This is a genomic window from Streptomyces mobaraensis, from assembly GCF_020099395.1.
Taxonomy (GTDB): domain Bacteria; phylum Actinomycetota; class Actinomycetes; order Streptomycetales; family Streptomycetaceae; genus Streptomyces.
In genome coordinates this window covers 3878720-3933291 of record NZ_CP083590.1, presented here as the reverse complement: position 1 = coordinate 3933291, position 54572 = coordinate 3878720, and the positions used below count along the sequence as shown (strand labels likewise).

At 71.2% G+C, this 54572-nt stretch carries 62 protein-coding genes and 1 tRNA gene (2 of these 63 running past the window's edge); 27 read left to right on the top strand and 36 right to left on the bottom strand.

What is annotated here, in order from left to right; genetic code table 11:
- The 6 genes from fbaA to K7I03_RS17125 form a co-directional block, all read right to left on the bottom strand.
- Positions 1-921: the 5' portion of a class II fructose-bisphosphate aldolase gene (fbaA, locus tag K7I03_RS17150; protein WP_185944371.1), read on the bottom strand. It extends 102 nt beyond the left edge of the window; the window shows 921 of its 1023 coding nt (coding positions 1-921); its start codon is at positions 919-921; its stop codon lies off the left edge, out of view.
- Between the two features lie 203 nt (positions 922-1124).
- Entirely contained in the window at positions 1125-1661 is a 537-nt protein-coding gene (gene pyrE / locus K7I03_RS17145) for an orotate phosphoribosyltransferase (RefSeq protein ID WP_185944370.1), read from the bottom strand.
- Between the two features lie 10 nt (positions 1662-1671).
- Positions 1672-2472 carry an aldose epimerase family protein gene (locus K7I03_RS17140; RefSeq protein WP_185944369.1) on the bottom strand — a complete coding sequence of 267 codons (801 nt, stop codon included), beginning with the start codon at positions 2470-2472 and terminating at the stop codon, positions 1672-1674.
- A gap of 83 nt (positions 2473-2555) precedes the next feature.
- Positions 2556-3329 carry an SRPBCC domain-containing protein gene (locus K7I03_RS17135; RefSeq protein ID WP_185944368.1) on the bottom strand — a complete coding sequence of 258 codons (774 nt, stop codon included), beginning with the start codon at positions 3327-3329 and terminating at the stop codon, positions 2556-2558.
- Positions 3330-3416: 87 nt separating this feature from the next.
- Positions 3417-4067 (bottom strand): NAD(P)-dependent oxidoreductase, encoded by a 651-nt coding sequence (locus tag K7I03_RS17130; protein ID WP_185944367.1) that lies wholly within the window; start codon positions 4065-4067, stop codon positions 3417-3419.
- A 38-nt stretch (positions 4068-4105) separates the two neighbouring features.
- Positions 4106-4750 (bottom strand): DsbA family protein, encoded by a 645-nt coding sequence (locus K7I03_RS17125; protein ID WP_185944425.1) that lies wholly within the window; start codon positions 4748-4750, stop codon positions 4106-4108.
- Between the two features lie 109 nt (positions 4751-4859).
- Between K7I03_RS17125 and K7I03_RS17120 the strand changes: the two genes are divergently transcribed.
- Positions 4860-5780, top strand: a complete 921-nt coding sequence (locus K7I03_RS17120) for a helix-turn-helix domain-containing protein (RefSeq protein WP_185944366.1) — start codon at positions 4860-4862, stop codon at positions 5778-5780.
- A 111-nt stretch (positions 5781-5891) separates the two neighbouring features.
- Here the strand turns inward: K7I03_RS17120 and K7I03_RS17115 are convergent, their stop codons facing one another.
- From K7I03_RS17115 to K7I03_RS17105, 3 genes are all read right to left on the bottom strand, one after another.
- Complete coding sequence (locus tag K7I03_RS17115) at positions 5892-7433, bottom strand: polyamine aminopropyltransferase (RefSeq protein WP_185944365.1); 1542 nt, start codon at positions 7431-7433, stop codon at positions 5892-5894.
- 70 nt (positions 7434-7503) lie between these two features.
- A complete protein-coding gene (locus tag K7I03_RS17110) occupies positions 7504-8091 on the bottom strand; it encodes a DUF2617 family protein (protein WP_185944364.1) in 588 nt (195 codons plus the stop codon).
- Between the two features lie 389 nt (positions 8092-8480).
- Positions 8481-9761, bottom strand: coding sequence for an aminotransferase class I/II-fold pyridoxal phosphate-dependent enzyme (locus K7I03_RS17105; protein ID WP_221903296.1), 1281 nt, complete (start codon positions 9759-9761; stop codon positions 8481-8483).
- 307 nt (positions 9762-10068) lie between these two features.
- Between K7I03_RS17105 and K7I03_RS17100 the strand changes: the two genes are divergently transcribed.
- Positions 10069-11277 (top strand): hypothetical protein, encoded by a 1209-nt coding sequence (locus K7I03_RS17100; protein ID WP_185944363.1) that lies wholly within the window; start codon positions 10069-10071, stop codon positions 11275-11277.
- 46 nt (positions 11278-11323) lie between these two features.
- Here the strand turns inward: K7I03_RS17100 and K7I03_RS17095 are convergent, their stop codons facing one another.
- Together K7I03_RS17095 and clpB are read right to left on the bottom strand one after the other, a co-directional pair.
- A complete protein-coding gene (locus K7I03_RS17095) occupies positions 11324-11872 on the bottom strand; it encodes a YbjN domain-containing protein (RefSeq protein ID WP_185944362.1) in 549 nt (182 codons plus the stop codon).
- A 160-nt stretch (positions 11873-12032) separates the two neighbouring features.
- A complete protein-coding gene (gene clpB / locus K7I03_RS17090; RefSeq protein WP_185944361.1) occupies positions 12033-14654 on the bottom strand; it encodes an ATP-dependent chaperone ClpB in 2622 nt (873 codons plus the stop codon).
- A gap of 205 nt (positions 14655-14859) precedes the next feature.
- Here clpB and K7I03_RS17085 point away from each other — a divergent pair, with 205 nt between their 5' ends.
- The 3 genes from K7I03_RS17085 to K7I03_RS17075 all read left to right on the top strand — a co-directional run bounded on the left by K7I03_RS17085 (position 14860) and on the right by K7I03_RS17075 (position 16469).
- Complete coding sequence (locus tag K7I03_RS17085; protein ID WP_185944360.1) at positions 14860-15444, top strand: Uma2 family endonuclease; 585 nt, start codon at positions 14860-14862, stop codon at positions 15442-15444.
- Between the two features lie 25 nt (positions 15445-15469).
- On the top strand, positions 15470-15886 hold the full coding sequence (locus K7I03_RS17080) for a pyridoxamine 5'-phosphate oxidase family protein (RefSeq protein WP_185944359.1): 417 nt from the start codon (positions 15470-15472) through the stop codon (positions 15884-15886).
- A gap of 106 nt (positions 15887-15992) precedes the next feature.
- On the top strand, positions 15993-16469 hold the full coding sequence (locus K7I03_RS17075; protein WP_185944358.1) for a GNAT family N-acetyltransferase: 477 nt from the start codon (positions 15993-15995) through the stop codon (positions 16467-16469).
- Positions 16470-16605: 136 nt separating this feature from the next.
- Here the strand turns inward: K7I03_RS17075 and K7I03_RS17070 are convergent, their stop codons facing one another.
- Complete coding sequence (locus tag K7I03_RS17070) at positions 16606-17481, bottom strand: LysR family transcriptional regulator (protein ID WP_398858533.1); 876 nt, start codon at positions 17479-17481, stop codon at positions 16606-16608.
- Positions 17482-17653: 172 nt separating this feature from the next.
- Here K7I03_RS17070 and K7I03_RS17065 point away from each other — a divergent pair, with 172 nt between their 5' ends.
- Both K7I03_RS17065 and K7I03_RS17060 read left to right on the top strand, forming a co-directional pair.
- On the top strand, positions 17654-18412 hold the full coding sequence (locus K7I03_RS17065) for an SDR family NAD(P)-dependent oxidoreductase (RefSeq protein WP_185944356.1): 759 nt from the start codon (positions 17654-17656) through the stop codon (positions 18410-18412).
- Positions 18413-18482: 70 nt separating this feature from the next.
- A complete protein-coding gene (locus K7I03_RS17060) occupies positions 18483-18878 on the top strand; it encodes a nuclear transport factor 2 family protein (RefSeq protein ID WP_185944355.1) in 396 nt (131 codons plus the stop codon).
- Between the two features lie 283 nt (positions 18879-19161).
- Here the strand turns inward: K7I03_RS17060 and K7I03_RS17055 are convergent, their stop codons facing one another.
- From K7I03_RS17055 to dnaK, 4 genes are read right to left on the bottom strand one after another with little or no spacing between them, the layout of a single operon-like run.
- Positions 19162-19632 carry a heat shock protein transcriptional repressor HspR gene (locus K7I03_RS17055; RefSeq protein WP_185944354.1) on the bottom strand — a complete coding sequence of 157 codons (471 nt, stop codon included), beginning with the start codon at positions 19630-19632 and terminating at the stop codon, positions 19162-19164.
- 5 nt (positions 19633-19637) lie between these two features.
- Complete coding sequence (gene dnaJ, locus K7I03_RS17050; RefSeq protein WP_185944353.1) at positions 19638-20822, bottom strand: molecular chaperone DnaJ; 1185 nt, start codon at positions 20820-20822, stop codon at positions 19638-19640.
- A 51-nt stretch (positions 20823-20873) separates the two neighbouring features.
- Positions 20874-21509: a nucleotide exchange factor GrpE gene (gene grpE, locus K7I03_RS17045; protein WP_004945730.1), complete on the bottom strand. Its 636-nt coding sequence runs from the start codon at positions 21507-21509 to the stop codon at positions 20874-20876.
- Positions 21506-23371 (bottom strand): molecular chaperone DnaK, encoded by a 1866-nt coding sequence (gene dnaK / locus K7I03_RS17040; protein ID WP_185944352.1) that lies wholly within the window; start codon positions 23369-23371, stop codon positions 21506-21508. Before dnaK ends, grpE begins: the two co-directional genes overlap by 4 nt.
- Positions 23372-23645: 274 nt before the next feature.
- Here dnaK and K7I03_RS17035 point away from each other — a divergent pair, with 274 nt between their 5' ends.
- The 5 genes from K7I03_RS17035 (at position 23646) to K7I03_RS17015 (ending at position 29333) form a co-directional block, all read left to right on the top strand.
- Entirely contained in the window at positions 23646-25916 is a 2271-nt protein-coding gene (locus K7I03_RS17035) for a (Fe-S)-binding protein (protein ID WP_185944351.1), read from the top strand.
- A gap of 76 nt (positions 25917-25992) precedes the next feature.
- Positions 25993-26589 carry a Uma2 family endonuclease gene (locus tag K7I03_RS17030; RefSeq protein WP_224347088.1) on the top strand — a complete coding sequence of 199 codons (597 nt, stop codon included), beginning with the start codon at positions 25993-25995 and terminating at the stop codon, positions 26587-26589.
- 52 nt (positions 26590-26641) lie between these two features.
- Positions 26642-27142, top strand: a complete 501-nt coding sequence (locus K7I03_RS17025) for a MarR family winged helix-turn-helix transcriptional regulator (protein ID WP_185944350.1) — start codon at positions 26642-26644, stop codon at positions 27140-27142.
- 107 nt (positions 27143-27249) lie between these two features.
- Positions 27250-27840, top strand: coding sequence for a hypothetical protein (locus tag K7I03_RS17020; protein WP_185944349.1), 591 nt, complete (start codon positions 27250-27252; stop codon positions 27838-27840).
- A 203-nt stretch (positions 27841-28043) separates the two neighbouring features.
- Complete coding sequence (locus K7I03_RS17015; RefSeq protein ID WP_224347087.1) at positions 28044-29333, top strand: Yip1 family protein; 1290 nt, start codon at positions 28044-28046, stop codon at positions 29331-29333.
- 79 nt (positions 29334-29412) lie between these two features.
- On the opposite strand, the gene K7I03_RS17010 is transcribed toward K7I03_RS17015, so the two are convergent.
- The 3 genes from K7I03_RS17010 to K7I03_RS17000 all read right to left on the bottom strand — a co-directional run bounded on the left by K7I03_RS17010 (position 29413) and on the right by K7I03_RS17000 (position 30783).
- Complete coding sequence (locus K7I03_RS17010; protein ID WP_185944345.1) at positions 29413-29910, bottom strand: phosphoribosyltransferase; 498 nt, start codon at positions 29908-29910, stop codon at positions 29413-29415.
- A 48-nt stretch (positions 29911-29958) separates the two neighbouring features.
- Entirely contained in the window at positions 29959-30534 is a 576-nt protein-coding gene (gene dcd / locus K7I03_RS17005) for a dCTP deaminase (protein ID WP_004947512.1), read from the bottom strand.
- 84 nt (positions 30535-30618) lie between these two features.
- The gene (locus tag K7I03_RS17000) at positions 30619-30783 is read right to left on the bottom strand and encodes a hypothetical protein (protein ID WP_004947509.1); all 165 of its coding nucleotides are present in this window, start codon (positions 30781-30783) and stop codon (positions 30619-30621) included.
- Positions 30784-31041: 258 nt separating this feature from the next.
- Between K7I03_RS17000 and K7I03_RS16995 the strand changes: the two genes are divergently transcribed.
- Positions 31042-31112: transfer RNA gene (locus K7I03_RS16995), tRNA-Gly, on the top strand.
- Between the two features lie 54 nt (positions 31113-31166).
- Here K7I03_RS16995 and K7I03_RS16990 read toward each other — a convergent pair.
- The 13 genes from K7I03_RS16990 to K7I03_RS16930 all read right to left on the bottom strand — a co-directional run bounded on the left by K7I03_RS16990 (position 31167) and on the right by K7I03_RS16930 (position 40734).
- The gene (locus K7I03_RS16990) at positions 31167-32336 is read right to left on the bottom strand and encodes a tyrosine-type recombinase/integrase (protein WP_185944344.1); all 1170 of its coding nucleotides are present in this window, start codon (positions 32334-32336) and stop codon (positions 31167-31169) included.
- The gene (locus tag K7I03_RS16985; RefSeq protein WP_185944343.1) at positions 32336-32545 is read right to left on the bottom strand and encodes an excisionase family DNA-binding protein; all 210 of its coding nucleotides are present in this window, start codon (positions 32543-32545) and stop codon (positions 32336-32338) included. The genes K7I03_RS16990 and K7I03_RS16985 overlap by 1 nt, the downstream gene beginning before the upstream one ends.
- Positions 32546-32598: 53 nt before the next feature.
- Positions 32599-33609: an AAA family ATPase gene (locus tag K7I03_RS16980; RefSeq protein ID WP_185944342.1), complete on the bottom strand. Its 1011-nt coding sequence runs from the start codon at positions 33607-33609 to the stop codon at positions 32599-32601.
- The gene (locus K7I03_RS16975) at positions 33606-34496 is read right to left on the bottom strand and encodes a bifunctional DNA primase/polymerase (protein WP_185944341.1); all 891 of its coding nucleotides are present in this window, start codon (positions 34494-34496) and stop codon (positions 33606-33608) included. Before K7I03_RS16975 ends, K7I03_RS16980 begins: the two co-directional genes overlap by 4 nt.
- 91 nt (positions 34497-34587) lie before the next feature.
- The gene (locus K7I03_RS16970) at positions 34588-34935 is read right to left on the bottom strand and encodes a hypothetical protein (RefSeq protein WP_185944340.1); all 348 of its coding nucleotides are present in this window, start codon (positions 34933-34935) and stop codon (positions 34588-34590) included.
- Positions 34932-35552, bottom strand: coding sequence for a hypothetical protein (locus K7I03_RS16965; protein WP_185944339.1), 621 nt, complete (start codon positions 35550-35552; stop codon positions 34932-34934). Before K7I03_RS16965 ends, K7I03_RS16970 begins: the two co-directional genes overlap by 4 nt.
- 95 nt (positions 35553-35647) lie before the next feature.
- Positions 35648-35884, bottom strand: a complete 237-nt coding sequence (locus K7I03_RS16960) for a hypothetical protein (protein ID WP_185944338.1) — start codon at positions 35882-35884, stop codon at positions 35648-35650.
- Between the two features lie 25 nt (positions 35885-35909).
- Positions 35910-36104, bottom strand: coding sequence for a hypothetical protein (locus tag K7I03_RS16955; RefSeq protein ID WP_185944337.1), 195 nt, complete (start codon positions 36102-36104; stop codon positions 35910-35912).
- A gap of 17 nt (positions 36105-36121) precedes the next feature.
- Positions 36122-36373 (bottom strand): hypothetical protein, encoded by a 252-nt coding sequence (locus K7I03_RS16950; protein WP_185944336.1) that lies wholly within the window; start codon positions 36371-36373, stop codon positions 36122-36124.
- 139 nt (positions 36374-36512) lie between these two features.
- Positions 36513-38645 (bottom strand): P-loop NTPase family protein, encoded by a 2133-nt coding sequence (locus tag K7I03_RS16945; RefSeq protein WP_398857363.1) that lies wholly within the window; start codon positions 38643-38645, stop codon positions 36513-36515.
- Between the two features lie 79 nt (positions 38646-38724).
- Positions 38725-39987 carry a hypothetical protein gene (locus K7I03_RS16940; RefSeq protein WP_398857361.1) on the bottom strand — a complete coding sequence of 421 codons (1263 nt, stop codon included), beginning with the start codon at positions 39985-39987 and terminating at the stop codon, positions 38725-38727.
- Positions 39957-40262 (bottom strand): hypothetical protein, encoded by a 306-nt coding sequence (locus K7I03_RS16935; RefSeq protein ID WP_185944335.1) that lies wholly within the window; start codon positions 40260-40262, stop codon positions 39957-39959. Before K7I03_RS16935 ends, K7I03_RS16940 begins: the two co-directional genes overlap by 31 nt.
- Positions 40263-40350: 88 nt before the next feature.
- Entirely contained in the window at positions 40351-40734 is a 384-nt protein-coding gene (locus K7I03_RS16930; protein WP_185944334.1) for a hypothetical protein, read from the bottom strand.
- Positions 40735-41066: 332 nt separating this feature from the next.
- Here K7I03_RS16930 and K7I03_RS16925 point away from each other — a divergent pair, with 332 nt between their 5' ends.
- Positions 41067-41855, top strand: a complete 789-nt coding sequence (locus K7I03_RS16925; RefSeq protein WP_185944333.1) for a GntR family transcriptional regulator — start codon at positions 41067-41069, stop codon at positions 41853-41855.
- Complete coding sequence (locus K7I03_RS16920; protein ID WP_224347086.1) at positions 41849-42616, top strand: glycosyltransferase family 2 protein; 768 nt, start codon at positions 41849-41851, stop codon at positions 42614-42616. The genes K7I03_RS16925 and K7I03_RS16920 overlap by 7 nt, the downstream gene beginning before the upstream one ends.
- Here the strand turns inward: K7I03_RS16920 and K7I03_RS16915 are convergent.
- Complete coding sequence (locus K7I03_RS16915) at positions 42606-43346, bottom strand: GntR family transcriptional regulator (RefSeq protein ID WP_185944332.1); 741 nt, start codon at positions 43344-43346, stop codon at positions 42606-42608. The two genes, K7I03_RS16920 and K7I03_RS16915, sit on opposite strands and share 11 nt — an antisense overlap.
- 80 nt (positions 43347-43426) lie before the next feature.
- On the opposite strand from K7I03_RS16915, the gene K7I03_RS16910 reads away from it, so the two are divergent.
- The 8 genes from K7I03_RS16910 (at position 43427) to K7I03_RS16875 (ending at position 49170) form a co-directional block, all read left to right on the top strand.
- Complete coding sequence (locus K7I03_RS16910) at positions 43427-43714, top strand: hypothetical protein (RefSeq protein ID WP_185944331.1); 288 nt, start codon at positions 43427-43429, stop codon at positions 43712-43714.
- An 11-nt stretch (positions 43715-43725) separates the two neighbouring features.
- Positions 43726-44034 carry a hypothetical protein gene (locus K7I03_RS16905; RefSeq protein ID WP_224347085.1) on the top strand — a complete coding sequence of 103 codons (309 nt, stop codon included), beginning with the start codon at positions 43726-43728 and terminating at the stop codon, positions 44032-44034.
- A 97-nt stretch (positions 44035-44131) separates the two neighbouring features.
- A complete protein-coding gene (locus K7I03_RS16900; RefSeq protein ID WP_185944330.1) occupies positions 44132-44338 on the top strand; it encodes a hypothetical protein in 207 nt (68 codons plus the stop codon).
- Positions 44338-45111, top strand: coding sequence for a GntR family transcriptional regulator (locus K7I03_RS16895; protein ID WP_224347436.1), 774 nt, complete (start codon positions 44338-44340; stop codon positions 45109-45111). Before K7I03_RS16900 ends, K7I03_RS16895 begins: the two co-directional genes overlap by 1 nt.
- Entirely contained in the window at positions 45080-45682 is a 603-nt protein-coding gene (locus K7I03_RS16890) for a hypothetical protein (protein WP_185944328.1), read from the top strand. Before K7I03_RS16895 ends, K7I03_RS16890 begins: the two co-directional genes overlap by 32 nt.
- A 407-nt stretch (positions 45683-46089) precedes the next feature.
- On the top strand, positions 46090-46821 hold the full coding sequence (locus tag K7I03_RS16885; RefSeq protein ID WP_185944327.1) for an FkbM family methyltransferase: 732 nt from the start codon (positions 46090-46092) through the stop codon (positions 46819-46821).
- 195 nt (positions 46822-47016) lie between these two features.
- Complete coding sequence (locus K7I03_RS16880) at positions 47017-47571, top strand: hypothetical protein (protein WP_185944326.1); 555 nt, start codon at positions 47017-47019, stop codon at positions 47569-47571.
- Between the two features lie 222 nt (positions 47572-47793).
- Positions 47794-49170, top strand: coding sequence for a hypothetical protein (locus K7I03_RS16875; protein WP_185944325.1), 1377 nt, complete (start codon positions 47794-47796; stop codon positions 49168-49170).
- Between the two features lie 606 nt (positions 49171-49776).
- Here the strand turns inward: K7I03_RS16875 and K7I03_RS16870 are convergent.
- Positions 49777-50292 (bottom strand): EF-hand domain-containing protein, encoded by a 516-nt coding sequence (locus tag K7I03_RS16870; protein WP_185944324.1) that lies wholly within the window; start codon positions 50290-50292, stop codon positions 49777-49779.
- Positions 50293-50520: 228 nt separating this feature from the next.
- Between K7I03_RS16870 and K7I03_RS16865 the strand changes: the two genes are divergently transcribed.
- From K7I03_RS16865 to K7I03_RS16850, 4 genes are all read left to right on the top strand, one after another.
- A complete protein-coding gene (locus tag K7I03_RS16865; protein ID WP_185944323.1) occupies positions 50521-51102 on the top strand; it encodes a hypothetical protein in 582 nt (193 codons plus the stop codon).
- Positions 51099-52178, top strand: a complete 1080-nt coding sequence (locus K7I03_RS16860) for a cobalamin-independent methionine synthase II family protein (RefSeq protein ID WP_224347084.1) — start codon at positions 51099-51101, stop codon at positions 52176-52178. The genes K7I03_RS16865 and K7I03_RS16860 overlap by 4 nt, the downstream gene beginning before the upstream one ends.
- Before the next feature lie 150 nt (positions 52179-52328).
- Positions 52329-52916: a DUF2975 domain-containing protein gene (locus K7I03_RS16855; RefSeq protein WP_185944321.1), complete on the top strand. Its 588-nt coding sequence runs from the start codon at positions 52329-52331 to the stop codon at positions 52914-52916.
- Between the two features lie 25 nt (positions 52917-52941).
- Positions 52942-53175, top strand: coding sequence for a helix-turn-helix domain-containing protein (locus tag K7I03_RS16850; RefSeq protein WP_185944320.1), 234 nt, complete (start codon positions 52942-52944; stop codon positions 53173-53175).
- Between the two features lie 70 nt (positions 53176-53245).
- Here the strand turns inward: K7I03_RS16850 and K7I03_RS16845 are convergent, their stop codons facing one another.
- Entirely contained in the window at positions 53246-53887 is a 642-nt protein-coding gene (locus K7I03_RS16845; RefSeq protein ID WP_185944319.1) for a response regulator, read from the bottom strand.
- Positions 53884-54572: the 3' portion of a sensor histidine kinase gene (locus K7I03_RS16840; protein WP_185944318.1), read on the bottom strand. 610 nt of this gene lie beyond the right edge of the window; 689 of the gene's 1299 nt are visible here — the last part of the coding sequence; the start codon falls outside the window, past its right edge — the gene reads right to left on this strand; it ends in the stop codon at positions 53884-53886. The genes K7I03_RS16845 and K7I03_RS16840 overlap by 4 nt, the downstream gene beginning before the upstream one ends.

Genomic DNA, 54572 nt, shown 5'->3' with positions numbered 1-54572 from the left:
GGTCTTCTTGTTGCCGACCTCGCCGTCGACCTTCAGGACGCCGTCGTAGTTCTTGAACATGTGCGCCGCCACCGGGCGGGTGAAGGCGTACTGGGTGTCGGTGTCGAGGTTCATCTTCACGACGCCGTTCTCCAGCGCGGTGCGGATCTCCTCCTCGGTGGAGCCGGAGCCGCCGTGGAAGACGAAGTCGAACGGGTCCTGCTTGCCGTGCTTGGCGGCGATGCCGTCCTGGAGCTCGCGGAGCAGCTCGGGGCGGAGGACGACGTTGCCCGGCTTGTAGACGCCGTGGACGTTGCCGAAGGAGGCGGCCAGCAGGTAGCGGCCCTTCTCGCCCAGGCCAAGCGCCTCGGCGGTCTTCTCGACGTCGGCGACGGTGGTGTAGAGCTCGTCGTTGATCTCGTGGGTGACGCCGTCCTCCTCGCCACCGGTCGGGGTGATCTCGACCTCAAGGATGATCTTCGCCTTGACGGCCTCGGCGAGCAGCTCCTTGGCGATGGCCAGGTTCTCGTCGAGCTTCTCGGCGGAGCCATCCCACATGTGGGACTGGAACAGCGGGTTCTGCCCGGCGGCCACGCGCTCCTGGGAGATCTTCAGCAGCGGGCGGACGTAGCCGTCCAGCTTGTCCTTGGGGCAGTGGTCGGTGTGCAGGGCGATGTTGACCGGGTACTTCTTGGCCACGGCGTGCGCGAACTCGGCCAGCGCGACGGCGCCGGAGACCATGTCCTTGCTGTACTGGCCGCCCAGGAACTCCGCACCACCGGTGGAGATCTGGATGATGCCGTCGCTCTCCGCCTCGGCGAAACCGCGCAGCGCGGCGTGCAGCGTCTGCGTCGAGGTCACGTTGATGGCCGGGTAGGCGAACTTGCCTGCCTTCGCCCGGTCGAGCATCTCGTTGTAGACCTCGGGAGTTGCGATGGGCATCTGTCCGCTCCTTGTGATGTGCGGGTGAAGCTACGGATGGGCCCTGACCTAGGGGCGACGTTCATCGTCGTCCCCATCTTCCCAGACTCCCCGATTTGCTCCACACGGTGCGTCCCGGCCAGACGGCGGCCGCATACGCCGACGGGTGCGTGGTTTCACGTGAAACCACGCACCCGTCCTCGACGCCCTGGGGAAACCGCAGGTCAGGCCAGACCGAGGTCTCCGAGCTGGTAACCGGTGACGTACCGCAGGCCGGCGTCGGCGATGGCCTGGGCGGCACCGCGGTCGACGATCGTCGCCACGGCGACGACCTCGGCGCCCGCCTCGCGGGCCGCCTCCACGGCGGTCAGCGGCGAACCACCGGTGGTGGAGGTGTCCTCGACGACGAGCACCCGGCGGCCCGCGATGTCCGGGCCCTCGATGCGGCGCTGCATGCCGTGCGTCTTCTGCGCCTTGCGGACGACGAAGGCGTCCAGCTTCCGGCCGCGCGCGGCGGCGGCGTGCAGCATCGAGGTGGCGACCGGGTCGGCGCCCAGGGTCAGCCCGCCCACGGCGTCGTACTCCAGGTCGGCGGTGGCGTCCAGCATCACCTGGCCGACCAGCGGGGCGGCCTCGGCGTCGAGGGTGATCCGGCGCAGGTCGATGTAGTAGTCGGCCTCCTTGCCGGAGGAGAGGGTCACCTTGCCGTGGACCACGGCCTTGTCCTTGATCTGCTGCAGCAGGGCGTCACGCGCGTTCATGGGCATGAGCCTATGCCAGGCTCCGCCAGCTCCACGTGGTGGAGATCTCCAGCGGGTCGATGGGGGTGACCAGACGGGGCATGGTGTTCAGCCCGTTGGGCGGTCCGGACTGCGGCTCGACGCAGACGGCCTCGTCCTGCTCGTCGTAGACGACGACCCACTCGGCGCGGCTGGTGATCTTGAGCTCCAGGACCCCGGGCCAGGTCAGGGTCACCGCGACGCCGTCCGGCATGCCGAAGCAGTCGTCCCACGGGCCGGGGAGCGGGTCGATCCGCCGGCCGGTCGGCAGGTGGTCGTCGCCGCGCTCCTCCTGCCAGGCGGGGGCGAAGTCCAGTTCGGCGTCGCCGCCGGTGCCGAGGTTGCGCAGGAACCAGGGGTGCCAGCCGGCCTGGGCCGGGAACGAGTCCGAGGCCGCCTCGACGCCCATGGTGAGCGTCAGCGAGTCCTCGGCCAGCTCCACCAACTGGGTGACGCGGCCGGGGTACGGCCAGGGGGCGGCGAGGTCGTAGGTGAACGCGGCGAAGGAGTCCTCGGCCCGGGAGACCCGCCAGGCCGTGTCGCGGCCGGTGCCGTGCAGCGCGTGCGGGTGCGGGAGGTGGTTCAGGGGCATCTGGTGCGTCTCGCCGCCGTTGCGGAACCGGCCTTGGGCGATCCGCCCGCACCACGGGACCATGGGGAAGGAGCCGTACTTCGGTCCCTGGCGGAGGAGTTCGGTCCCGTCGATCCTGAGGCTGGAGAGGCGGCAGCCGTTCTCCTGGTCCACGGTCACCGCGGCCTTGCCTGCGGTCAGTGTCGTCTGAGCGTTGGTCACCCTCCCGACGATAGGCGCGTTCCGGCGCGGGCACGCGGCGGCGTCCCGGCCGGAACGCCGCCCCAGGTCACCGCCGGGGGGGGTCACCGCCTGCGGCGCAGCACCCGGCCGACGACCACGGCGGAGGCGAGGGCGACGGCCGCCGCCGGGGCCGCCCAGCGCAGGGCCGCCCGGCCGGACGTGGTCTCAGGCGCGGGGACCGGTGCGTACCGGCCGCGCGGCGGGGCGTGGTCGACCTCCTCGGCGCTGCGGCCGATCATCGTCCGGCGGGCGTGGGCCGCCTCGGCCGGCGGCTCGTCGTCCGGCAGGACCTCGGCGGGCAGCACCTCGGAGGCGGGAGCGAACGCCTCGTCGTCCAGGGGCGGCAGCTCGTCGCGGAGCGCCGCGTCCCGGACGTCCTGGGCCAGTTCCTCGGCGAGCGCGGTGGCGAAGCGGTCCAGCAGCCGGCGGGCCGTGCCCTCGGCCGTCCGGGTGTCGAACTCGGCCAGCCGGCCGGCCCGGGACACCGTTCCGGAGCAGGCCACCCGGGTGCCGCCGGGGGCCTCCTCGGGCAGGGCGCTCAGGGTGAGCGACACGGACGCCGAGCCGCGGGCCTCGGTGCCCTCGGCGGACAGCTCGTACGCGCCGTCGTGCTCGGTCAGCCGCAGCGACCCCCGGTAGGTGATCGTCGACCCGCCGATGCGCAGCCGCAGCCGGCCGGCCACCGTGATCCCGGTGTTCGCCGGCGCGCCGCCCGCGTCGTCCGTCCCGCCCTCGTCCTGCTGGAGGCCCGGGACGCACCGGACCACCCGGGCGGGGTCGGCCAGGGCCCGCCGGACGTCACCGACGGGGAACGGAACGAAAACCTCGTGCTCCATGGCAAGCGAGCCTACCCACCGGGTCCTTCACCAGGGACTCCCCGGTCGAATCCGATCGAACTTTCCGGTGGGCACGGCTTCGTGAGGTCAGTCGGCGACCGTGAAGCGCTCGCCGATGTGCCGCGGCTTCTCGATCTCGTCGACGAGGGCGACGGCGTAGTCCTCCACCGAGATGCGGCTCTTGCCGTTCTCGTCCACGACCAGGTCGTCCAGGCCGGTGCGGTAGGCGCCGGTGCGCTCGCCGGGCTCGATCAGGCCGGCCGGGCTGAGGTTGGTCCAGCGCACGTCGGTGACCGTGCGGTAGAAGTCCAGGGCGTCACCGTGGGCGTGCATGATCTGGAGCAGGAACTCGGGCAGCCCCTCCGCGTCCCAGACCTGCTTGCCGTCCGGCGTGCGCAGCGAGCCGGCGCCGCCGACCGCGATCAGCCGCGGTGCCGCGTCGCCGAGCGTCCGCAGGCCGGCGACCAGGGACTCCGCGGCGGGCTTGATGGTGGCGACGTGGCCCGGGCCGTCGCCGCCGCCGACCGCGCTGACGACGACGTCCTGGCCCTGGGCCGCGGCGGCGACGGACTGGGGGTCGAGGACGTCACCGGTGGTGACCGTGAGGTTGGCGTGCCGCTCGGTGAGCTTGGCGGGGTCGCGGACGACGGCCGTCACCTGGTGTCCGCGGTCGAGGGCCTCGCGCAGCACGCGGCTGCCGATCGTGCCGTTGGCGCCGAAGAGGGCGATCTTCGCCATGGGGTTCTCCTGAGGGATGGGGTGGGGTTCGAGGGGGATCACGCGCCGGTTCCATGCTCGTCGAGAGCACGGGTGAGCGCCTGCGCGGAGGTCGCGGGGCCGCCGAGCCGGCGGACGCCGCCGTCGGCGGTGTGCAGCAGCAGGGTGGGGAAGCTGTCCACGCCCAGCCGCCGGACCTCGCGGAAGCCGGCCAGCGCCTCCTGCCGGACGTCGGGACGGGCGTAGGCGGCGGCCGCCTCGTCCGCGTCCAGGCCGGCCTCGGCGGCGACGGCCTTGAGGGTCGCGGGGTCGGACAGGCTGCGCCCGTCGCGGTACCAGGCGCCCTGGAGCGCCCCGGCCAGTTCGAGCGTCCGCTCGGGCGCCTGCCGGGCCAGCGCGACCAGCGCCGTCGCCGCGTCGGCGGAGTCGAGCACGGTCGTGCCCTCCGCCACCGCCCGGGAGTACGCCGTGCCGAAGACCGCGCCCGTCAGCTCGGCGATCCGGGCGTCCGACTGCGGGATGTACGAGGCGTACGCGCCCACCGGCTGGGCCCGGGCGCCGGTGAACAGACCGCCGCTCAGCACCCGCAGGTCGAGCCGGTCGGCGTTCACGGCCGCGAACTCGCGGACGGTGGGGCCGTAGCCGTAGCACCAGCCGCAGTAGGCGTCGAATGCGTAGGTGACGGTCTGCCGGGGCCGTGCCATGGCGTTCACCTCGTTCTCCTCTGAGTAGTTGCCTGTGAAATCACTGTGGTGACTGATGACAACGCTACGAGGACGGAAGCGGCACAACCAGGTACGCTCGGGTCCCGTCATGGTGAAAAAGCGACACGAGTGCACGGACGCCGTCGGCGGCACCAGCCAGGCCGACAGCATCGTCGAGCTCACCTACCGGCCGCCGCCGGGCACACCGCAGGGCATCGAGGTGATGACCGTCGCGGAACTGCGCGCCCGGGCGCCCGAGGGACTGCTGCCCCGGCCGCAGCGGCTGGACTTCCACCAGCTCGTGGTCGTCGACTCGGGCGCCACCTCGCACACCGTGGACTTCACGGGCTACTGGCTGACCGAGGGCTCGGTGCTCTGGGTGCGCCCCGGCCAGGTACAGAGCTTCGGGGACGCGGCCCGGATCGAGGGCACGGTGATCCTCGCCCAGCCGAACTTCCTGCCGCCCGGCTCGCCCGTCGCGGCGCTGGCCGACGACCCGTTCCACCCCGTGCTGTGGCAGCCCGTCGGCACCGACCGCGAGGCGGTGACCTGCGCGGTACGCCATCTCGCGGCCGACTTCCGCACCGGCGCCGGACTGCCCGCCGACGTGCACGCCGACGTCCTGCGCCATCTGCTGTCCGTGCTGGTCCTCCGGCTGGCACATCTCACCGCGCCGGTGGGCAGCCGGGTCCCGGCGCCGGCGGACGCGTTCCTCCGCTTCCGCGCCGCCGTGGAACGCGACTTCGCCACGACCCACCGGGTCGCCGACTACGCCCGCGCCCTCGGCTACGCGCCCCGCACCCTCTCCCGCGCCACCCTGGCCGCGGCCGGGGTGGGCGCCAAGGAGTTCATCGACCGGCGGGTGGTGCTGGAGGCCAAGCGGCTGCTGGCCCACAGCGACCTGGCGGTCGTCCGGGTCGGGGAACGGCTGGGCTTCGAGGACGCCGCGAACTTCTCGAAGTTCTTCCAGCAGCGGGCCGGGGTGACCCCGGGAGCCTTCCGCGAGACGGCCCGCGGGTCGGGGCGGTAGGGGCCGGCGGCGGAGTTCGGCGGGCGCGCGGCCCCGGAGGACCGGGGAGCGACCGCGGCGGCGGGGCTCGGAGCGCGCGTGCGGCCCCGAGCCGGCACCGCGGCGCCGCGCTCACTCCTCGTACCGCGGACGCATCAGCGTCGACGGCGGCTCCGCCGCGCCCGGCGGCCGTACGACGGGCCGGGCGCCCACGGCGGACGCCTCGGGCAGCCCCGCGGGCAGCCCCTCGCCCCGATCCGGCCCCCGCCCCGGAGCGCCCTCCTCCGCCCGGCCGGCCAGCAGGAACCCCCACTCCTCGCCCGCCGCCCCGGCCCGGTACGCCTCGGTGGCCAGGCCGACCGACCGCAGGGTCGCGTCCACCGTCCAGAAGTCGTGCGCGTTCCCCGACACACGCCCGGCGTGCACCACCAGGCGCCCGCCGGGCGCGAGGCGCCGCGCGGCCAGCCCGTAGAACTCCTGCGAGTACAGCTTGGCGCCCCCGGGCCCGTCCGGCCCCGGCAGATCGCAGACCTCCACGTCGTAGGGGTCCCCGGCGGCCGCGGCGCGCCGCAGCCAGGCGAAGGGGTCGGCGTGCGCGACGGTGACCCGGGGGTCGGCGTAGGCGTCCCGGTTGAGGCGGCGCAGGCCGGGGTCGGTACGGGCGAGCCGCACCACCGCCGCGTCCGGCTCGACGACCGTCACCGCCGCCACCCCGGGCCGCCGCAGCACCTCGCGCAGGGCGAGGCCGTCGCCGCCGCCGAGCACCAGGACGCGCCGGTGGGGGCCGGCCGTCGCGGGCCGCACCAGCGCCTCCTGGTAGCGGGAGGAACCACCGGCGGACCGCAGCCGGCCGTTGAGGAAAAGGGCGAGCGGACGGCCGCCGCGGCCGCCCCCGGTGAGGACGATCTCCTGGAGCTCGGTGCGGACGGCGACCCGGACGTCCCCGCCGTACACCGCGTGCCGGGCGGCCCGTTCGAACGGTCCCGTGAGGGCCGAGCAGACCGCGAGCAGGGCCAGGACCAGCGCGTTCGCCGCCGTCACGGCCCGGCGGGCGCGGGCGCTGAGGTCGCCCCGGAACACCGCGAGCACCAGCGCCCCGCCCGCCACGGCGTTGATCGCACCGGTCACCAGCGCCCCGGTGAGCTGGCCGAGCATCGGCAGCAGCAGGAACGGGAAGGCGAGCCCACCGACGAGGGCGCCCACGTAGTCGGCGGCGAAGAGGTCGGCGACCGCGCCGCCCGCGTCCTGCCGCCGGACGCGCTGGATGAGGGTCATCAGCAGCGGCACCTCGGCCCCGATGAGCACCCCGATGACCAGGGAGAACACCACGAGAGCGGGCCACGCGCGGCCGTACCACGCGAAGCAGGCGTAGAGCGCCATCGCCGACAGCCCGCCGACCAGGGCCAGTACCGCCTCCACGGCCGCGAAGCCGAGCGCGGCGCGCCGCCGCAGCCGTTTGGCCAGCAGCGATCCCACACCCATGGCGAAGACCATCACCGACAGCACGACGGACGCCTGGGTGACGGAATCGCCGATGAGGTACGAGGCCAGGGCGACCAGTTCCAGCTCGTACACCAGGCCGCAGGCGGCGCAGACGAAGACCGTGATCAGCACGAGCAGACGGCCGAGCCCGGCCGGTACGGGCAAGCGTGCGGGTACCGGTCGGTAGATCATGCCGGAACGCTACGTCACGATCCGGCCACGTCACGTCACCCACACGAGTTCAATGCGGGTGTCGCACGAGCTAGTTGAGGGACGGGCCGTTCGCCAGGGGGCTCGCGCCAGGGTGGGGGGCGGCGCCCCGCGCGCCCACCGGCGTGACGCAGTCGGCGCGCACGCCCACCCGGGTGCGGGTGACGACCAGCCGCCCCTCCTGCGGGTACGCGTGCCAGGTGCGCCAGCTGACCTGGCCGTCCCGGCGCTGGGCGAGCAGGGCGGTGAAGGCGTGCGGATCGCCCGGAAACGTTCCGGCGAGCCCCTGGGGGTGTTCGGCCACCAGCGCCAGCAGCTCCTGCGCGCGCCCGGCGAAGGAGCACCGGGTCAAGGTCTCGACGCGGGCCGCGAATTCGTACTCCCAGCTGCCGACGCGCTTGGCGACGCCCAGGGGCAGTGGGGTGCTGCTGCCGGGTATGCAGGCGACCGTCTCCGAACAGCTGCCGCTGTCCTCCTCCAGAAGGACCTGGTGGGAGGCGCCGAGCAGGCGCAACTGCACCGACGACGCGTCGAGTTGGAGATCCAGTACGGCCAGCGCCGGCAGCGGTTCCCGGCCCAGGCACCAGGCCAGGTCGGCCGCGCGGGTGTCGGTGTAGCCGGTCTTGAGGGTGGTGAGCATGGGTCGGCTCCGCGAGCGAACAGTGGGGGGATGGCCGGCCCACCCGAGGAGGACCAGATCTTCGAGGCGCCGGCTCATGCCCGCTTTGGAGGCTCCCGGATCCGGCGGAGGCGATTCCGAGAATCCCAGGAGTTTTCTCTGAACGTGGCTCTGATCGAAAGGAAATCATGAAGCCAACGGCGCCCACAGCATTTTTACCCATCATCGTCGATTTTCCATCCACGCGTGGGCCGGACAGCTCACATGTTCAACGAAACAACGCCCGGCGGCAGTTGTCGCCGCCGGGCGCATATGCGGTCAAGCATGGGCCACTTGCAAATCCCCAGATCAAACGCCCTTTGCCAGGGGTTTCCCGGCGGGTTTACCCGCCGGGGGCGCACACTCCGGGCTCAGCGCGATCCGGCGGACGCCGCCCGCTCCAGCCGTTCCACGGCGTCGAGAACGGCTTCCTCGCGCTTGCAGAACGAGAATCGCACCAGATGGGACGGGGCGCCCGGGCGCACAAAGAAGGCGGATGTCGGAATGGCCACCACCCCGGCGCGCAAAGGGAGTTCACGGCAGAATCGCACGCCGTCCCCATGCCCCCACGCGCGGATGTCCGCCTGGACGAAATACCCGGCGTCCGCCCGGTAGGGGCGCAACCCGGCGCGCGTCAGTCCGTCGCTCAGCAGATCCCGGTTGCGCCCCAGCGTCCGCCGCAGCTCCGCTGCCCACTCCTCCACGCCCCCCAGCGCCCGGGCGAGCGCGTCCTGGAAGGGCGCGCCCGAGGTGTAGGTGAGAAACTGCTTCACTCCCGCCACCGCCGCCACCAGCGGCGCGGGCCCGCAGACCCAGCCGACCTTCCAGCCCGTCACCCCGAACGTCTTGCCGGCCGACGAGACGGTCAACGTCCGCTCCCGCATCCCGGGCAGCGCGGCGATCGTCCGATGGACGGGCCCGTTCCGCTCTCCCCCTTCTGCTCCTTCTGCCCCTTCTTGGCTGCCCTCGCCAAACACCAGGTGCTCGTACACCTCGTCCGTCACAACCGTCAGCCCGTGCTCGCGGCACACCGCGGCGACGGCCTCCAGTTCCGCCGATGTGAAGACCTTGCCCGTCGGGTTGTGCGGCGTGTTCAGCACCAGCACCCGGGTCCGCGGCGTGACGGCGGCCCGCAGCGCGTCCGCGTCCAGCACGAAGGCGTCCCCCTCCGTGACCAGCGGCACGGGCACGAGCTTCGCGCCCGCGAAGCGGGCCACCGCCGCGTAGGCGTCGTAGCAGGGGTCGAAGGCCAGCACCTCGTCCCCCGGATCGCACAGCCCCAGCAGCGCCCCGGCGAGCGCCTCGGTGGCGCCCGTCGTCACCAGCACCTCGCCCAGCGGGTCGTACTCCAGCCCGTACCGCCGCCGCTGGTGCGCGGCGACCGCCTCGCGCAGCGCGGGCGTGCCGTGCGCCGGCGGGTACTGGTTGGCCCCGGCCAGCACCGCCGCCGCGACGTCCTCCAGCAGCGCGCGCGGGCTGCCCAGCTCCGGCACGCCCTGCCCCAGGTTGACCGCCCCGGTGCTCCGGGCCAGCTCGGTCATCTCCGTGAACACCGACGTGCCGAGTCCCGTGAGCCGGGCCGCCGGCCCCCGCGTCCCGTTCCCCGTGCCGCCCGGCGCTCCGCCGTGCGCTCCACCGTGTTCCGCGCTCATCCGCGCCCCTCCCGGTCGTCCTCCGGACTGTCCGTGACCCGGACCACCCTAGGCGGACGCGAACACCCGTGCCCGGGTACCGGGCGCCGCCGTCCCGGTGCGCCAGCCGGGTGGAAGCCGCGCCCCCTACGGGCGTGACGCGCCACGCGCGCGAGGCCCCGGACGCATGGTCGGTATGCCGCACGTTCCGCACCGTCCGTACCGGCGCCGTCCCCGGCGCCCCGACCGGTCCCGCCGCCCGGCCCGTCCCCGCGGGGCCCGGCCGCGCCCTCCCCGGCCGGCCCGGGAGGTGCCCCGAGGAGGTCCCGTGTCCGCCGACACCGCCGTGCCCGTCCGTGCCCCGGAGCCGCGCCGCGCCCCCGCCGGCGGCCAGGCCCGGCGCCGGGAACGGGCGCGCGAGGCGCTGCGCCGCGCCCTGCCCGCGCTCGTGCTCTACGCCGCGGCCCGGCTGGCCGGCGTGGCCACGATGGCCTCCTGGGCCTGGTCCACCGGCCGCCACCCGCGCACCCTGCTCGGCCACTCCTGGGACGCGATCTGGTACGCGGGCATCGCCGAGGACGGCTACGGACTGATCCTCCCGTCCCCCACCAGCCACTCGGTGATCTACAGCGACTACGCGTTCTTCCCGCTCTTCCCCGGCCTGGTGCACGCGGTGACCGTGCTGACCCCGTTCTCGATCGTCTCCGCGCAGCTCGTCGTCGCCTGGACCGCCGCGGCCTGCGCGGCCTGGGGGATCTACGCCGTCGGCGAGCGGCTGTACGGGCGGCGGGCGGCCACCTGGCTGGTGCTCCTCTGGGGGCTGCTGCCCCACTCCATCGTGCAGACGATGGGCTACACGGAATCCCTGATGACCGCCCTCGCCGCGTGGGCGCTCTACGCCGTCGTCACCCGCCGGCACCTCTGGGCGGGGGCGCTCGCGCTGGCCGCCGGGCTCTCCCGGCCCAACGCCATCGCCGTCGCCGCCGCCGTCGGCTGCGCCACGCTGGCCATCCTGCGCCGGGAACCGCGCTCCCGCGCCGACTGGCGGCTGTGGACCGGCCTCGCGCTCGCCCCGCTGGGGTGGGCCGGTTACGTGCTGTGGGCCGGCCACCGCTCGGGGTTCGGCCCGCTGGGCTACTTCACCGTGCAACGGCGGTGGGGGTCGCGGTTCGACTTCGGCGCCGACGCGTTCCGGTTCGTCCGGCACCTGTTCACCGGCCGCGACGGGATGGCGTACTACGGCTCCCTGGGCGTCCTGGTCGTCGCGCTGGTCGCGCTCGTCTTCCTCGTGCTGGAACGGCCGCCCGCCCCACTGCTGGCCTACACCCTGGTGCTGTGCGTGATCGCCCTCGGCGGCTCCAGCTACTTCGCGTCCAAGCCGCGCTTCCTGCTGCCCGCCTTCCCGCTGCTGATCCCGCTGGCCCTGGGCATGACGAGAGCCCGGTCGCGCACCGTCGCGGTGACGGTCGGCGCGCTGGCCGGGCTCTCGTTGGTCTACGGGACCTACCTGGTGACGGCGGCCCGGCTGCCCATGTAGGGCCGGGGCTGCCCATGCAGGGCCCGGGCCGGCGTCGTCCGGAGGATCAGGCGTCGGCGTCGGGCTTGTCGCCGCCGTCGCCGTCGCCGGACTCCAGGTCCTCCTCCAGACCCAGCTGCTCCACGAGCCAGCGGTCGAACTCGACCGAGGCGCGGACCCAGCTGACGGTGCTGGACACGAAGTGCTCCAGCGACACCCCGACGCCGATCAGCATCTGGGCCTCGCCGATGAGGCGGACCGTGCCGTCGTCGTTGGTGTGCGTGTAGACCTTGGGCCACAGGGTGCGGCGGTTCCAGTCGTCGATGACCTCGAGCAGCTTGCCCTTGTCGTCGATGCCGTGCGGCCGGTCGTAGAACGTCCGCACGGAGAAGACCTGCTGCTCCTCCTCACCGCGGAACATGAAATACGTACGGAACTGCTCCCACGGAGCCGCGAGGTCACCCTCGTCGTCCACGAGGTACTTCAGCTCCATCTGCTCCAGGAGCTGCTTGACCAGGTCCTGGTCGGGGATGACGGGACCGGCCGGGCCCGTCTCTTCGGGCTGCGGCTCGGGCTGGCCCCCGAAATTCGGAATCGAGGACGGGTCGATGCTCACCGTGGATTTCCCTTCGTACGGTTGCGGCCATCCTCCCCCACACCAGCCCCTGCCCCGCAACCCCTGGCGCATGCGTCGCTCACCGACCACGCGCCAGGGGGGCACTCCGGGCCGTCCGGAGTCCGGGCCGACGGGCCGCCCGGGCCGGCGGGCCGCCGCCTTACGACGCCGCCCGCACCGACAGCCCGTCCTCGCCCGGGACCCGCTCCACGCGGACCGTGTCGCCGTCCCGCACCTCGCCGGCGAGGATGGCGCGCGCGAGCTGGTCGCCGATCGCGGTCTGCACCAGGCGGCGCAGCGGCCGGGCGCCGTAGGTGAGGTCGGGCGCCTCGTCCGGGCCCTCGTGGCCGAGCGCGGCCAGCCAGCGCAGCGCGGACTCGTCGACGTCCAGAGTGAGCCGCCGGTCGGCGAGCCGCCGCTGGAGCTGGTCGATCTGGATGCGGGCGATCCGCTCCAACTGGCCGGTGCCCAGCGGGTGGAACACCACGATGTCGTCGAGCCGGTTGAGGAACTCCGGGCGGAACGCGGTCCGGACCGTCTCCAGCACCTTCTCCCTCTTCTGCTCCTCCTTCAACAGCGGGTCGACCAGGAACGTCGAGCCCAGGTTGGAGGTGAGGATGAGGATGGTGTTGCGGAAGTCGACCGTCCGCCCCTGGCCGTCGGTGAGCCGGCCGTCGTCCAGCACCTGGAGCAGGATGTCGAAGACCTCGTGGTGGGCCTTCTCCACCTCGTCCAGCAGCACCACGGTGTACGGCCGGCGCCGCACCGCCTCGGTGAGCTGGCCGCCCTCCTCGTAGCCGACGTAGCCGGGGGGCGCGCCGACGAGGCGGGCGACGGAGTGCTTCTCGCCGTACTCGCTCATGTCGATGCGGACCATCGCCCGCTCGTCGTCGAACAGGAAGTCCGCGAGCGCCTTGGCCAGCTCGGTCTTGCCGACGCCGGTCGGGCCGAGGAAGAGGAACGAACCGGTGGGCCGGTCGGGGTCGGCGATCCCGGCGCGCGAGCGGCGCACCGCGTCGGAGACCGCCCGGACGGCCTCCTCCTGCCCGATCAGCCGCTTGCCCAGCTCCTCCTCCATGCGCAGCAGCTTCTGGGTCTCGCCCTCCAGCAGCCGGCCGGCCGGGATGCCCGTCCAGGCCGCCACGACCTCGGCGATGTCGTCGGGGCCGACCTCCTCCTTGACCATGAGGTCCCGGGAGGCCGCCTCCTGCTCGGCCTCGGCCTCCGCGGCCTCCTCCAGCTCCCGCTCGACGGCCGGGATCTCGCCGTAGAGCAGCTTGGACGCGGTGTCGAAGTCGCCGTCGCGCTGGGCGCGCTCGGCCTGCCCGCGCAGGTCGTCGAGGCGCTCCTTCAGCTCGCCGACGCGGTTGAGGGACTGCTTCTCCTTCTCCCAGCGCGCGGTGAGCCCGCGCAGCTCCTCCTCCTTGTCGGCGAGGTCGCGGCGGAGCTTGGCCAGCCGCTCCTTGCTCGCCTCGTCCGTCTCGTTGCGGAGCGCCAGCTCCTCCATCTTGAGCCGGTCGACGGCCCGCTGGAGCTCGTCGATCTCCATCGGCGAGGAGTCGATCTCCATCCGCAGCCGGGAGGCGGCCTCGTCGACCAGGTCGATCGCCTTGTCCGGCAGGAACCGGGAGGTGATGTAGCGGTCCGAGAGGGTGGCGGCCGCGACCAGCGCCGCGTCCGCGATCTGCACCTTGTGGTGCGCCTCGTAGCGGCCCTTGAGCCCGCGCAGGATCGCGATGGAGTCCTCCACCGACGGCTCGGCGACCAGCACCTGCTGGAAGCGCCGCTCCAGGGCCGGGTCCTTCTCGATCCGCTCCCGGTACTCGTCCAGCGTCGTCGCACCGACCATGCGGAGCTCGCCGCGGGCGAGCATCGGCTTGAGCATGTTGCCCGCGTCCATCGCCGAGTCCCCGCCGGCGCCCGCGCCGACGACGGTGTGCAGCTCGTCGATGAAGGTGATGATCCGGCCCTCGCTGGCCTTGATCTCCGCCAGGACGGTCTTCAGCCGCTCCTCGAACTCACCGCGGTACTTGGCACCGGCCACCATCGCGCCCAGGTCCAGCGAGACCAGCCGCTTGTCCTTCAACGACTCCGGGACGTCGCCCTTCACTATCCGCTGCGCCAGCCCCTCCACGACGGCCGTCTTGCCGACGCCCGGCTCGCCGATGAGCACCGGGTTGTTCTTGGTGCGGCGGGAGAGCACCTGCACCACACGGCGGATCTCGTGGTCCCGCCCGATGACCGGGTCGAGCTTGCCGTCCCGCGCGGCGGCGGTGAAGTCCGTACCGAACTTCTCCAGCGCCTTGTACGTGCCCTCGGGATCGGCCGTCGTCACCCGCTGCCCGCCGCGCGCCTTCTCGAACGCGTCGAGCAGCCGCTTGGCGGAGGCCCGCTGCTGCTCCAGCAGCTCGGCGACCCGGCCGCCCTTGGCGGCCAGCCCGATCAGCAGGTGCTCGGTGGAGATGTACTCGTCCCCCAGATCACGGGCCCGCTCCCCGGCGTCCACCAGCACCGCCTGCAGCTCCCGGGTGGGCTGCGGGGGCGCCACGGTCGACCCCTGCACACTCGGCAGCCCGGCCAGCACCCGCTCGGCCCCGCCGCGCAGCACCGCGGCGTCCGCCTCCACGGCGGCCAGCAGGTCGAGCAGGTTCTCGTTCTCCTGCCCGGCCAGCAGGGCCAGCAGCAGGTGGGCGGGGGTCATATCGGCATGCCCGGCCGACACGGCCCGCTCATGGGCGGCGCTCAGCGCCTCACGGCTCTTGTTGGTCAGCTCGGCATCCACGACGGGGAGCTCCTCCTCGGGTTCGCTTCTTCATCCTGCTTTCGGCAACGTGCGATAAGTTGAGTCTATTCCACTCAACCCTTGCCACGGTAGTCCGTCCGGACACTCCCCCGGCGCTCCCCCTTGCGAGTGAAGCGGTACGACGAACGGGCCGCCACCGGGGGCGGGGGCGCCATGCTGGCGTTCGCTTACGGGGAGGTGCAGCATGACGGCTATGGCACAAGAGCCAAGGCTTATGACGCCGGAAGAGACCCTCCTGGACTACTTCCTGACCCTGGAGACCCCGGAGGGGTTCCAGGCGGAATTCATCGAGGGGGAGATCGTCGTGTCACCGGCGCCGGACGGCGACCACGAGGACGCCATCGAGCTGATCGTCGCGCAGATGTACGACCACGCGAAGGTCCGCATGCAGTACTCGGGCAACAAGGGGCTGAAACTGCCCCGAGGCGGGTCGTGCCCGAAGAACTACGCCATTCCGGACGCCACCTTCGCCCCGCGGGAACGACGTCTCTTCCGTGGCGCACCGACGTGGATGCCCCCGGAAGGCGTCGCCATGGTCGCCGAGGTGACCAGCAGCAAGCCGGAACGCGACCGCGTCGCCAAGCGCCACTGCTACGCCCGCGCCGGCATCCCCCTCTACCTCCTCGTGGACCGCGACGAGAGCACGGTGACGCTCTTCGCCGAACCGGCGAAGGAGGACTACACGGAGGTGCACAGCGTCCCCTTCGGCAAGCCCCTCCCCCTCCCCGCCCCCTTCGACTTCGATCTCGACACCACCGACTTCCTCTGACTCCCGGGCCACTACCCTGGCGGCCATGGCCCACGACCTCCGCAACCTGCCGGACGCCTACGTCGCGTTCTGGCGCGAGCGCCATTTCCCGACCCTCACCACCCTCCGCCGGGACGGCAGCCCGCACGTCGTGCCGGTGGGTGCCACGTTCGACCCGGAGGCGTCCATAGCCCGGGTGATCACCCGCAAGCAGAGCGCCAAGGTCTCCAACGTCCTCGCGGCCGGCCCGGACGGCCTCCGCGTCGCGCTCTGCCAGGTCGCTCCGGGCGGGCTGTGGGCCACCCTGGAGGGCACGGCCGTCGTCCGCACGGAGCCGGACGCCGTCGCCGACGCGGTCGCCCGCTACGCGGAGCGCTACGAGCGGACCCCCGAGCCCAGCCCCGACCGCGTCCTGATCGAGATCACGGTGACGCGGGCCATGGGTTCGGTGCGGCTCGTATGAGAGAACCTCGTATGAAAGAACGCGGAGAACGCGGAAGCGGCGCGGCGAGCCGCGGAGGAGCGGAACCCGAGTGACGCCCCGGACCCCGCTGCCTAGGATGCCGCGCATGATCCCCGTGCGCTGCGAACCGGTCACCGTGGACACCTACGAGGCGGTCATCGCCCTGGACGTGGGGTCCGGCCAACGGGAGTTCGTCGCCCCCAACGTCCGCTCGCTGGCCGACGCCTGGGCGTACCCGGCGGCCGATCCGCTCGCCCTGCTGCACGGCTCCGATCTGATCGGGTTCGCCCTGCTGCACCCGTCCGAGGACACCCCCGGGACCGTCTCGCTCTCCCGTTACATGATCGACCAGCGCTTCCAGGGGCAGCGGCTCGGCCACGCCGGTCTGGCCGCCGTCCTCGACCGCGCCCGCGCGGCGGGGCACACCCGGATGCGCCTCAGCGTCGTACCGGGCAACCACGTCGCCTTCCGGCTCTACCGGGCGGCCGGCTTCGGCGAGACGGGCGACCTGGACGACGGCGAGATCGTCCTCGCCCGCGACCTCACGCCGGACGACGCGACGTCCCGCCGGCCCTCCGCCTGACGGCCGACGAAGCCGTCCTCCAGGAACAGCCCGCCGCCGCCGTCCCGACATGGACGGCGAGGGGACGGGCGTCGGCTGCCCTCGGCGACGAAGCCACCCCGCCGCCCCCGGCTCGGAAGACTCCCGTCCACCCGCCTCACGCGGCCCGTCGCACCTCCCGCTCTGCCAGCTCCGCCACCGTCCGCACCAACCGCCCCACCCAGCCCTCGCGGATCCCTTCGCGCCAGGCGACAGCCGTCTCGTACGGCTTCGCGTCGGGAACCGGCCGGTGGACCACGTCGCCCCGGGGGTGCAGTTCCGCCAAGGACTCCGGAATCAGGGCCACCGCCTGGCCCAGCGCCACGGCTTCCATGAGCTGCGAGCTGTCGCGGACAACCGGACCGGGCACGCCGGGCTCCGACCAGTAGGCCCGTTCCGCACCGCTCAGGCCCGGGCAGTTCGGCATGGGCAGGTCTTCCAGATCGGCACAGCTCAGCGCGGCGCGGGCGGCCAGCGGATGGCCCGCGGGGAGCACGGCCACCCGGGGTTCGGAGAACAGCGGCTCGTACTCGATCCCGTGCCGGTCGAAGGGGGTCCCGAGCAGCGCCACGTCCGCGCGTCCGTCCCGGACCATGGCCGCCTGCTCGCCGTAGCCGCTGAGGGTGACCCGTACGTCCGGGGCACCGGGCAGGGCCCGGTAGGCGGTGACCACGCGGCGCAGCAGGTGCGTCGCCACGCCGGCCTTGGCCGTGAGGACGAGCGACGGCACGGCCGCACCGGCGCGGCGCGTCCGACGGGCGGCGGCCTCGACCGCGTCGAGAGCACGGACCGCCTCCTCCGCCAGGGCGATGCCCGCCGGCGTCAGCTCCATCCGCCGATTGCCGCGCTCGAAGAGCCGTACGCCCAGCCGCCGTTCGAGTTGGGCGATGGCGCGGGAGAGTGGCGGCTGTGACATCCCCAGGCGCCGCGCCGCCCGCGAGAAGTTGAGCTCCTGGACCACGGCCCGGAAGTACCGCAGCTCCCGCACCTCGATGTCGACCATACCCGCACGGTATAGCACGAGGCCGAACCGGACTTTCCCCAAACGCCCCTCGCGCTGGTGAAGTTGAGGCATCGGGCGTCGAAGCCCGAAGAACGAAGCCCGAAGCCCGAAGCCCGAAGCCGAAGGTCGAAGGCGGAAAGCCGAAAGTCGAAGGAGACTACTCATGCGACACCGCGGTGAAGTCGCGCTGGTGACCGGTGCGAACAAGGGGATCGGCCGCGAGATCGCCCGTCGGCTGGCGGCCGAGGGAATGACCGTGTACGCCGGGTCCCGCGACCCGGACCGCGGCGCGCTGGCCGTGGCCGCACTGAACACCGGGGACTCGGACGTCCGTTTCGTCCAGCTCGACGTGACCGATGCCGAGCAGGCGCGGGCAGCGGCGCGCCGGATCGACGAGGAACACGGGAAGCTGGACGTCCTCGTCAACAACGCCGGAACCGTGGGCACTTGGGGCGCCGCCGTCGACGACGTCACCGCCGACGACGTCCGGGACACCTTCGAGGTGAACGTCCTCGGCGTGATCAACGTGACGCACGCGTGCATCCCGCTGCTCCTCCGCTCCTCGACGGGCCGGATCGTGAACCTCTCCAGCCCGCTGGGTTCGCTGACCGCGCTGAGCGACCCGGACCATCCCATCGCCGGGGCCGGCCTGGTCGGGTACAGCGCGTCCAAGGCCGCGCTCAACGCGGTCACCCTGCTGTACGCCAACCATCTGCGAGCCGCGGGCATCCGCGTCAACGCGGCCAACCCCGGCCTCGTCGCCACCGACCTCAACCGCGACTCCCCGCGGAACCGCGGCAACCGGACCCCCGAACAGGGCGCGGACGTCCCGGTGGCCCTGGCACTGCTGGACGCCGACGGCCCGACCGGCACCTTCCGCGGCGGCGACGGCACGTCGGCGGAGGACACCGTGCCCTGGTGACACCCCCCGGGGGGCTCCCCCTCCCCCCTCCCCCACCCCACCCCGCCCTCCCCCCGAAATGAGAGATCCCATGCCCTCCCCCGACACCACCCCCGAGTTCACCAAGCGCATCGCCCAGGAGTTCTTCTCCCTCGCCTTCAACGACAAGCGTCCGGACGAGGCCGCCGCCCGGTACCTCGGCCCCTTCTACATCCAGCACAACCCCAGCGCCCCTGACGGACCGGAGGCGTTCGTCAGCGCCATCTCCCACTTCGTCGGGCAGTTCCCGGAGCTGACCATGGAGTTCAAACGGGTGGTCGCCGAGGGCGACCTCGTCGTCCTGCACAGCCACATGCGGACATCACCGGAGGACCGGGGCAGTGCCGTGATGGACATCGTCCGCTTCGAGGGCGGCCGGATCGTCGAGCACTGGGACGTCGTCCAGGCGATCCCGGAAACCGCCGCGAACGACAACTCCATGTTCTGAGCCGGGGGCCGGCGAAGGACCCCGGCCGAGCAGTCCGGCCGACGGCCCTGTCCTCGACCGGCCGGCCCGCCGAACCGCCCACCTCCCCGTGCCGCCCGGCCGTACGGCCGTACGCCTACGAGGCGAGCCCCCATCCCACCGAGCTGCCCTCCAGCACCCGGCCGACCGTCCGCACCAGCGACCCCGGCCGGTGGAACACTCAACAGAAGAGGCCCGCCCCCTCATCGGGGGCGGGCCTCTCGAACGACGAACGGACCGGTGATCAACACTAGTTGATCACCGATCAGCGATCCCGCTTCGGCGGATGCCAGACGACCAGCGCGCTCGTCTGCTGCATCTCCTGGTACGGGACCAGGTCCCGCCGGTACGACGCGTGCACCGCCGCCTCGCGCTGCTGCATCGCCGCGGCGGCGCCGTCGACGACCGCCTGGAGCTCGGCGACCCGGGCCGACAGCGCGGCGACCTGGTTCTCCAGTTCGATGATGCGCTTGATGCCGGCCAGGTTGATGCCCTCGTCCTGCGACAACTGCTGCACCTGGCGGAGCAGTTCGATGTCGCGGGCCGAGTAGCGGCGGCCGCGCCCGGCCGTGCGGTCGGGCGAGACCAGGCCGAGGCGGTCGTACTGGCGCAGGGTCTGCGGGTGCAGGCCCGAGAGCTGAGCCGCGACCGAGATGACGTACACGGGCGACTCATCGGTCAGCTCGTACGGCTGAGCGGGTTCGAAGCGCCGACGGGTGCGGCCGTCGCCGTTCATCGCGGTCACTCTCCCTTCGCCGCCCGGAACAGCTCCGCGCGCGGGTCCTCACCCGCCGTGGCGTCGCGGAAGGTCTCCAGGGCGTCCCTGGCCTTGTCGTCGAGATCCTTGGGAACCACGACCTCCACGGTGACCAGCAGGTCGCCGCGGGTGCCGTCCTTGCGCACCGCGCCCTTGCCGCGGGCCCGCATGGTGCGCCCGTTGGGCGTGCCCGGCGGGATTCGCAGGGTGACCGGCGGTCCGCCGAGTGTGGGCACCTTCACCTCGCCGCCGAGCGCCGCCTCCGGGAAGGTGACGGGCACGGTGACGGTGAGGTTGTCGCCCTTGCGTCCGAAGACCGGGTGGGAGCCGACGTGCACCACGACGTACAGGTCGCCGTTGGGTCCGCCGCGCTCGCCCGGCGCTCCCTTGCCGCGCAGCCGGATCCGCTGGCCGTCGGAGACGCCCGCCGGGATCCGGACCTGCATGGTGCGGGAGGACGTGGCCCGGCCGCTGCCCTTGCAGACGTCGCAGGGGTTCTCGGGGATCAGCCCGCGGCCCTTGCAGTCCGGGCAGGGGTCGGTCAGCGAGAAGCCGCCGCCGGAGCCGCGCGACACCTGGCCGGTGCCCACGCAGGTCGGGCAGACCCGCGGGGTGCCGGCCTTGTCACCGGTGCCGGAGCACGCCTTGCAGGCCGCCGAGGAGGACATCCGCAGCGGGACCGTGGCCCCGTCCACCGCCTCGGTGAAGCTGAGCGTCACCTCGGACTCGATGTCCTGGCCGCGGCGCGGCTGGGTGCGCGTGGTGCCGCCGCCGCGGTTGAAGAGGCCGCCGAAGACGTCGCCCAGCCCGCCGCCGAAGCCGCCGGCCCCCGCCCCGCCCTGGGCGCCCCCGAAGAGGTCGCCCAGGTCGAAGTTGAAGGAGCCGCCGGCACCCGGGCCGGCCCGGCCCCCCTGACCGAAGACGGCGCCGTTGCCGAACAGCGCCCGCGCCTCGTCGTACTCCTTGCGGCGCTTGGGATCGGCGAGGACGTCGTACGCCTCGGAGATCTCCTTGAACCGCTCCTCGGCCGAGGCGTCGCCCTTGTTGGCGTCCGGGTGGTACTCGCGGGCGAGCTTCCGGTACGCCTTCTTGATGTCGGCCTCGGCCGCGTCCTTGGGCACGCCGAGGACCTTGTAGTAGTCCTTCTCCACGAAGTCCTTGGTGCTCATCCCCGGCGTCCCTCCTCCCGGTGCGTGCGGTCAGTGCCGTGCTTCATCGCGTCAGCCCTCGTCCGGGCCACCGCTCTCCTCGTCCGACTCGCCCTCGGCCTTGCCCTGGGCGCCCGGCTGCGGCTCGGCGACGGCGACCCGCGCGGGGCGGATCGTGCGCTCGCCGATGCGATACCCCGGCTGCAGGATCTGCACGCACGTCGTCTCGGTGACGTCCGGCGCGTAGCTGTGCATCAGGGCTTCGTGGACCAGCGGGTCGAAGGGCTCGCCCTCCTTGCCGAACTGCTGGAGGCCCATCTTCGCCACGACCGTCTCCAGGGACTCGGCGACGGACTTGAAGCCGCCGACGAGCTCGCCGTGGTCACGGGCGCGGCCGATGTCGTCGAGCGTGGGGAGCAGTTCGGACAGGAGGTTCGCGACGGCGACCTCCTTGACCTGCACCCGGTCGCGCTCGACGCGCCGGCGGTAGTTCTGGTACTCCGCCTGGAGCCGCTGGAGGTCCGCGGTGCGCTCGTTGAGCGCGGCCTGGGCCTGGTCCAGCTGCGCCTGGAGGCCTACCTCGACCAGTTCCTCCCCGGCCGGGGCCGGGCCCGCCTTGTCGGCGGGACCGGCGCCCTTCTCGTCGGCCGAGTCGTCGGAGGGAGTGCCTTCAGGCTTTTCGTCGAAGCCCGGGGTCTCCTCCGTCACGCCGACGCACCGCCCTTCGGCTTGTCCTCGTCCACGATCTCGGCGTCGACGACGTCGTCGTCGGCCTTGGCCTGCTGGCCCGCACCGGCACCGGCGGCACCCTCGGCGCCCGGGGCGCCCTGGGCGGCCTGCGCGTCGGCGTACATGGCCTGGCCGAGCTTCTGGCTGACGGCGGCGACCTTCTCGGACGCGGTGCGGATCTCGGCGGTGTCCTCGCCCTTGAGCTTCTCCTTCAGCTCGGTGAGGGCGGTCTCGACCTCGGTCTTGACCTCGCCGGGGACCTTGTCCTCGTTGTCCTTGAGGAACTTCTCCGTCTGGTAGACGAGCTGCTCGGCCTGGTTGCGGGTCTCGGCGGCCTCGCGGCGCTTGTGGTCCTCCTCCGCGTACTTCTCGGCCTCCTCGCGCATCCGGTCGACCTCGTCCTTCGGCAGCGAGGAGCCGCCGGTGACGGTCATCTTCTGCTCCTTGCCGGTGCCGAGGTCCTTCGCGGCCACGTGCATGATGCCGTTGGCGTCGATGTCGAAGGTGACCTCGATCTGCGGGACGCCGCGCGGCGCCGGGGGCAGACCGGTCAGCTCGAACATGCCGAGCTTCTTGTTGTACGCCGCGATCTCGCGCTCGCCCTGGTAGACCTGGATCTGCACGGACGGCTGGTTGTCCTCGGCCGTCGTGAAGATCTCGGAGCGCTTGGTCGGGATCGTGGTGTTGCGCTCGATCAGCTTGGTCATGATGCCGCCCTTGGTCTCGATGCCGAGGGACAGCGGGGTGACGTCGAGCAGCAGGACGTCCTTGACCTCGCCCTTGAGGACACCGGCCTGGAGCGAGGCGCCGATGGCGACGACCTCGTCCGGGTTGACGCCCTTGTTGGCCTCGCGGCCGCCGGTCAGCTCCTTGACGAGCTCGGCGACGGCGGGCATCCGGGTGGAGCCGCCGACCAGGACCACGTGGTCGATCTCGGAGAGGGCGATGCCCGCGTCCTTGATGACGTTGTGGAACGGGGTCTTGCAGCGCTCCAGGAGGTCCGCGGTGAGCTGCTGGAACTGGGCGCGGGTGAGCTTCTCGTCCAGGTGCAGCGGGCCCTCGGCGGAGGCCGTGATGTAGGGCAGGTTGATCGTGGTCTCGGTGGACGAGGACAGCTCGATCTTGGCCTTCTCGGCGGCCTCGCGGAGGCGCTGGAGGGCCATCTTGTCCTTGGACAGGTCGACGCCGTGGCCGTTCTGGAACTGCTTGACCAGGTAGTCGACGACGCGCTGGTCCCAGTCGTCACCACCGAGGTGGTTGTCGCCGTTGGTGGCCTTCACCTCGACGACGCCGTCGCCGATCTCCAGCAGCGAGACGTCGAAGGTGCCGCCACCGAGGTCGAAGACGAGAATGGTCTGGTCGTCCTTGTCGAGGCCGTAGGCCAGCGCGGCGGCCGTCGGCTCGTTGACGATGCGCAGGACGTTGAGGCCCGCGATCTCGCCGGCCTCCTTGGTGGCCTGGCGCTCGGAGTCGTTGAAGTACGCCGGGACGGTGATGACCGCGTCCGTGACCTTCTCGCCCAGGTACGCCTCGGCGTCCCGCTTCAGCTTCTGCAGGATGAAGGCGCTCATCTGCTGCGGGTTGAAGTCCTTGCCGTCCAGGTTGATCTTCCAGTCGGTGCCCATGTGGCGCTTGACCGACCGGACGGTCCTGTCGACGTTGGTGACGGCCTGGCGCTTGGCGACCTCGCCGACCAGCACCTCGCCGTTCTTCGCGAAGGCGACGACGGACGGCGTGGTCCTGGCGCCCTCGGCGTTGGTGATGACGGTGGGCTCACCGCCCTCGAGAACACTGACGACGGAGTTCGTCGTACCCAGGTCGATGCCGACCGCACGTGCCATGTCGATTCCTCCAGCTGACTTGAGTGGAACAGACTCAAGGGTGCAACACGGATGGCGGACTGTCAACGGAGCTGAGTCGGGCCGACTCAAGTCTTATGCGGGCCTTATCCGCAAGGCGGTGCCCGGAGCAGGGGTCCCGCAGGCCGGAGCAGGCCCGCGCGACGCAGATCACCGGCGCTGCGGGTATATCGCGGGCGCGAGAGTGAGTAGTCTCGTACGGACTGGATAAGTTACCGAGTAGTAATCCCGCTCTCGCAGGCCCGAGGAGCCTTCCATGCAACTCGCCGCGATCATTGTGTCGCTGGTCCTCATCGCGGTCGGTGTCGCGCTGTTCGGCCGTGCCATCCTCCAGATCTACCGCTTCGTACGGATCGGCCAGCCCGTCCCCGCCGGCACCCGCACCGACGACCCGGCAGGACGCACGGTCACGGTGGTCAAGGAGTTCCTCGGCCACACCCGGATGAACAAGTGGGGCGTCGTCGGCGTCGCGCACTGGTTCGTGGCAGTGGGCTTCTTCTCCCTGCTGCTGACGATCGTCAACGCCATCGGCCAGCTCTTCCAGGCCGACTGGCTCCTGCCGGTCATCGGCGACTGGGCGCCGTACAACGTCTTCGTCGAGTTCCTCGGCACGATGACCGCGCTCGGCATCCTGACGCTCATCGTCATCCGGCAGCTGAACCGTCCGGACAAGCCGGGCCGCAAGTCCCGCTTCGCCGGCTCCAACACGGGCCAGGCGTACTTCGTCGAGTCCGTCATCCTCATCGTCGGCGTCTGCATCTTCATGCTGCACGCGCTCGAGGGCGCCCAGCACCACGTGGACGGCTACGAGGCGTCGTTCTTCCTCTCGTACCCCGTCGTCTCGTGGCTGGAGGGGATGGACGTCTCCACGCTCCAGAACCTCACCTACTTCTTCGCGGGCCTGAAGATCGCGACGTCCTTCATCTGGATGATCACGGTCTCCCTGAAGACGGACATGGGCGTGGCCTGGCACCGCTTCCTGGCCTTCCCGAACATCTGGTTCAAGCGTGAGGCGAGCGGCGACGTCGCCCTGGGCGCGCTGCAGCCGATGACCAGCGGCGGCAAGCCGATCGACTTCGAGGACCCGGGCGAGGACGACGTCTTCGGCGTCTCCAAGGTCGAGGAGTTCTCCTGGAAGGGCATCCTCGACTTCTCCACCTGCACCGAGTGCGGCCGCTGCCAGTCGCAGTGCCCCGCCTGGAACACCGGCAAGCCGCTCTCCCCCAAGCTGCTCATCATGTCGCTGCGCGACCACGCGCACGCCAAGGCGCCGTACCTGCTGGCGGGCGGCGGCAAGAGCATGGAGGGCGAGGAGAAGGCGACCGAGGAGCAGCTGAAGGACGTTCCGGCCGCCGCCCTGGCCGAGGCCGAGCGCCCGCTGATCGGGACGCTGGAGGAGAACGGCGTCATCGACCCGGACGTCCTGTGGTCCTGCACCACCTGCGGTGCGTGCGTCGAGCAGTGCCCGGTGGACATCGAGCACGTCGACCACATCGTCGACATGCGCCGCTACCAGGTGATGATCGAGTCCTCGTTCCCGTCCGAGGCGGGCACGATGCTCAAGAACCTGGAGAAGAAGGGCAACCCCTGGGGCCTCGCCAAGAAGCAGCGCCTGGCGTGGACCAAGGAGGTCGACTTCGAGGTCCCGGTCGTCGGCAAGGACATCGAGGACCTGACCGAGGTCGACTACCTGTACTGGGTCGGCTGCGCCGGCGCCCTCGAGGACCGCGCCAAGAAGACCACCAAGGCGTTCGCGGAGCTGCTGCACATGGCCGGCGTGAAGTTCGCCATCATGGGCGGCGACGAGGCGTGCACCGGTGACTCCGCGCGCCGACTGGGCAACGAGTTCCTCTTCCAGCAGCTCGGCCAGCAGAACGTCGAGATGCTCAACATGGCCTTCGGTGAGGACGCGGAGGAGGGCGTCAAGGTCGAGAAGTCCAAGAAGAAGATCGTCGCGACCTGCCCGCACTGCTTCAACACGATCGCCAACGAGTACCCGCAGCTGGGCGGCGAGTACGAGGTCATCCACCACACGCAGCTGCTCCAGCACCTCGTGGACGAGGGGAAGCTGGTCCCCGTCACCCCGGTCGAGGGCCTGATCACCTACCACGACCCGTGCTACCTGGGCCGCCACAACAAGGTCTACACGCCGCCGCGCGAGATCATCGCCAAGGTGCCGGGTCTGCGGAACGAGGAGATGCACCGCCACAAGGAGCGCGGCTTCTGCTGCGGCGCCGGCGGCGCGCGCATGTGGATGGAGGAGCGCATCGGCAAGCGCATCAACAACGAGCGCGTGGACGAGGCGCTGTCCCTCAACCCGGACATCGTCTCCACCGCCTGCCCCTTCTGCCTCGTCATGCTGACCGACTCGGTCAACGGCAAGAAGAACGACGGCAAGGCCAAGGAGTCCATCCAGGTCGTGGACGTCGCCCAGCTGCTGCTGGAGTCGGTGAAGACGCCGGTGGAGCCGGGGGGCGACGGCGAGACGGCCGCCGCGCCGGAACCGGACCCGGAGCCGGTGAAGTAGCGCCGGTCGTACGGTGACGACGGCCGGGCCCCGCGGACTTCGCGGGGCCCGGCCGTCGTCAGTGGGGCGTGGGACGATGACTCCGTCAGCGCTCGCCCGGACCGAGCAGGAGATAGCCATGGACTACGCCCGCATGCGCGCCATCGCCGACGAGCTGTCCGCCCTGCCCGACGCGGGCAAGGTCGAGATCTCGGACGGCACCATCGTCATGATGATGAGCCCGTCCGGCACACACGAGCTCGTGGCCATGCGGCTGCGCCGGCAGCTCGACCGGCAGCTTCCGGACGATCTCGTGGCCCACACCGGCGGAGACGTGGAGGACCCGGAGCTCGGCATCCTCCGTCGGCCGGACCTCGTCGTCCTGCCCGAGCCGGCCATGGACACGCCCGGCCCGTTCCGCCCCAGGGACCTGGAGCTCGCCGCCGAAGTCGTCTCCCCGTCCAACCATGCGAACGACTACGCGCAGAAGGCGCGCGACTATCCGGCCCTGGGCATCCCCCTCTACCTGCTGATCGACCCGCGGACGGGCACCGTGACGGTCATGTCCGATCCCGGGCCGGGATCCGACGGGCAGCGGTGCTACCGCGGTCGTCACGAGTACGCGTTCGGGGAGAAGGTTCCCGTGGGCGAGTGGACCGTCGACACCTCCGAGTTTCCGCGTTACCACTCGTAACGCGTGCCACTCCCTTGATCTCAACCTCGGTCGAGGTTCTAGCGTCAGGCTCATGACGACGCATCAGCCCATCGGCCCGCGCCCCGCCGACCCGAACGTCCCCGACGACTTCGCCGCGCTCGCCGCCCAGCCCATCGGCTACTGGAGCGGCGTGGCCCACGACGCCGTCATCCGGCACATCCGCGACGGGATGGCCGGTGTCGACATCACCCAGCCCCAGTGGTGGATCCTCAACCAGGTCGCGGGCGCCGGCCCCGCCGGACGGACCCGCGACGAGCTCGTGGCACGGCTCGCCGGCACGATCGGCGTCGCGCCGGAGGAGATCGCACGGGCGGCCGACAGCCTCCTCGCCCGCGGCTGGCTGACGGCCGACGAGCAGGGTGCGCTCCGGCTGACGGACGCCGGGCGGGCCGCCAAGGCCCGTGCCAAGGAGCTGGTCGACCGGATGCGGGCGGAGATCCACGAGGGCGTCACGGACGAGGAGTACGTGGGGGCGCTGCGGGTGCTCCGGCGGATGATCGACAACGTCGCGGCGGCACGCGGCGCGGCGTGAGCGGAGTGGGATCGGAGGCGGCTGCTCCGGAACCGCCTCGATAGCCGCCGTCTTCCGAGTACGCGTACTCAGGACACGGCCGCACCCGGACAGGAACACTCGTTCCCATGACCGTTCACCCGCGCCTCCGCCGCCTCGCACCGCCCCTCACGGCCCTGCTCTGCGCGGCCGGCGCCCTCACCGCGTGCGGCGGCGAGAGCACGGACGACGCGGCGGGCGTGCCCGGTCCGGCGTCCCCTCCGGCCGCCTCGGCACCGCCGACGCCTCCCGCGGCCGCCCCGACGACGGAACCCCCGGCTCCGGCCGTTCCCGGGGACGGCGTTCCCAGAGACGGCGTCCCCGGCGACGGCCCGCCGCACTACGCCGAGAACCACGCCTACCGGGCCACCGCCCCGCTCTCCGCCGCGCAGCGGCACGAGGGCGACGCCCAGGCGGCCCGCGTCCGGGGCGCCCTGGAGAGGCTGCGGACGGCGAGGACCACCGGGCCGCGGGCCGTCGGTCCGGCGCTGCGGGACCTCGGCTACCGGCCGGACGCCCTGACCCTCACCCCACTCGGCGAGGGGACCGCCTACACGGTCGCCCTCCCCGAGGTCTGCGTGGAGGGAACCGTCGACCGGTCGCGGGTCCGGGCGGATGTCCACGGCCACTACGTGGAGGGCGGCGGCGATGGCTGCACGGAACCGCGCGGCGGGCACTGAACGGACGCCCGGAGTCCACCCGGCGCGACGCTTCCAGGTTCCGCCCCAACCCGTCCCACACCCGTACCGCAGCCCCGTAAACCGCTCCTTCCCCTACTTCTCCCGGGCCTCTCCCCTAGGGGATGTCACAGCTCAGCAGCAAGGAAGCCCCTGCGCCCCCACCCCCGCACCACCGCTCCCCGGGAGCGGGTACGTTCGAAGGCGTGGCTGGATTCAGGATGGGACGCGGACGGGACTCGGAAGAGGGCAACGCCGCACGACAAGCAGGACACCCCGGGCAGCAGGCCCCATACGGGGCCCCGTACGGCGGTCCGGGCGGCGGTGCCCCCTACGGGCCCGGCCCGGCCGGCGCGCCCGGCGGGGCGCCCGGACACGCCCCCGGCGCCGCCGGCGGCGGCTGGGACGGGCGGCAGTGGCAGGGCGGACCGGCCGCCGGCGGGGACGAGCCGGAGTACTTCGGCGGTGAGCCCACGCACCACCGGCCCCCGCAGGGCCCGGGGCCGTCCTACGGCGGGCAACAGACCTACGGGGGACCGGCCTACGGCGGGCACGCCGGCCCCGGCGGGCACGGCGGGCACGGCGGGCACGGCGGGCACGGCGGGCACGGCGGGCACGGCGGGCACGGCGGGCACGGCGGGCACGGCGGGCACGGCGGGCACGGCGGACACGGCACCCCGGGCGGCCACCCCTACCCGGGGCAGGGCCAGAACCAGGGCCAGGGCCAGGGCCAGGGCCACGGTCAGGGCCACCGCCCCCCGCAGCCGTACCCGCAGCAGGGCAGCACCCAGCAGTTCGGCCTCGGGGAGGCCCCGGACGCGTACCCGCCCCAGGGCGGCAACGCCCCCTACGGGGACGGCTCCTACGACGGCGGATACGACGACGGGCACGGCGAGGGCGGGTACCGCGACGACGGCTACGGCGACGCCCAGACGTACAACGGCCCCCCGCCCGGCCCCAAGCTGCACTGGAAGGACCTGCTGACCGGCCTGGTGCTGCGCCCGTCCGCCACCTTCTGGCGGATGCGCGACCACCCGATGTGGGTCCCCGCGCTGCTCGTCACCTTCATCTACGGCCTGCTCGCGGTCTTCGGTTTCGACAAGGCCCGCTCGGACGTGCTCAACGCGACGTTCGCCAACAGCATCCCGCTGGTCCTGATCGCCGGTGTGATCGTCCTCGTCTCCGGGCTGATCCTCGGTGCGGTGACCCACACCCTGGCCCGGCAGCTGGGCGGCGACGGGCTGTGGCAGCCGACCATCGGCCTGTCCATGCTCATCATGTCGATCACGGACGCCCCGCGGCTGCTCCTCGCGGTGTTCCTGGGCGGCGACAACCCGGTCGTACAGCTCCTCGGCTGGGCCACCTGGCTGCTGGCCGGCTACCTCTTCACCTCGATGGTGAGCAAGTCGCACGACCTGCCCTGGCCGAAGGCGCTGGGCGCGTCGGCGATCCAGCTGGTCGCCCTGCTCTCGATCATCAAGCTGGGCACGCTGTAACCACGCCGCCCGGTACGGCGCGAAGGCCCCGGCTCCTCGCACAGGAGCCGGGGCCTTCGCGCCGTACCGGGCCGTCAGATCACGCGTCGAGGACCTGGCCCTCGCGCCGCACCACCGGCGGCTCGACGCTCCACGGGAAGTTGATCCACTCGTCGGTGCGCTTCCAGACGTACTCGCACTTCACCAGCGAGTGCGACTTCTCGTAGATCACCGCGCTGCGGACCTCGGCGACGTGCTCCAGGCAGAAGTCGTGGACGAGCTTGAGCGTCTTGCCGGTGTCCGCGACGTCGTCCGCGATCAGGACCTTCTTGTTGGAGAAGTCGATCGCGTTCGGGACGGGCGACAGCATGACCGGCATCTCGAGCGTCGACCCCACGCCGGTGTAGAACTCGACGTTCACCAGGTGGATGTTCTTGCAGTCCAGCGCGTAGGCGAGGCCGCCGGCGACGAAGACGCCGCCGCGCGCGATGGACAGGATGATGTCGGGCTCGTAGCCGTCGTCCGCGACGGTCTGGGCCAGCTCCCGGATGGCCTGCCCGAAGATCGGGTAGGTCAGGTTCTCGCGGATGTCACTCACTTGCTCTTCGCCCTGTTCCCTGGTCGTCGGACCTGCGCGACCGCGCGGTCAGACCTGCGTGCGATGGAAATTCTGGAAGGACCGCGACGGCGTCGGACCGCGCTGGCCCTGGTAGCGGGAACCGTGCTTCGCGGACCCGTACGGGTGCTCGACCGGCGACGTCAGCCGGAACATGCACAGCTGCCCGATCTTCATGCCCGGCCAGAGCTTGATCGGGAGCGTCGCCATGTTCGACAGCTCCAGCGTCACATGGCCGGAGAACCCCGGGTCGATGAAACCCGCGGTCGAGTGCGTCAGCAGGCCGAGCCGGCCCAGGCTGGACTTGCCCTCCAGCCGCGAGGCGATGTCCCCGGGCAGCGTGATGACCTCGTACGTCGAGGCCAGCACGAACTCGCCGGGGTGCAGGATGAACGCCTCGTCCCCCTCCGGCACCACCTCACGGGTGAGGTCCGCCTGCTCCACGGCGGGGTCGATGTGCGGGTACCGGTGGTTCTCGAACACCCGGAAGTAGCGGTCGAGGCGCACATCGATACTCGACGGCTGCACCATCGATGCGTCGTACGGATCGATCCGCACCCGGCCGGCGTCGATCTCGGTCCGGATGTCCTTGTCTGAGAGAAGCACGGGTCGAGGATACGCGGAGAAGAAGGACGACGCGGGCCCGGTCCTGACCGGACCGGGCCCGCGTTGCCGCTCACCGCGCGGCGATCACCGCTTCTGCTGCCCCACCGGCACCGAGTGCCGCAGCCGCGCGCAGCGCGGACAGCGCAGCAGACGGCCGGGACCGATCCGGCCGGGACCGAGGTTCTGCATCGGGAACGAAGCGGTGCTGAACACGTGCCCCTCGGCACAACGGACGACGGTGCGCTCCATCGAGTCCCTTTCCCCATGGACGTGAAAGACAAAAGCCACATTAGGGGATGTATGGGACGCACTCGTACGCGGCACTCCCACCACCCCCAGGGCCGACCACCGCGCCCCACGGTACGCCCCAACTCCCGCACCCCACGCCCCCGTCCCCACCCCTTCCACACCACCCCCGCAAACGAAAAAGCCCCCTGCGGCACGTGCGCCGAGGGGCTCGAATGGGGTAGAGTGTGCGACGATGCGACGCCCTGACGGGGCGTCCTCGCGGGCGTAGTTTAATGGTAGAACATGAGCTTCCCAAGCTCAGAGCGCGAGTTCGATTCTCGTCGCCCGCTCTTGAAGGAAGGCCCAGGTCAGTGACCTGGGCCTTCGTCGTTGTCTAGACCGGCTCAGTCGCCATGTGCCAGATCCATGCCAGAACCTTGATCACCCGGCCGGTCCTGAGCCTTCCGCCGCTCATCCCGGACCCGGGCGTCGATGCCAGCCGCTACCTCGCGCTGCCGTTCGTGGTTGGAGTGCTGGTAGATCATCGCTGCCTTCTCCGAAGACTGGCCGGCGCGGACCATGGTGTCCTTGAGCGTCGCTCCGGACTGGGTCGACAGCGTGTGCCCGGTGTGTCGGAGGTCGTAGAAGCGGAAGTCGTCCGGCAATCCCACCGCCGCGCGCGCCCTGCGCCACTTCCGCCCGAACGTGGACCTCCGGAACGGCTTGCCGCGTTCGCCTACGAACAGCAGTCCCTCAGGGGCCTTCTCCGTGTACCAGGCGAGGTGCCTTCGCACCTCCTTCTCCAGGAACGCGGGCAGTGTGATGAACCGCTTGCCTGCTGTGGACTTCGTGTCGCCCGGAGCCCGCCGCCCCGTGGTCAACTCGGGCTCGGCCGTGCGCACCCACACCCCCAAGGGCTCCATCACCACGTCCGGCCGCCGCATCGCCGCCTGTTCCTCCGGGCGGGCAGGCCCGTAAGCGGCGAGGTAGACCATCAGGCGCCATCGCGGCCCGACCGCGTCGGCAAGTGCGTCGACCTGGGCCACGGTGGCCACCGATCGCTCCTTCGCCGACTCCTTGCCCGCCCCCTTGATCCGGCAGGGGTTCCGGCGGATCAGCTCGTCGTCGACCGCCGTCTCCAGGATGGCCTTGAGCAGCCGGTACGACTTGGCCACGGTCGTGGAACCGGTCGCTGCCTTGCGCTCGGCCCGCCAAGTCCTCACAACCGGCGCGACGATCTCGTCGAGGTCCAGCTCGCCGAAGGTGGGCAGGATGTGCAACCGCAAGAGCCGACGGTACAGCTCGTCTGTGGTGGCAGCGAGCTCCCGTTCGTCCACCCACTTCCGCGCGTAATCCTCGAAATTGACCTTCCCGGCTTCGGGATCTGTCCAAGCACCCCGACGGATCGAGACCTGTTGCTCGGCCAACCAGTCGTCAGCGTCGCCCATGGTCTCGAACGTCTGCGGAGCGGGACGCATCACACCGTCGGGCCCCGGATAACGGGCTTGGAACCGCCCGGACGGCAGCTTCCGGATCGCCCCGAACCTGCGCCGCTTTCCCTTGTTGTTGGGCATCAGGCAGCCCTCCCGTAGCGCGGCCGGCGGCGCACGGGCTGGACGGTATTGCTCTCGATGAACGCCGTCAGGGCGCTCTCCGGGATACGGACGTGCTTGCCGACCTTGACGAAGGTCACCCGCCGCTCGGCGATCAGACGGCGCGGGAACCGCTCGGTCGTGCCAAGCCATTCGGCTACCTCTGCAACAGTCAGCAGGCGTTCCGCCACCTTGTAGCTCTCCTTCCGCTCTTGTGCTGTGACACTGTGACTGCTGTGACTCGTCATGCCTGTCCCCCATCCGCCGACGGCACGGCGTAGCCGCCGGCGTCTCGGATCAGTTGGACGTCGTTGGCCATCCGCGAGCAGGTTTGTCGGACGAGGGCGGGGTCGAGGCCGGTGCCCTCGGCGATCTGCTTCGGTTTGGCGCCGGGGTGGTCGCGGACGTAGCGGAGGACGGTGGCGCGAGTGTCGCCGATGGTGTGGGCTGCGGCGGGGCCTTCGAGGAGTTGCCAGGCGCCGGCCTCGGCGTGGAAGCGGAGGGCGTACTCGGCTTCGTCGACGTCGCGGCCGGTGACGTGGAGGACGCCGTCGGCCTGGCCGCGGGAGCGCTTGAGGACGAGGGTGGCGTCGGCGGCGCCGGCCAGGCCGTTGGTGCCGGAGACCTCGGCGAGGAAGTCGTCGGAGCCGGCCTTGCGGACGTGGTGGACCAGGACCATGGCGATGCCGTAGTGGTCCGCGATCCGCTTGGCGTGGCCGACCGCGGCGTAATCGGCGTCGTAGGCGGAGGTGCCCGGGGCGGACGGGCCGCGCATTTTCGCGAAGACGTCCACGATCACCATCCGGGCGTCGGGGTTGCGCTCCACCCACTGGGCGATGGCCTCGTTGCCGCCCTGCGGGAGCGGCGGGCAGGAGGTGGCCAGCGTCAGCGCGGCCGGCGCCGGCTCGCCGCCGAGGATCTTCCGCATGCGCGTCTGGAGCCGGCGCGGGGTGTCCTCCAGGGCGAGGTAGAGCACCGGGCCGCCCTCCACCGGGACCGTGTCCATCGCCTGGCCGCCGGCGGCGACGGAGAGGGCCAGGCCCAGGGACAGCCAGGACTTGCCGACCTTCGGCGGACCGGCGAGGAGGTTCACGCCCTCGGAGATGATCCCTGGCACCGCCCAGCGCGGCTCGGGGAACTCTGCCGCCATCAGCTCGTCCGCCGTCCAGGCGGTGCGGATGCGCTGCTGGGCGGGTTGGAGGGGCTGCGGCTCCGCGTGGGTGGTGGAGTAGAGGTGCGGCAGGGGCTCGGTCATGCCGCCCTCCTCGCCACGGTTCGCGGACGGCGGGCGCCGGCCTTCAGGCCCGAGGCGATCGTGCGCCGGGCCTCGCGGTCGCCCTGGCCGACGCGGAGCGCGGCCGCCGCCAGCCACTCGGTCACGTCGGCGGCGCTCAGTTCTCCCCCGGCGACGAGCTGCCCGAGGGCGACGGCCGCGAGGTAGAGGGTGTTGTTGTGGCCGTGTGCCGGGGAGTTGGCGACCTTGGCCAGCTCCCCATTCACGGCCGCCTTGAGGTAGCCGCTGCGGCGGTCGAAGCCGAGCGACACGGTCACCGGCTTCTGCGGGGGGAGGGTCGCCGGTCGGAGGAGGTCGAGCAGCCAGTGCGGCAGCGGGGCCGGGTCGATGTCGACGACGCGGGTGTACGGCTTGCCGTTGACGGTGCTGCCGGCGCCGACGACGCAGCCGCCTGCCGCCCGGGTGTCGATCTTCCATCCAAGCGCGCCCGCGGTGTTGCGCAGCTCGACGCTCTGCGGTGCGGCGAAGTAGAGGTGGGTTCCGCCGCCGGCCGTCCGGACGGTGTGGGTGTCGGCGGGGAACGGCTGCCCGTGCTCTGCCGCGAGATGGGACAGCGCGTCCGCGCCGGTGGTCACCTTCGGCGGCGTTCCGGCGGGCGGAAGGTCCTGGCCGTGCTTGGGCACGTCCAGGTCGATCACGACCAGCTTCGACGGGCCGGTGGCGATGCCGACGTTGAAGGGGGACGCGGTCCAGCAGCGGGAGATGCGCGTGACATCGGTCGTCGCGCGCCGCTCCCACGCTCGCACCGCCGGGCACTTGCCGCCGTGCCGGATCGGGAAGACCCTCCAGCCGCGCTCGGCCGCCGCAAGAGCGGCGTCCAGCAGCGGACGAGAGCTGTTCTGAGGCATGCTGGTGACACCTCCTGTGTCTTGGTTGGGATGGGAGGCCGGGGCAGCGGGCGTCCTTGACCCGTCGACCGCTGCCCCGGGATTCGCAGACCTACGAACGGCTCCAGGCCAGGTAGGCGCGGCGGACGTGCTCGCGGTGGTCGTCCGCGGTGACCAGTTCGAAGCCCCTCGGGCTCAGCCCCTCGTGCGTGGCGTCGTAGCGCACCAGCTGGAGCGCCGCGTCGGCGGCGGCCTCGATCGCCGGCGCCGCCACCTCCGGGGCGTAGCTCGCCGCCTCCTTGAGCGCGATGCGGTCGAACACGGCGGCCTTGCGGAGCCAGAACTCACGGTCCGGCTGCGAGCCCCGCTGCCTCGCCACCCAGCCGATCTCGGCGATGATGCTGGGGGCCTCCGCGTACGCCGTGGCGGGGTCGGGGGTGGGCGCTTCCGGGGTGGTCACCAGGTCTCCTCGTCGTCCCTGCTCGTGGTCATCAAGGCGAAGTGGAGGGCGCTCTCGGCCTGCTCGCCGAAGGCGTATGCGGCGTCGGCCAGGTGCACCGTGAACTCGTCGGCCGCACAGTGACGTTCCGCACGAGCCGCGTCCGCCTCGTCCTGGCGCTGGAGGAGCACGCGGCGCAGCCCGACGAGTCGGGGGCCGCCGTTCCACCCACCCAGGAGGCCGGTCGGGTTGGGCAGCCCAGTGGCCGGCAGCACGTACTGGCCTTCCTCGCGCCGCAGTTCGGCGTGGTACGGGCGTTCGCCCCGGAGTACGGCCAGCGCCGCCGCAGCCGCACCATGGGCGTAGGCGAGGGCAGTGTTCTCATACATCCGCTTCGTGCGGTTCTCCAGCTGTCGGTAGACATTGGCCAGCTCACACACAGCCGCTTCGTGCGGGCGGAAGAAGGGCGCCCCGGGGACGTTCAGCTCACCGTCGACGGGGAGCAAGCGGTGCGGGTCGACGCTCCAGGCGGCGACGCGGGCCGCGTCGTTGGCCATGCGCAGTTCCCTAGCCGCCGCGCCGAGGGCGAAGACGCTTTCGGTCAGGCTCTGGAACCAGGCAACAGCAGGCTTGGTCACGAAAAGTCCTCCCTGCTCGTTCGGGCCGGTCTGTCCGGTCCTCCGCACGGCCTCACCTCCGGTGAAGGGGAGTTGAGGCCGCACGGGGGGGGCCGTCAGCGGAGGGCGTACCGGCGGGTGTCGCCCTCGCCGGCCGCGTCCAGCAGGGCGCGGAGGTCGCCGCCGACCGCGGCGAGGCGGTGCTCGATCGCCTGCCAGGACTCGGGATCGATGGCCATCAGGGCGGCGATGGCGACCGGCCCCTTACCGCGTTCGAGGGCGCTGAGGACGTCGCGGAGTTCCGCGGCGGCCATCAGGGAGATGCGGGGGACGGTGGTCCGGCACTCGCACATGGTCGTCTCCTTGTGGGTTGGTCGGTCACTTGCCGAAGTCGCGGACCGCGCCGCTCAGGGCGGTCATGATCTGGTCGATGGAGCCGGCCGCGCCGGTCCGGGAGAGGTAGAAGCCGAAGAGGACGGCCACCACGGCGGCGCCGATGCCCAGGGCCTTGAAGCGGAGGAGCAGGGCCAGGAGCACGCCGAACAGCGCGAGAGCGGAGATCGACACGAACACGGTGGGCTCCTTCGGGGTCAGCGGGTGCCGTCGCGGTGGACCCGCGAGGCGAGGTTGTAGAGGTGGCGACCGACGCGGACGCGCTTGCCGTGGCCGCGGCAGCGGCGGCAGTCGCGACCGCGCGAGATCCGGCCGCGGCGGTTCTTCCGGACCTGAAAGCCGAAGCCGTGGCACTTCCGGCAGGTGCCGAGGGGGCTGACGGCGCAGAGCACGGCGTAGCACAGCGTGATGAGGAGCAGGGCGGGTATAGCGGAGAGGGCGGAGCTCATCAGGGGCCTCCCGGGCCGGTTCACGGACGTGCTCGGGGAGGGCCGCTAACCGCTAGCGGCCAGGTCACAGCGGGTTCTGGGTGCTAGCGGGGCCGCTAACGTTAGCGGGGTGCGCTGCTAGCGCCGGCGGCCCCGGCGGTCATCCCGCTTCCTGCCTTCCGTCACGGTCGGCGACGGTTTCGGCGATGTCGGCCCGGACGATGCCGCGCCGGTTGACGACCTTGCCGTTGAGGCGCCGGCCGATCTGGACGGTCTCGATCCCGAAGGGCTTGAGCGCGGCGGTCAGTTGCTCGGCGGCCCAGCCGACGTAGACGTCGGGTCGCAGCTCCTCCAGGCGGCCGACGACCGTCTCGTTCCAGACCTTCGGCTCGTTCGCGGGGACGACGGCGAGGATGTCGCGGAGCAGGTCGAACGAGGCGACGGCTTCGGCGACGGGGTCCGCGCCGAGGGCGTGGCCGGTGAGGGTGCCCGCCGCCTCCCGCAGCGCGTACGCGCGGGCCACCACCGCGTCGGCCGTCGGGGCGTCGATGTTCGCCGCGCCGACGATCCGGGCGTCGGCGCCTTCGCCGACGAAGTAGTGGATGCCCTTGTCACCCCACGCGAACATCGTCGCCCGGACGCCCCGCTTGTACGCGGAGGTACCCAGCACCATGTCGTTCTCCAACTGCCCCATGACCTTGAGGCACCACCGGTTGGAGGCGTTCGCTGAGATCCCGGTGGGCAGGGACCGCGCGTCGGGCCGCTGGGTGGCGAGGAGGAGGGTGATCCCGAGCGCGGGCCCCCGCTTCACCAGGTCCGTGCAGATCTCCTCGAACTCCTTGCCGTGCTTGGGGTGCTCGAACCACACCTGGCACTCGTCCGCGCCGATCACGATCGGGTGCAGGCCCAGGGACTTGTTGTCGGCCAGCTCGCTGGTGACCTTGGACTCGGGGCAGAGGTCGCGCGGCAGGTTGCGGATCACCTTCGCCCGGCGGCGCAGTTCCTCCCGGACGCCGCGGAGCACGGCCAGGGCGTAGTCGATGTCCTCGTCTTCGTCGCCGGCGCGGTAGCTGTGGGCGACGCGCTCCAGCGGGCCGAGGTCGCCGGTGCCCTTGAGGTCGAAGGCGTGCAGGGTGGCGCGCGGGTCCAGGGCGGCGACGAGCATGAGCAGCCGGAGGAGGAACGTCTTGCCCATGCGCGGGATGGCGCCGATGATCCCCGAGATGTACATCAGGGTGACGTCGACCCAACGTCCGCGCTGGTCCGTGCCGTAGGGAGCCGGCTTGAACAGGTCGACGGCGCCGCCCTTCAGCAGCGGCCACGCCGGCTTCTTGGCCTTCGACATGTCCTGGTCGCCGACCCACAGCACGAGCCGGCCGGTGTGCTCCTCCGGAACGGCTTCGGGCCAGACGCAGCCGAGCGGCCGGCGGAGACCGGACGCGAGCCGGTCGCGGCGGTCGATCACGTCCGTGACGGTCACGCCGTACGGCAAGTCGCCCTCGGCCCGCCAGCCGGGGCCGTCCCGTGTGATGGGGGCCGTGAAGACGAAGCCGTCCTGTCCCTTGCTCTGCGCCTGGCCGATGGCCGAGATGCCCAGAGCGCCGAGGGCCCGCAGCACGATGTCACTGGTGAGCTTCTGCGTCTTCGGCGTCTCCACGGCGCGGGTGATCACCGGGGCGTCCGCCGGGGTGCCGAAGTGGCCGAGCGCCAGCGCCAAGGCACCGAGGGAAACGGCCTGGAGCCAGCCGGGGGCCAGCACGTACAAGGCCAGCGCGGCCCCCAGGCCGACGAGCGAGGCCAGGACGGCGACGAGCGTCCGCAGCCGCACCCGGCCGTCCCGCTGCCGGCAGAGCTTGAGGTACTCGCCGACGTCCTCCCGCCGCACCGCGGCGAGCCGGACCGGCTCCCCTTCAGCGTCGGACACCCACCGCATCGCCCCGCCGACGAAGCGGGCGGCGCCGCGCGGTGCCTGCAGGGTGAGGCGCGCGGCGTACACCGGGGAGCGCCAGAGGTGGTACGCGGCGACGTGGCCGTAGTGGCCGGCGGCCCAGGTCGCGGCGGTCTTCAGCTCCGCCCGGTCGCGCATCCACGACGGGACGATCGGGCGGCGCTTGGCGCCGGTGATCCGTGCCATGAAGCCGGAAGCCGCCGGGGCCGGACCGTCGACCATGACCGTGGTGTCGGGGTCCTGCGTGACCGCCTGTGAGCGGGCGGCGCGGACGTCGTTGAGGTGGTGCACCGTTCCTTCGTCGCCGGTGCGCTGGTCTCGACCGTCGTCCTTCTCGTGTTGCACTGCCAGTCCTTCCTTGTGGGGCCCGGCGCAGCCCGTCAAAGGGCATGGCCGGACCCGGATTTCCGCGTGCAGGAGGGGATCAGGAGTCGGCCGCGTCGGGCAGGGCTTCCCCCTGGCCGTTCACCAGGGCGAGCTGCCCGGCCCCCGGCCGCCGCCCGCGCTCGGTGTCGAGCTTCACGAAAACGCCGTGTACGTAGCTGGGCGCGCGGGTGGCCCGCTTCGCCGTCTCGCGGACGCTGAGGCCGGCGGCCCAACCGTTCTCGATGACCGCTTGAGCGTCGGCGGTGCTCAACTTCGCGGTCGGCTCGTCTCCCGCGGGGCCCTCGGGGCGTTCAGGTGAACGGTCCGAGCCGTTCACCCCCTGATCAGCGGAGACTTCCGTGGTTCGGGGCAGATGCGGGTACCCCTGCCGGCGGATCGCTTCCGTCGCCTGGCGCATCTGGTCGCGCACCTGGGCGGCCAGGGCCGACGCGGCGGGGTCCGGCGCGGAGTCGGCCCACGGCGAAGGGAGTTCGACGGTGGCCAGCCCCGCCGCGTGCCGCCGGGCGGCGAGCTGTTCGAGCAGCCGGCGCCGTTGCCCGGCGTCAACGCCCACGGACGCCCGCGCCACCGCCACCGCTAGCCGCCGGTTGAGCCGTCGGCCGCGCCGCGTCGCGCGCTTTTCCGGTGCCGTGTCGGCCAGGCGGGCGGCGAGTGCGACCGCCCGCGCGGTGGCCCGGTCGCGGGTGATCTGCGCCGCGTCGCGGTTCCGCTCGGCGACGCCGAGGTGCGAGAGGAGCCGTTCCCGCAGTTCCTTGCCCAGCACCGCGACAAGACCGTGGGACTTCGCTTCCGGCCGGCGGTGGCGGAGCTCGATACCCATCGCCAGGTGCCACAGCATCGCGGCCATGACCGGACCGACGAAGGCCCGTACGGTCCCGCCGACCGCGCCGGATTCGGCGTACGCCGGGATGACCTGCACTCCGGTGATCACCCAGACGAGCAGTCCGGGGGCACCGGGCGCTCCGGTAGGCCCGTTCAGATTCTGCCGGGCCATGAGCGCGGTGGCGAAGAGGGCGAGCTCCGCGGCCGCAAACATCGCCGCCCGCTCGGTCGCGCTCCCCATGTCAAGGTAGTCGGCGGCGAACCGCCAGCTGGTGTCGGCGCTGTAGGCCGTACAGCCGGCTGCGGCCAGCGCGGCCACGACCACGGCGGCCGAACCGCGCTTCCGGCCGGCTCGCCGACCGCGCAGCCCCCGCCACATCAGCCAGACGGCCGGGACGACGGCCGCGGAGCCGGCGGCGGGAGCCCAGGAGGGCAGGGACGCGATCATCACGCCGCCCTCTTGGCCCAGCTCGGCCACGCGTCGATCTTCACCCTCCACAGCGCGGTGCTGTTGAGGTGGGCGGCGTACAAGGCGTCCTCCGCCGCGACCTCGTCCGTCTCACCCAGCTCCAGGAGTTCCGTGAGGACGGACTCGGCCACCGCCAGGCGGGCCGCCCGCTCCTCGGCGGTCTCGCCCGGGACGCCGTGGAAAAGCTCCCTGAAGCCCGCCGGGGACGGCCGGCTCCCGGAGAACGCCCGGCCTTGTACCCGTAAAACCTCGTTGACCTGCTGGTCTTCTACGTACGAACGCATCGTCTCTCCTGCGCCGTCGGTGGGATGGAGAGCCGGGCGGTGAGCCTCCGTTGACCCGTCGATCACCGCGCCGGCCCGAGTTGGGCTGTCAGACGCGGAACCGCCGGGGCCGCACGAGGCGGAGCACGAACCCGTAGAGGTACGACACGGCCATGTAGCCGCCGAGGCTCGTCAGGCCGACGACGAGCCAGTCCGCGCCGAGCCTGTGGGCGGTGTTGCCGCCGAGGTACGCGACGAGCAGGGCGAGGACGAAGGCGGTCACGGCCCCCACGGCCCGCCTGGTCGTCATCGGCTCGGACCGGCGGGCCACCATTTCGACGTCCTTCGGCTCGACGAGCCGGACGCCGCCGGTGACCTGCAGGGCCACGAGGTTGCCGGTCGGCTGGGCGGCGATGCCGGACACCGTGCCGAGCGTCTTGCTGTCGCGGTCACGGACGACGTCACCGATCGCGAGCTTGATCGCGCGCTTCATCTGGGTCCCCCCATGGGATCAGAGGCCGGAAACCGGAGGGCGGTACGTGCCGCACCGGTGCGGTTCCACCGCGGCTCGCCGGCAGGAACACCGGGGAGACGCGCCCCTCCGGCACCGCCTCCGCTGGTGACGGCCCCGAAGGGGATCACTCGTCGCCCTGATGCGCGAGCCGCGACGCAGCCGTCACCAAGGCGGAGCAACTCATAAGGAGATCTTGAGGAGAACTCCTCTTTATGAGTTGCGTTGACTATGGCGGACGGCCACTGACTCGTCAAGACCTCTTGATGACTCGTATGCTGAGGGCCATCGCACGACGGGATGGGTGAGCACCAATGGCCAAGGCGTACGAGCGCATCGCGGACGACCTCCGCCAGTCCATCCGCGCAGGTGAACTCGCCCCCGGCGACCGGCTGCCCTCGGAGGCCAAACTCGCCGAGCACTACCGCCGGAGCGTCCCGACCGTCCGGGACGCGCTCCGCCTTCTCCAGGCCGAGGGGCTGATCGACAAGGAGCACGGCCGGGGCAACTTCGTCCGTCGCCCCCGCACGTTGGTGCAGCGCTCGAACCTCCGCCACCAGTGGGAGAAGGACCGGGTCCGCGAGCCGGAGGAGAAGCGCGCGGAGACCGGAGCCACCGAGCACGACACCGGCCTGGAGCTCCCCGACCTGGAGTTTCACGCGGCGTACCGCGAGATCCCGGCCGACAAGGAGCTCGCGGAGGCGTTCGGCGTCTCCGAGGGGACGACCCTCCTGGAACGCACCTACCGCACCCGCTACCGGGCCGAGAGCGCTCCCTTCACCCTCGTGACCTCCTACCTCGTCCGCGACATGGTGGCGGCGAACCCGGCCTTGCTGGACGCGGCGAACGAGCCCTGGCCTGGCGGCACCCAGAACCAGCTGTTCACGGTGGGCATCGAGCTCGGGCGCATGGAGGAACGCGTCACGGCACGCCCCCCGACCGCGGAGGAGGCGGAGGAACTCGACCTCCCGCCCGGGACCGCCGTCCTGGTCCTCCGGAAGACGTCGATCGACGTCGACGACCGCCCCGTTGAGATCTCCGACGTCGTCCTGCCCGGCGACCGCACGGAAATGCTCTTCACCACTCCCCTGGAAAGGTGGTGACCGCCGTGCGCCGGCTCGTCATCATTACGGCCGTCCACGCACCCGCCGCTCCCTACCTGGCGGACGCCTACAAGTCGCTGTGCGCGCAGGAGCTCCCGGACGGCTGGGAGTGGCACTGGGTGATCCAGGAGGACGGCACGACCGACGCGGTGGCCCCGCACATACCGGACGACTCCCGCGTCACCTTCAAGCAGGGCCGGCCGGGCGGTCCGGGCGTCGCCCGGATGATGGCCCTGGCGCACGCGGACGGCGAGTACGTGAAGGTGCTGGACGCCGACGACCAGTTGACGCCGGGCACCCTCGCCCGCGACCTGGCCGTGCTCGAAGGCGACCCCACCCTCGGGTGGACGACGTCCCGCGTACTGGACCTGCTCCCCGACGGCTCGACGTTCGGCTTCGACCAGGACCCGGACGAGGGGCCGATCGAGCGCGGCGAGGTGCTGGAACACTGGCGGACGCACAACTACCGCGCCCAGGTTCACCCGGCGACCCTGTTCATCCGCCATGATCTGCTGCTCGCCCTCGGCGGCTGGATGGCGCTGCCGGCGTCCGAGGACACCGGGCTCCTGCTCGCCCTCAACAGCGTGGCCCGCGGCTACTTCACGCGCGAAGTCGGCCTGCTCTACCGCAAGTGGCCCGGACAGGCCACGAGCCAGGCGACCCACACCGACGCCGGCGAACGCGACGCCCGCATGGCCGTCATCGAGGCCCGCGCACGAGCCCTGGCGTACTCGAACTGGCGCTACCCGATCACGGGTTGACCGGCACCTCGTACACGATCTCGCCGACCGACACCGGGACGACGATGTCGGCGGTCTCCACCGGACGCCCGTCGTCGCCGTAGTACGTCCGCCGGACGCGGGTGACGAGGGACCCGCGCTGCACGCCGAGGAGGTTCGCCTCCTCGGCGGTGGCCTGCCCCGCCTCCACCCCTTCCTCGGCGTGGCTGACGGTGATCCCGATCTCGGCCATGCGGGCGGGCACACCCTTGCCCGCCAGCGGCCCGCCCTCGGGCAGCACGACGATGGTGCCGCCGGTGAGGGAGTAGGGCTCCCAGCTGGTCATGAGCTGGGCGGGCCGGCCGTCGACCATGAACTCGTAGTCGGTGCGCACGCACAGCTCGCCGACGTCGACCGCCAGGCGGGCCGCGATGGGGCCCGGAGCCGGCACCTTCGCCTCGCTGTGACTTTCCCAGGTGGCTCGTGGGCCGAGCCCGAGGCCGTCACCGGGTTGCCCGTCCCGCCACCCCGAGCGCAGTAGCCGCGCCCGCTCCCTCGGCTTCGCCACGTACGTGCCCGAGCCCGCACGCCCCTCCAGAACACCCTGGGAGATCAGAAGTTCCTGCGCCCGGCGGACGACGTTCTCGCCGACGCCGCATTCCTGGGCAATCTGGGCACGGGACGGAAGACGCGCCCCGGGCGTCCACTCCTGATCCGCGATCCGCTGCCGAAGCACGTCGGCGATGCGGAGGTAAGGCGGCTGCTCACGCATGTTGGAAATCTAGTCCACTAGCTCTAACCTAGTTAACCAGCATCACGCCGTGTAACTTCGCTGTGACGGAGGACCGCCTTGTGCCCTCACCCGAAGCTCGTGCCGAAGCGCTCGTACGCCGCTTCGCCGCGGCCGGCCTCACACCCCGCAAGAGGGACCGCAGCAACCACACGCTCATCGAGATGAAGGTCCCGGACTCGGCGTCGCATTCGCGCCAGTCCTGGCAGGAACTCCTGACGCTGCTCGGAACGGCCGACTGGTTCGGCCTCGCCAGCAGCCCGCGCGGCCTCGTCGCCTGGGCCGCCGTCCTCAAGAACCCCCGTCCGGCGGCGAAGACCGCCCGGGGCCCCCACCGCGATCAGCCGTAAGGAGCTGACAGGTGCTTGAACGACTTCGCGCCGCCTTCGCACGGGCGCGGCAACGGCTGTTACCGCCGTCCGGCTCCGCCGGAACTCCGGGCCACCGCCCGGCCGGTCCGGCCGAGGAGCAGGGAAACGCTCCGGCGGGCCTCCCGCCGCGAGAACCGTCTCAGGCTGCGACCGCCCTCGCGCGGCCCTGCACGCGGGAGGCCGTCCTCGCCCGTCCCATGCTGCCGACCACGCTCGGCGGCGCCCAGCCCTGGTCGAAGCGCTACCGGGCCACGTTGCTGGCGGCCCGGTGCGACAACGCGCCGGAGGCATGCCGATGACGCCGCCCAACCATCAGTCGGTCGGCTGGCCGCACCGCTCCTTCGCCTACGTGCCCGCCCTCCACGGCAAGGCGCGCGGCACCGAGAGGGGCGCCACGTGAACACCGTGTACACGCTCCTGGAAGTCACCGCGGCGACGGTACGGCGCGGAGACCTCATAGAGATCGGCAGCAAACAGTTCAAGGTGCGGGACCTCGTCGACGTGCCCGGTGGCGGCCGACGCGTCTATTTCGGCTCCGGCGAAGCCTTCGTCTTCCGCCGGGGGACCCGTTTGTTCGCGATGCGTGCCTTGAGGAAGTGGTGATGTTGTCCCTTCGCTATCAGGCAATCGTCGACGAGCTGCGCCACCGCATCCGCTCCGGTACGTACAGGATCGGCGAACGCCTCCCCTCGGAGGAGGCCCTCGCTGCGGCTTTCGAGGTCGGCAGGCCCACGCTCCGGGACGCGTTGGAGGTGCTCCAGGCCGAGGGCCTCCTGAAGAGGCGCCACGGCAGCGGCACCTACGTGACCCGCCCGAGGCCGCCCATCCGGTACTCCCCTGGCGACCACACGGAGCAGGCGGACACCGCCGCACAACGCGTAGTCCGTACGACCCTCAGTGCCACCAACATCAAGGCAAGCACGGAACTCTCCGTCCTCTTGGGCGTGTCACCAGGCTCCTCGGTGGCCAAATACCAATACCTCAACCGGGAGGGGGAGACCCCGCACAGCGTGGCCCACGTCTACGTACCCCAGTCCGTGGCGTACAGGGACCTACGGGAAATCCAAGTGGTCCGCTCCCCGTGGGGGGAGGACGTCCGGCGGCTTCTCGTCAAGGCCGGCGTGCAGGTGGAGGCCAGCGCGCAACGCCTGACGGCCCGCCTCGCGACGACGGAAGAAGCGAACCTCTTGCAGATCACCATCAGGACGCCGGTCCTGTCCATCGAACGCGTCTCCACCGACGCCACGGGCCGGGTGGTGGAGGCCGCGCACCTGGTCCTCCGCGGCGAACGGTCCGAAGCCATGTTCACCACGCTCGCGCCCATTCCGGATGAGGAGGCAACCGATGACGGAACCAGCGATGTCGATGCCGATTAGAACCGACTCACCGAGGGACCACGGCGCCGGGGCCGAACTCCGGCTGCTGCCTTGGACCGGGTTCGAGAACAAGCCGCTCTACCTGGTCGGAGGCGACCACGGCAGCTTCCTCGGGCGTATGGCCGACATGGTCGAGGAGGAACAACTGGCCCTGGCGGATGTCCTGCTGAACCACGTGGAGGAGATGACGAACCGCCCCGATGGCGGGCCAGAGGGGATGCACTACATCGTCGAGCCTTTGGCGGCTGCGCTGCGCGATGTCCTCCGGGTGGCCGTCAGCCGGGGAGTACGCCTGACTGCCCGAGCGCACGAGGGACCGGAGGAAAGGCCCTCGCTCGCTCCTGCGGACGAGGAGCACTGGGAGCTGACGGCTCACGCCGCAGGCCCCGACCGCTTCCGGGGAACGTGCGAGGACTGCGGCGAGAAGCAGCCGGGGAGCACTCCGAGCGCCAGGCGCGCCCACTCCTGGTTCGTGCGGCACGCCGCATCAACGGGTGACAGCACCTTCACGATGATGGCGTCCGAGACCTTCACCCTCAGCCCCGTGGCTCAAAGGCCCACAGGCAGGTAGGGACGGATCACGACGGGCGGGACGACTCCACACGGAGTCGGCCCGCCCGGCTTGCGCGGCCGCGTGCCGGTGCCGCGGCACGGAAGCCGGCCTGGCGTCCCGTGCCCCCGCTTCTTGCACCGACCGGCCCCTGTCTCTGAACGGCTTGGCACCGTACGGTCGCGCGCATGGCCCCTTCCGCAGGAAAGCGCCGCCCACCGTCCGAGACCCACTTGATTCCACCGCCGTGGCGACCTTTGCTGACAGCAGCTCGCTGCTACGTGCGATACGGCCCGGGCACCACGCTGAAGCGAGCGCTCCTACGGGAATGGCTCGACGTCGGACTCCGAAAAAACCCGGCCACGGCCAAGACGGTCACCACCCGATACGGATGTCGCATCCGAATCCGCACGACGGAGGACCTCATCATGAGGTCGCTCTACACGTCCGGGTGCTGGGAGCCGGTGATCTCCGCCTTCATCGCTTCACGCCTGAAGCCGGGTGACGGCTTCCTCGATATCGGGGCGAACGTCGGCTACTACACCACCATGGCCTCACGGCTCGTCGGCCCAGACGGCGTCGTGGTGGCCATCGAGCCAGCGCCGGCGCTCCACGCCGAACTGCAGGCGAACGCCGCCCTGAACCACTGCGAGAACGTCCGCCCCGTCCGCGCCGCCATCACCGCTTCCCGGGGCGACGTAATCCTCTACGTCCCCCACACCGGCAACCTCGGCGCCACGACCACGGTCAAACCGGAGCACCACGAGAGCCGGCTGACCGTCCCCGGCCTCCCCCTGGCGGACGCCGTCTCGGCCGCGGAGCTCGAACGAGCCCGAATCATCAAGGTGGACGTGGAGGGAGCCGAGGGCACGGTGCTGGACAGCCTCGCCGAACTCCTGCACCACCAACGCCCGGACTGCGAGCTCGTCGTCGAGATCAGCCCGGCCCGCCTGGCGGCCGGCGGACGAACAGCCGACGACGTCCTGGCCCCGTTCTTCCACCACGGCCTTCACCCATACGACGTCGTGAACTCGTACATGCCGGAGGACTACCCGGTGATGCTGCGCCGTCCGACCGCCCCTGTCCGAATCCGAAAGCCGATCACTGCCCAGACAGACGTCGTGCTGTCACCCGTCGACGCGGACGTGCTGCCTCTATGAGGACGTGAACAGCTGAAACAGCCGGGGGGTGTCACACCGGTCACGCTGTCACAGTCACCCGACCAGGGCCCAGGTCACCCTACGGACACCAACCCCGCGCCGTGTTCCAGCCGTTTGTCACCCCAACCACAATCTGCTCCCCCGGTTCCTGCGATCCTCAAAGTCGTCCGAACGACTTCCCAGGGGGCCAGCACGGTGGAGTTCAGCGAACAGCTTGTGACGATCGCTGCAGTGCTCATGGGCGCGGTGACCACCCACCTGGCCAACCACAGGATGGAAAAGCAACGGCACCGCCAGACTCTCCAAACCCGCTGGGACGCCAAGAAGCTGGACGCCTACGCGAACTACATCGACCAGATGCGCTCCTGCATCTTCCTCGCCGTCCACCTCTACGACCACCGCGAGGGAATACGCCCCAGCTGCCAGCCGGAGCAGGAGCTTCGAGCGGAGATGTCCGAGGCCGGCCGCCTCCGCGGCCGCGCCTTCGAACGCGTGATGCTCCTGGGCGGCGACGATGTCGTCGAAGCAGCCCACGACCTCAACGCCATCGCCCTCAAAATCGACTGGCAGGCCACAGGCGAAACCACCGGCACCCTGGAAGAGTGGCGAGCACTCCACCGCGCCACCTTCAGGGCCATCAACGCGTTCCACGAGGCAGCTCGCGAAGACCTCGGTGTCCAAGGCCGCGTCACGGGCGACAGCCACCCGGAAAGGGATCTACTGCTGCCCCCGTCACGCACAGAAGGGTGACGCCTGGGGACCAGCACCGTCTGCGATACCCCGCAAAGTGGCATGCTCCATCCCACCTTGCAACCCAAGCCTGCTCCGCGGGGTCGGAAGACGGATACCAGAGGGCCGCGACTACGATACGGCCACCCTCACGCCTCAGATTCTACGGAATATCGCCCCGTTACCCGGCAGGCACGGCTACCCTTGCCTCTCTGATTACCCATCGAACTGGCAGGGGGGCCGATGACCAATCAAGACAGTGACGAGGACTGGGCGGACGCGGACACGGAGGATGGCCCCGACGTCCAGACAAACCCGGAAGAAACGCCCTCCGAAGCTCGAATAATTAGAGAACTCGCAGCCCGCGGCGTCGGGTTTCGCCACATCAAAGGCGATTCCCTAATATTCACGCCAAACACAAGGTGGAACGGGGTTGCCAGTAGAGAGATTCACATCCCCAGGAACTACTCTAAAGAAATTCTAACACAATTGGAGAAGGGCGCCAGGCACTGCGAAAAATGGGTGGGCATAGCCGTCCCAAAAGAAGGCTACATCGAAGTACTAGTGCGCCCCAACCACACGGCATCAATGCCGATGAGTTACACACTCCGAACATTCGAAAGGCTGATCTCAAACGATATAGACAAAGAATGTCACCGAACACAAAGCTTCCACAACCTACCCTCACTCGATTTCCCCCCGTACAGCACAGGCGAACGGAAGGCAAGGATAGGCCTACACGGAGATGACGCTTGCATACAAATATCAGGGCCGTCACTCACATGTCACGCATTGTGCAACGTCGGAGTGCGCGAAATCCCCAGGTTTGTGCTTTCTATTCGAATTTGCTTCAACCAGGGCACAACCCTGGAGCAGCTTGAATCTAAAGCAGAGCCGCTAATCAACTCACTTCTATACGAACTGGACGTACGTAACCACATAAATCTAAGACCCGTCACATGGCCGAGCCAAGCAGAGCGCAGGATGCCGAGGACCCGCGAGCAACCCGCACAGATCGTTCGGTTTCCGGAGACTAGGATCGAACCAGAGATCTCTGTACTCTTCCGATTTGCAGGGAGCGCGTCAGGGAATCCACCTCTGGCCTTTCTCTCCTACTACCAGGTCCTAGAAAACTTCTTCCCGGTGGCCGGCAGGAGAAGCGCTCTCCGTCAACTCGAATTGGAGCTATCCGACCCCTGCTTCGATAGACGCCAGGATAAATACCTTATGAGACTCCTGTCACTCGGCGAGAAAACAGCAATTGCCTCCGAGGCGAACCAACTGAGAATCCTGCTCGAAGAGTTTGTCCGAGGTAGCAAACTGCACGATTTCTTCGGCGAAAACAACTGGGGCAAGCATTTTACAAAGAATGGCCCCATCGGAGGGGTGTCGGACAACATAAACCCAGACAATAGACAAACGCCACTATCTCACCAGGTAGCTGATCGCGTATATAGAATCAGGAACCGCATCGTCCACGCGAAAGACGATCCTAAATACGGGAACATGCCCGCCCTGCTTCCACAGAGCCACGAAGCTGAAGCGCTAGGTCCCGATATCGAGCTCGTGCGATTTCTAGCATATGAGGTTATCCTCAGCACACAAACGCGAGGGACATGAACACGACCGCCCCTAGGAGCTCGTTGCCACAGCAGGCAGCGACAGTCAGTCGTGCCACACTCATGCCAGATGAGGCAGCGAGCAGCGGTCACCAGCAGGCAAACCACTGAGCCTGATCAGCCGATCAAGTAGAACATCGTGCAGGACATAGCGGCAATGCAACCGCTGCGCCTTGTGATTCCCAAGCTCAGAGCGCGAGTTCGATTCTCGTCGCCCGCTCTTTCAAAGAAACCCTGGACTAGTCGGTCCGGGGTTTCTTGTTGTTCAGGCCTCGCCGGCCGAACGCGCGGTGGACGAAGCTCGGGGAGGAGGACTCCGGCGCACCTCTGCCGCACTTGGGGATCATCGTTGACGGAGCACGCTACAGCGACATCCTGGCTCGCGTCCGCCGCTGCGGTGCCGTCCTCATGGAGCCCGCGCAGCGCGGGCTGCACACTCTGTACGCTCACGCGTGCTTCTTCGAGCGTCCATCCCGCGGGCCACCCGTGGGAGGTGAAGGAGTACCTGTCCATGTGACGGTCGTCCGGCACGCGCCGGCTGCCGTCCCTGACCGGCGCCCGGTTCGTGGCCGCCGCCCTGACCCGGACGGCACCGGCGGCGTACGCGCTACCCCACCGGCACCCCGCCGTACAGCGCCTCGCCCATCGGGGAGTCCTCACCGGTGACGTGGGAGCGGATGGACGCGATGTAGTCGGCGCGGCGGACGCGGCCGGTGCCTCCGGGGTCGAGGGCCGCGAACGCCGCCGCGGCGTTCTCGGCCGGATTGTTCAGCGCCGTGCGGAAGGCCGTGAACGCGGCGAGGTCGAGGGTGCCGTCCCCGTCGGTGTCGGCGAGGTCGAAGAGGGCGCCGAGGACCGGAGCGCAGACGGTGTCGAACGCCTCGGCACCCGCCCAGGCCGCGTACTCGTCGAACGTCATCCGTCCGTCGCCGTCGGCGTCCATCGACGCCCACGCCCGCGCGCCGAGCGTGCGCGCGGTGACGACGAGGGGGTCGTCCTGCTCGCGCCCCGCCGCCAGGGCCGCGTTCGTGGTGCGCGCCAGGTACTCGTCCCGGGAGACGACTCCGTCCCCGTCCGCGTCCAGCATGGCGAAGACGAGCCTCTGCGCTGCTGTCTGGTCCATCGGCATCCCTTCCGTCGAACGCCGGGGCGCTCGGCCGTGAGCACTGCGGTCCGGTTCGGCTGTCATACCCCTCCGGACGGAGGCCCAGGCCGGCCTTCCGGTGCACGGGGTGCGTGTCCCGCGCGCGCGGCGGACGCACGCGGTCGGCGCGCCGCGAAGAGCCGGGGGCGGCAGCGGCCACGCGGGGTAGGGAGGGGCTGGCAGCGGACCGGAATCCCTGGAGGGCATATGTTCGGCGGACGGCGCGGGGCGGCAGTGGCGCTCGGTTCCCTGGCGTTGGTGGTCTCGTCGGTGGTCTCGGCCCCGGCCGGTCACGCCGGCGACGGGAGACACGGAGACCACGGGAAACACGGAGACCACGGAGACCACGGCGGGAGCGTCTCCTGCGAGGGGCCCAGCGAGAGTACGTACGACCCGCCGCTGGCGCTCCAGCCGCGGACGACCCGCGTCCGTACGACGGCCGAGTACACGTGCACGCAGGCGTCCGGCCGGGAACTGCCGGCCACGGGCTTCCTCGAAGCGCTGTCGCCGGACGCCTCCTGCACCACGCTGAACAGCCCCCGCGCCATGGAAAAGGTGCGGTACGCCGACGGGAAGTGGTCGGTCGTCTCCTACGACCACGGCTCCGCCGTCCGCGTCGCCGGCATCCTCACGGTCACGCTGACGGGCCGGGTCGTCAAGGGGCGCGGCGAGGGACAGCCGGCCCGGCGGTCGGTCCTGCTCGCGCTCCCCCGTCAACTGCCCACCGAATGCCTCTCCTCGGGGATCCGGGGAAACAGCGGCGACGCACGCTTGGAGATCGGGTCTTGACCACCGCGTCCACCGGAATTCCCACCGAGCCCATCGGCAGCCTCCCCCGCCCGCCCGAGCTGCTGGCGGCCCTGACGGACCACGCCGCGGGCCGCGTCGGTGACGACGAACTCGCGGCCGCCGAGGACCGCGCGGTCGCCGACACCGTGCGCCGCCTGGAGGAGGCCGGCTCCCCCGTCGTCACCGACGGCGAGCAGTCCAAGCCCAGCTTCGCCACCTACCCCCTGACCGGCCTGGACGGGCTGGCACCCGACGGGGTCGTCATCCCCTTCGCCGACGGCCACCAGCGGCAGCTGCCCCGGCTGACCGCCGGGCCGCTGCGCTACGCCGTCCACGCCGACCGCTACCTGCGCGCCGCCCTCCCGCACGCGACGGTACCCGTCAAACAGGCCGTCATCGCTCCCTCGGCGCTCAGCCTGCTCTACCCGCCCGACGGCATCGACGGTTACCCCCGCGAAGCCTTCCTCGACGACCTCACCGCCGAGGCCGAGGCGGACATCCGTGGCTGCCTGGACGCCGGCGCGCACCGCGTCCAGCTCGACTTCACCGAGGCCCGCCTCGCGTTGAAGCTCGATCCGAGCGGCAGCCTGCTGGACGACTTCGTCGCGCTCAACAACCGGGTCCTTGAACGTTTTTCGGACGCCGAGCGGTCGCGGATCGGCGTCCACACCTGCCCCGGTGGTGACCAGGACTCCACCCACAGCCTCGACGTCGACTACGCGGCGCTGCTGCCCCGGCTGCTCCGGCTCGCGGCCGGCGCCTTCTACCTCCAGCTCGCGAGCGAGCCCGATCCGGAGAAGGTCCTGGCCGTCCTGGCGGCCCATCTCCCCGCGCACGCCCAGGTGTTCGTCGGCGTCATCGACCCGATCGACCCTCGCGTCGAGACCCCCGAGCAGGTCCGCGACCGCGTCCTGACCGCCGCCCGCCATCTGCCCGCCGACCGTCTCGGCACCTGTGACGACTGCGGTTTCTCGCCCTTCTCCGACGACACCTCCACCTCCCGGGACACCGCCTTCGCCAAGGTCCGGGCACGCGTCGAGGGCACCGCGCTGGCCGCGCGCGAACTGCTGGGCTGAGTCCGGGTCCGCGATGGCGCCGGTCTTCGCCGCGCCCCCGGAGCGACGGCCCGGGGGCGCGCTCCCGTCGTCCTTCACCCGCCCCCGACTTGTCGATTATCGATATGCCACCTACGCTGCGGCTTATCGAAAATCGATGGGGTGGATGAGATGAACACGCGACTCACGAGGGCCCTGGCCTCGGTGACCTTTGCGCTGGCGGTGCTCTGCGGGCTCACTTTCCTCGGTGTGGGGGTGACCCACCTGCTCGACGACGGGGCGGTCTGCGCGGAGACGGGCTTCTGGGCCAACGCCCCGCTGGCGGCGGACGGCCTGCCGGTCGGCGACGGCGTGACGGCCTCCAGCAGTGCCGCGCGGCTCTGCCAGGACAGCCCCTCCACGGGGCAGCGCGCCGCCGACCTGGGGAGCGGGCTGCCCTGGCAGCTGTTCGGCTCCCTCGCGCTGCTGCTGTTCTCCCGGCTGCTCAAGGCCGTCGTGGAGCGGGGGCCGTTCACCGAAACGGTGTCGCGCCGGCTCTCCGTCCTTGGTTGGACCGTCACCGTGGGCACGCCCCTGGCCGGGCTGGTCGCCGGCTGGTCCCACTCCTGGCTCGTCGCCAGCATGGCGCCGGTCGTGGGCTCCGGACCGACGGTCTCCGGTCCACAGGTCCTCGTCCTCGCCGGCCTCGCGGCCGTCATCATGGGGAGGATCATGCGCGAGGGCGTGCGCATGCGAGAGGATCTCGAAGGGACCATCTGATGCCCGAACCGGAAGCGGCCGCCTGATGGCCGAAGAGGAACCCCACGCGATCCGGATCCACCTCGACCGGCTCCTCGCCGAGCGCGGCATGACGCTCACCGAGCTGTCCGCGCACGTGGGCATCACCGTCGTCAACCTGTCCGTGCTCAAGAACGGGCGGGCCAAGGCCATCCGCTTCTCGACCCTGTCGAAGATCTGCGAGGTCCTCCGGTGCCAGCCGGGGGACCTGATCAGCCACGACCCCGCCGGAACCGCCTGAACAGCCTGAGGCCCCGGGGAGCGCGACCACCTCGTCCCGCGCTACGGAGGCGCGACCACCGCGTCCCGCGCTACGAGGGCCGGCGGAGCAAGCCGCGTTCCATGGCGACGACCACGGCACGCGTCCTGTCGTTCACGTCGAGCTTGGCGAAGAGCCGCAGCAGGTGCGTCTTCACCGTGGCCTCCGCGATGACCAGCCGGGCGCCGATCTCGGCGTTGGTGAGCCCGTCGGCGACCGCGTTCAGCACGTCCACCTCCCGCGCCGTCAACGGCACCTCGGCGGGCTGCCGCATCCGGGCGACGAGCTTCGCGGCCACGCGCGGGGCGAGGACGGTCTCGCCGCGCGACGCCGAGTGGATCGCGTCGACGAGCTGGTCGCGGGTGGTGTCCTTGAGCAGGTAGCCGATGGCGCCGGCCTCCACCCCGCGTTCGATCTCGGCGTCGGTGTCGTACGTCGTCAGGATCAGGACCCGGGTCCGTGGATGCCGGGCGACGATCTCGGTGGTGGTGGCGACGCCGTCGAGGACGGGCATCCGCAGGTCGACCAGGGCGACGTCGGGCTCGTACCGGTCGACGAGTTCGAGCGCCTGACGACCGTCGGCGGCCTCGCCGATGATCTCGATGCTGGGCTCCGAGGCCAGCAGGGCGATGACGCCCGCGCGCATGACCGCGTGGTCGTCCACCACGACGACGCGGAGCTTCCCGCTCGTCATGCCGCCACCCCGCTCTCCGTGGGACCCACGGGACCCACCGGATCCGTGGGCTCCACGGGATCCAGAGGAATCACCGCCAGGACGCGCGTGCCCTCGCCGACCGAGCTGGTGACGGTGAGCCGGCCGCCCAGTTCGGCGAGCCGCTTGCGCATCCCGTCGAGCCCGAACCCCCGCGACCGGCCGACCACGAAGCCACGCCCGTCGTCGGTGATCTCCAGCTCGACGCCGAACGGCTGCCGTGCGAGGACGACGCCGACCGTGGAAGCCGCCGCGTGCTTGCGGACGTTGGCCAGCGACTCCTGCGTACACCGCAGCAGCGCGATCCTGGTGGGCTGGTCGCACACGATGTCGGCCAGGTCGGCGTCGACCGTGAGCCCGGTGTCCTCGGTGAACCGGTCCAGCGTCCGGCGCAGGGTCCGGGCCACCGAGCCCGCGGCCACCTGGCTCGGGTGCGCCGAGCCGACCAGGACGCGCGCCTCGGCGAGGTTCTCGCGCGCCGTGCTCTCGATCGAACGCAGCTGCTGGGCGCTCCGCTCCGTATCGGTATCGAGGCCGGCCCGCGCGGCTTCCGCGAGGACGACGATCGACGCGAACCCCTGCGCCAGCGTGTCGTGGATCTCCCGCGCCATGCGCTCCCGCTCCTCCGTGGCCCCCTGGCGCTGGTACGCCTCGGACAGTTTGAGCT

Bases quoted from the DNA above. Each gene is read 5' to 3' on its own strand.
- pyrE (WP_185944370.1), bottom strand. From the start codon at position 1,661: ATGAACGCGCGTGACGCCCTGCTGCAGCAGATCAAGGACAAGGCCGTG.
- K7I03_RS17135 (WP_185944368.1), bottom strand. From the start codon at position 3,329: ATGGAGCACGAGGTTTTCGTTCCGTTCCCCGTCGGTGACGTCCGGCGG.
- K7I03_RS17130 (WP_185944367.1), bottom strand. From the start codon at position 4,067: ATGGCGAAGATCGCCCTCTTCGGCGCCAACGGCACGATCGGCAGCCGC.
- K7I03_RS17125 (WP_185944425.1), bottom strand. From the start codon at position 4,750: ATGGCACGGCCCCGGCAGACCGTCACCTACGCATTCGACGCCTACTGC.
- K7I03_RS17120 (WP_185944366.1), top strand. From the start codon at position 4,860: ATGGTGAAAAAGCGACACGAGTGCACGGACGCCGTCGGCGGCACCAGC.
- K7I03_RS17115 (WP_185944365.1), bottom strand. From the start codon at position 7,433: ATGATCTACCGACCGGTACCCGCACGCTTGCCCGTACCGGCCGGGCTC.
- K7I03_RS17110 (WP_185944364.1), bottom strand. From the start codon at position 8,091: ATGCTCACCACCCTCAAGACCGGCTACACCGACACCCGCGCGGCCGAC.
- K7I03_RS17105 (WP_221903296.1), bottom strand. From the start codon at position 9,761: ATGAGCGCGGAACACGGTGGAGCGCACGGCGGAGCGCCGGGCGGCACG.
- K7I03_RS17085 (WP_185944360.1), top strand. From the start codon at position 14,860: ATGACGGCTATGGCACAAGAGCCAAGGCTTATGACGCCGGAAGAGACC.
- K7I03_RS17080 (WP_185944359.1), top strand. From the start codon at position 15,470: ATGGCCCACGACCTCCGCAACCTGCCGGACGCCTACGTCGCGTTCTGG.
- K7I03_RS17075 (WP_185944358.1), top strand. From the start codon at position 15,993: ATGATCCCCGTGCGCTGCGAACCGGTCACCGTGGACACCTACGAGGCG.
- K7I03_RS17065 (WP_185944356.1), top strand. From the start codon at position 17,654: ATGCGACACCGCGGTGAAGTCGCGCTGGTGACCGGTGCGAACAAGGGG.
- K7I03_RS17060 (WP_185944355.1), top strand. From the start codon at position 18,483: ATGCCCTCCCCCGACACCACCCCCGAGTTCACCAAGCGCATCGCCCAG.
- K7I03_RS17055 (WP_185944354.1), bottom strand. From the start codon at position 19,632: ATGAACGGCGACGGCCGCACCCGTCGGCGCTTCGAACCCGCTCAGCCG.
- dnaJ (WP_185944353.1), bottom strand. From the start codon at position 20,822: ATGAGCACCAAGGACTTCGTGGAGAAGGACTACTACAAGGTCCTCGGC.
- dnaK (WP_185944352.1), bottom strand. From the start codon at position 23,371: ATGGCACGTGCGGTCGGCATCGACCTGGGTACGACGAACTCCGTCGTC.
- K7I03_RS17035 (WP_185944351.1), top strand. From the start codon at position 23,646: ATGCAACTCGCCGCGATCATTGTGTCGCTGGTCCTCATCGCGGTCGGT.
- K7I03_RS17030 (WP_224347088.1), top strand. From the start codon at position 25,993: ATGACTCCGTCAGCGCTCGCCCGGACCGAGCAGGAGATAGCCATGGAC.
- K7I03_RS17025 (WP_185944350.1), top strand. From the start codon at position 26,642: ATGACGACGCATCAGCCCATCGGCCCGCGCCCCGCCGACCCGAACGTC.
- K7I03_RS17020 (WP_185944349.1), top strand. From the start codon at position 27,250: ATGACCGTTCACCCGCGCCTCCGCCGCCTCGCACCGCCCCTCACGGCC.
- K7I03_RS17000 (WP_004947509.1), bottom strand. From the start codon at position 30,783: ATGGAGCGCACCGTCGTCCGTTGTGCCGAGGGGCACGTGTTCAGCACC.
- K7I03_RS16990 (WP_185944344.1), bottom strand. From the start codon at position 32,336: ATGCCCAACAACAAGGGAAAGCGGCGCAGGTTCGGGGCGATCCGGAAG.
- K7I03_RS16980 (WP_185944342.1), bottom strand. From the start codon at position 33,609: ATGACCGAGCCCCTGCCGCACCTCTACTCCACCACCCACGCGGAGCCG.
- K7I03_RS16975 (WP_185944341.1), bottom strand. From the start codon at position 34,496: ATGCCTCAGAACAGCTCTCGTCCGCTGCTGGACGCCGCTCTTGCGGCG.
- K7I03_RS16960 (WP_185944338.1), bottom strand. From the start codon at position 35,884: ATGTGCGAGTGCCGGACCACCGTCCCCCGCATCTCCCTGATGGCCGCC.
- K7I03_RS16950 (WP_185944336.1), bottom strand. From the start codon at position 36,373: ATGAGCTCCGCCCTCTCCGCTATACCCGCCCTGCTCCTCATCACGCTG.
- K7I03_RS16935 (WP_185944335.1), bottom strand. From the start codon at position 40,262: ATGCGTTCGTACGTAGAAGACCAGCAGGTCAACGAGGTTTTACGGGTA.
- K7I03_RS16930 (WP_185944334.1), bottom strand. From the start codon at position 40,734: ATGAAGCGCGCGATCAAGCTCGCGATCGGTGACGTCGTCCGTGACCGC.
- K7I03_RS16925 (WP_185944333.1), top strand. From the start codon at position 41,067: ATGGCCAAGGCGTACGAGCGCATCGCGGACGACCTCCGCCAGTCCATC.
- K7I03_RS16915 (WP_185944332.1), bottom strand. From the start codon at position 43,346: ATGCGTGAGCAGCCGCCTTACCTCCGCATCGCCGACGTGCTTCGGCAG.
- K7I03_RS16895 (WP_224347436.1), top strand. From the start codon at position 44,338: ATGTTGTCCCTTCGCTATCAGGCAATCGTCGACGAGCTGCGCCACCGC.
- K7I03_RS16890 (WP_185944328.1), top strand. From the start codon at position 45,080: ATGACGGAACCAGCGATGTCGATGCCGATTAGAACCGACTCACCGAGG.
- K7I03_RS16885 (WP_185944327.1), top strand. From the start codon at position 46,090: ATGAGGTCGCTCTACACGTCCGGGTGCTGGGAGCCGGTGATCTCCGCC.
- K7I03_RS16875 (WP_185944325.1), top strand. From the start codon at position 47,794: ATGACCAATCAAGACAGTGACGAGGACTGGGCGGACGCGGACACGGAG.
- K7I03_RS16870 (WP_185944324.1), bottom strand. From the start codon at position 50,292: ATGGACCAGACAGCAGCGCAGAGGCTCGTCTTCGCCATGCTGGACGCG.
- K7I03_RS16865 (WP_185944323.1), top strand. From the start codon at position 50,521: ATGTTCGGCGGACGGCGCGGGGCGGCAGTGGCGCTCGGTTCCCTGGCG.
- K7I03_RS16855 (WP_185944321.1), top strand. From the start codon at position 52,329: ATGAACACGCGACTCACGAGGGCCCTGGCCTCGGTGACCTTTGCGCTG.
- K7I03_RS16850 (WP_185944320.1), top strand. From the start codon at position 52,942: ATGGCCGAAGAGGAACCCCACGCGATCCGGATCCACCTCGACCGGCTC.
- K7I03_RS16845 (WP_185944319.1), bottom strand. From the start codon at position 53,887: ATGACGAGCGGGAAGCTCCGCGTCGTCGTGGTGGACGACCACGCGGTC.